A 57,601-nucleotide genomic window follows, 5' to 3' on the forward strand; every position below is an offset into this window, starting at 1 on the left:
TCGCCCTCTATCTTGATTACCTCGGCCTTAAGCCTGCTATCCCGTCTCAAGACATAACCTACTTCATTTTGTGAAATATCGCCGGTGAAGCGGACCTGAATCATATTACCGGTGACCGCTGTTATATTGCCAATACGCTTACTCATATTTTACCTCGCACATATCCTGGAATACCCCTTCTCCGATTTCTTTATTAAAATGGCTTAGTCTTTCTATTATTTGCAACTTTATATAATACAATATTAAAAAATTAATATCAAAAAAATTCCCTGCTTCCAGGCTGTCTAAATATTCCCACCTAAACCTCTCAAATGCCTGCTCTATAAGGAGGGGATCGGGCTGCTCCCAGATACCTTTTATAGACAAGGCCGGCCTGTCACGCCTATTGCTTTTAGCTAAAATACGCGCCTCGGCTAATTCAGAACGCAGGTTTTTGTCAAATTCCCTCCACGCCCTTAAAACCGGCGTGCCGTCGGAACCCGCGGCATTGCCCAGGGCGGCGCCTTCTATCCTTTTTATGTCGCCATCGCTTAACCACTTACGACACTCTGATAAAAATCCCTGTCTATCCACGGGGCCCTGCTGGGTGAGCCTCAAGGCAGGCAATGACGCGATAAGATAATAATATTTATTTGCCATTGGGCGTATTTTGTTTTAATCCTAAATCAATATCAAGCGCGTCAACAAGCTTAGGATTAAGATAGCGCCTGAAGCCTTCGGCAATCGCCTGATCGGTAAAATCAACATAAGAACCCATGCCTTTTGCTCCTATGCGGAATCCGCCGTCTATGCCGGGTTTTTCCTGTAGAGACAGCTTTGCTCGCGCCTCTTTTCTTAACGCCTCAAACAATACCTTCTCAAGGGCCTTTTTGTCGTTTTCATTCAACACAACTTCTATATCCGTAATACCCTGCTTAATGGAGTGTTCAACCGCCTTCAGGATAATGTCTTTTAAGCTGTCGGGCTTAAGCTCCTGGACCACCTGATTTTTTACGACACGGGCAAAAAATTCGCTAACCCTTACGCGCAGCATCAGAAGAGCGTCTCTTGCCGCCTGCTTTAAGGCCGTCTCCGATGACCGCCTGAAATTCTCCGCTTCCTTTTTGGCGCTTGCTATAATTTCCTCGCTTTTTTTTGCCGCTTGGCCAAGGATCTCATCGGCTTGTGTTTTCGCCGCATCCGTTATCCTGGCAGACTCCGCAAGGGCCCGGTCAATACCATCCTGTTTGATCTTTTCTATCAGGTATTTTAAATCCGTTTCCATCTCAAACCTCTTTTGTTTTAAGCATTTTTAAAAGGCGGGCCTTTTTTAATATTGCCTTATCGGGGCATCTGGCGAGAGCCCGGCTTAGCAATAGGAACATTTGCCTTGCATAAAGGACATTTATCCGCAGTATATGTTTTGATGTTCAGCGTTTTAACGCTGTAAAACGGGATACGGCCAAACGGTTTATTCTTTGCGCTGCGGTTTATCAACGAAACAACCCCGATTATACGAGGAGAATACGGCCTGATCGCTACCATGACTTCTTTAACCGATCTGCCTGTGGTAATAACGTCTTCCGCTATCAGCACACGCTCGCCTTTTTTTATAGTAAAACCCCGGCGAAGCTGCATTACCGAATCTTTTCTTTCCGCGAACATCGCCCTTGCGTGAAGAGCCCGGGCCAATTCATAAGCCACAAGAATACCGCCATATGCAGGGCCGATGACGATATCGGCTTTCATCTTTTTCAGTTTTACCGCTATGTCCCGGCACATAGCTGCCGCGTATTCGGGCCTGCTCAAAAACAGGGCGCATTGCAGGTAACCGCCGCTATGCAAACCGCTTGATAATAAAAAATGGCCGGACAAGAAAGCCCCTGTTGCGCTAAGCATTTGCTGAAAAACAGACTCTCGCATAAGCCGTAAACCTTTTTTGCCCTATAGCATAAACCCTTGGTAGTTTTTTGTCAAGACCAATCGTGGTTACGGTACGGTGGAATGAAATCGGATTAAGCCAAATCCGATAATATATCTCTTGCGGATTTTAAAGGATTTTTAGATTTGGCGATAGGCCTTCCGACAACTATGTAATCAGCGCCTTTATTAGATGCCTGGTGCGGCGTAACAACCCTCTTTTGGTCCTGGTCAGAAACCCAGTATGGGGGCCGTATGCCGGGAGTAAGTACAATAAAATCTTTACCGCACGCCTGGCGTATTACATCTATTTCCCGCCCGGAGCAAACGACTCCGTCCATGCCGCAGTCTTTAGCTAATAAAGCAAGTTTTTTAATTTGCGACCTGGGCGCGCGAGCAATACCGACGTTTTCCAATTCTCCCCTGTCCATGCTTGTAAGCATGGTAACGGCTAATAATAAGGGTTTTTTTTGCCGTCCTCTTGCCTGAAAAGCCGCCTCCATCATAGCCCTGCCGCCCAAAGCATGCACGTTAGTTATCAGGACGCCCATGGAACAGGCCTGCCGCACGGCGCCCGCCACAGTATTGGGTATATCATGAAATTTTAAATCCAAAAAAACATCGGCGCCTTTTTTGCGGACCATGGCAACAGAGTCGCGGCCTGATCCGGTAAAAAGCTGACTGCCTACTTTAAATATTGACACATCCGGATACAGCATGTCAACCAATCTCCGCGCCTGGGCCAGGGTATCAACATCTAAAGCGACGATAAGTTGTGTTTTGTCCGCGCCCTTTGCGCCTTTACCTTTGCTGTTTGGCACCTTCATACCTTAAGTTGTCCTATAAGTTCCCTGATATTTTTCATGCCACGGTTTTTCAAATAGAGCCTTAGCCCTCTGATGATGTTGCTGGCAGCGGCGGGGTCAACAAAATTTGCCGTGCCTATCTGCACGGCTGATGCTCCGCATAAAAAAAATGCTATGGCATCTTCAGTGCTCATAATACCGCCTATGCCGATAATGGGTATCTTAACACGATGATAGGCCTGCCATACCATTGCAAGGGCAACCGGTTTTATCGCAGGCCCGCTCAAACCTCCTGTTATATTACCCAAACGGGGTTTCCCGCGCGCGATATCAACGTCCATACCAATCAGGGTATTGATCATTGAGACCGCGTCAGCCCCTGCTTTTTCAGCAGCGCGCGCGATAAGTCCGATATCGGTAACGTTTGGCGAAAGCTTAGCGATAACAGGTTTGTCCGTCTGTTTTTTTACCGACCTGATAATGCATGATGTGGTGTAAGGATCCTGGGCAAACAACGTAGTCGGACTTTTATGCTCTATGTTCGGACAGGATATGTTCACTTCTATAGCATCAACGTCCGTAGCATCAAGCGCCTTGGCAAGAGCCTCATAATCCTGCCGGCAAACGCCCGCAATGCTTGCTACAATTCGCGTGCCGGCTGATTTAAGAAGAGGGAGTTTGCTGTGGACAAAATCATCAAGGCCTTCATTTTGTATTCCTATCGCATTCAACAGGCCTGCCGTCGTTTCCCACAAACGCGGAGGCCGGTTACCCGGGCTGGGCTGCAGGGTTATGGATTTGGTAATAACAGCGCCTAATTCAGAGACACTTATAAGCTCTCTGCATTCCTGGGTATAACCAAAGGTGCCGGAAGCTGTCATAACCGGATTGGCTAATTTGAGGCCTCCTATATCTATTTCCAAGGCATTATTCGTATTTATCTTTTTCATAAGCTAATCCCAGACTATATCCGCCAGATCAAACACCGGACCTTCTTTGCATACACGTTCATAGCCGCGTTGTGTTTTTATGGCACAACCAAAGCAAGCGCCGACGCCGCAACCCATACGCTCTTCAAAAGACCCCTGCGTTTTTATTTTGTACGGCTTGACTATTTTTGCTACAGAGGCAAGCATGCCCATTGGGCCGCAGGCATACAGGCCTACTTCCGGCGCATAATCGCCTATGGTCACATCCGAGACGGAACGGGGCCCGGCCCGTAACGATGCCTTGCGTATGTCAAAATCTCCTATTATCTTTTCCAGCATGGCGGTTGCTAAACCGCGGTCTCCCCGTGACCCGTCTTCAGTGACAACAATGACCTTAGCACCTATTTCCTGGAATTCTTTAACGCACACGACAGAGGCGGCGTCTTTAGCGCCTATAATTACGGTTATGGCTTTTTTTCTATATGTAGCCAGTCGGTCGGCCAGAGCTACCAAAGGCGCCACTCCCATACCCCCCGCTATAAGAACAAAATTTGACTGGCCCTTGGGCACTTTGAAACCATTGCCCAGCGGACCTATAACATCAAGAAAAGTACCTTTTGAGCGGCGCGACATAAGCTGTGTACCTTTACCATTTACTTTGTACAAAAGCTCAACGATATCCTGCCGATCACTTATACGATGCACACTTATAGGCCTCCTCAAAAGGGGCTCGTATCCCGCGCCGGCTCTTATATGCAAAAACTGGCCGGGCCTGGCTTTGCCGGCAAACCCTTCAATGCAAAGTGCCATTTTAAAATGCCCCGGGGCTATTTCTTTGTTTATCAGAATTTCAGCCTTAGTCTGCAACTTTTGCATGATTTCCTCCGCAAGCATAATCCGTGCGTTTAACAGATGCGGGATTTAAATCAATAGTCCCATAAACACCATCATAGCCCGCCCTTACGCCCACGTTACCTTGCCTTACATTCAACACGGCATCCGCCGTTTTGCACGACAGGCCCTTGTAAAGAACACTGCTATCGGCAAAAAGCAAGGCGTTGAATTCAGAACCAAAAAAATTTATAGCAGCCTTATACTCACTTATAACTGTTTTTGAGCAAATACCCTTTTTTTGAGTTGCCGCGATCAATTCAAGCAAAGGAACAAGGCGCCTGAAAGGTATCGCATCCTTGGGCATAAAATTCTCGGGTCTGTCCGACAACGCTTCAACCCTGCTCATTACGCCTATAGTCAATTTTTTCCCGCAGACAGGGCATATGCCGGCGCACATCCTGGTCTGGCTGGGGCTATAACAAACCCCGCACGAGCGGTGGCCGTCATAATGATATTTGCCTTCCTGGGGAAAAAATTCTATCGTGTACAGAAAGCGTTTGCTGTCTTTTTCTTTTAAGGCGGATAGTATATGCTCATATCCAAGCCCGGTATCAAACACATTGGCCTCTCTTCCTATCTTACCTGGCGAATGAGAATCTGAATTTGAAATAAGGCTATATTTATCAAGCGAGCTCACCCGCCAGCACATATCAGGGGAGGCGCTTAATCCTGTTTCCAGGGCATAAATATTTTCCGACTGTTCTTCAAAACACTCTTCTATTGAATCAAAACCCGACATGGACCCAAGCACGCTGAACCACGGGGTCCATACGTGCGCCGGCACAATCATGGCCTGCGGCGAAGCGTCAAGGGCGATCTTTACCAAGTCCTTGGCGTCAAAGCCAAATATCGGTCTGCCATCCGAAGAGATATTGCCGCGCTTTTCAAGTTCTTTGCTTACACGGTCGGCTGTTTTAAAGTCGGGTACAAACAAAATGGTATGCACGCGTCTGCCCTTGCCATTCTTTTTATAGATATTGCTTATTTCGGCGGTTAATATGAATTTAACTTTATCGTATTCATATAAACCGTTTGTATGCCGGCCCAAGTTTTTTTTAAGCTCCTTACGCCATAAGGGATGGGTAAAATCCCCTGTCCCGACAACCGCTATTCCCTTTGTCGCGGCCCATGCGGTTATGTTTTTCACACCCATATCAGGGCTTGTTGCCCGGCTATATCGTGAATGTATATGAAAATCCGCTATAAATTGCCCCATAAATTCTTAAGCCTGGTACGCAACCGCACCGTTTAATATTGTAAAAATAACTTTACCTTTTAAGCGCATTCCTAAAAAGGCGGAATTTTTTGACTTGGAAACAATGCCGCGTTTTTCAACCATCCATTCGCGCTCCGGGTCAAATATTACCACGTCTGCGTCGCTGCCGGCGGAAAGAGTGCCCTTTTTCAGGCCGAGAATGCGCGCTGGTCCTGTTGAGCATATCTGGGCAATCTTTGTCAAATCGGTGCTGTCATTGCCGTATAAAGCGGTAAGTGTTACCGGCAGCATGGTCTCAAGCCCAATCACGCCAAAAGCGGCCCGCTCAAACTCTATGTCTTTTTCATTCTCGGTGTGCGGGGCGTGATCCGTGGAGACAATATCTATAACGCCATCTATTACCGCCCGCTTCAAGGAGTTACGATCGTCGCAGCTTCTTAACGGAGGATTCATCTTCTTGTTGGTATCAAAACCCCTTACATCGTCCTCGCAAAGCATAAGATAATGAGGACACGTTTCGGCCGTAACCTTAACACCTTTTGCTTTCGCCTGGCGTATTACGTCCACGCTTTCGGCACAACTTACGTGGGCAATGTGTATTCTAGCCTGCGCTGATTCAGCAATGTTTATATCGCGTTCAACCCTTTTGTATTCCGATTCCTTGGAAATCCCGCGCAGACCCATGCTGGTTGAAATAAAACCCCTGTTTACCGTACCTCCGGCGGAAAGCGCGGTATCTTCACAGTGGCATACTATAAGAACACCTGTTTTCCGGCATATATCAAAGGCGCTTGAAAGGAGTTTTTCATCGTCAACAGACGAACCGTCATCAGTAAATGCCAATACGGATTTATTGCAAAGCCCCTCAATATCCGTCAAGGCGTGGCCTTTTCTGTTCTTGGTTAGAGCTCCGGCGACAAACACATTGGCCTTGGCTGACTTTTGAATACGCTTTTGTAAAAGCCCCGCCGCCTGCGCGGAATCAATGCATGGAGTGGTATTGGGCATGGCAAGAACGGATGTAATGCCGCCGGCAAGCGCGGCCATGGTGGCTGTTTCTATGGTTTCCTTGTCTTCGCGGCCCGGTTCGCGCAGGTGCGCGTGCATATCAACCAGTCCGGGCATAACCACAAGCCCTTTCGCGTTTATCGCCTGCGATGTGCCGGGTATTATACAATCCGCAATCCGAACGATTTTACCGTTTTCTATTAATACATCTTTTATCGCGCGCAATCCTTGAGAAGGATCTACCACGAGCCCCTGTTTGATGATAATACTCATAATCCCCGCCTGCCTTGCCAGGCCAAAAACAGGACCGCCATACGAACCGCTATCCCGTTTGTGACCTGTTCCAATATCACCGAACGGCACCCGTCAGCAACTTCGCTTGATATCTCTATACCTCTATTAATAGGGCCGGGGTGCATGACGATAATATCCTTCTTCGCCCGTTTAAGCCGCTCCTCGGTAACTGCAAAATTCTTGAAATACTCAAGCTGTTTTGGAAACGCCGTTGTTTTATCGCGCTCAAACTGCATGCGCAGGACATTGATTGCGTCCGCTTCCTGTATAGCATTGTCTATTTTATCCGTAATCCTTACCCCCATTTTTTCAATCCCAGGGGGGATAAGCATCTTCGGCGCGCATACGGTAACCCGAGCGCCAAGCTTTGTCAAGCCCCATATGTTTGACCTGGCCACCCGCGAATGCGCTATGTCGCCGACAATACTTATGTTAAGCCCTTGTATGCGGCCCAAACGCTGCCTAATCGTGAAAATATCCAGCAGGGCCTGTGTCGGGTGTTCATGCCAACCGTCCCCGGCATTAATCACGCTTATATCAACCCGCCGGGCCAGCATTGCCGCGGCGCCGGACGCGTTATGCCGCACCACAATAATATCAGCCTTCAACGCCTGTATGTTTAAGCCCGTGTCAATCAGGGTCTCGCCCTTGCGTATGCTTGATGTCTCTGTTTCAATGTTGATTACATCGGCGGAAAGGCGTTTTGCCGCTATTTCAAAGGATATCCTTGTGCGCGTAGACGGCTCATAAAACAAATTCACCACTGTTTTACCGCGCAAGGCCGGGACTTTTTTTACGCCTCTTGTGGAAACTTCTTTGAATGAATCTGCGGTCAGCAGGATATGCTCTATCTGTTCCCCTGTCAGATACTCCAGCCCTAAAAGATCTTTTTGGCCCCACCTGCTCATCACGCTAAGTCTCCATCAAAAACGCACACCTCATCAACGCCATCTTTCTCTTTTAATTTTACCCTGACCACCTGGGTCGCGGATGTGGGTATGTTCTTGCCGACATAATCCGCTCTGATAGGCAATTCTCTGTGCCCGCGGTCCACCAAAATAGCCAACTGTATTGATTTGGGCCTGCCAAAATCAATAAAAGCATCCAATGCCGCTCGTATAGTACGGCCGGTATACAGGACATCGTCAACAAGCACTATATGCTTGGTTGACACGTCAAAGCTTAGGTCTGTTTCGCGCACAACGGGCTGGGAATCGGAAATCATTAAATCATCGCGGTAAAGCGTTATATCAAGTACACCACGGGTCAGTGTATTGCCGGTTATCCGTTCCAGAGCCAAGGACAAGCGCTCGGCGAGATATTCGCCCCGGGTACGTATGCCCACTATCGCTATCGCGCTGGCATCCTGATTGCGCTCAACAATTTCATGTGCCATTCGCTTTAGGGCATTATCAACGGCCTGGGCATCCATAACCTGTATTTTGGTATTATTATTTTTCATATATTTCACAAAAAAGGGCTGATAAAAAAATACCCGCATATTTAATGCGGGATACGTCTAATTTTACCATTTACGCCCCTTTCCGGCCTCGCGGAGCCTGATTAAAAGGTTTATATTGTTAATATTTTATCACCATAAGAGGCGCATGTCAAGACCGAATACATATTGGCCTGATCGGAACATGCAAATACATTACATTATGACCGCAAAAACCGGCGCGGCAGGCAAAAGACATTAGTGCTTATCGCGATTAGAGTGCGCGGCACACACGCCCCTTTTAGACTCTTTTATAAAATCGGCCAAATGCTTTATTTCCTCTCCGGCCAGCGCGGATTCCAGCTTGCTTAAAGCATTGCCCATATTAAGGCCTTGCCGGTATAGGATTTTATAAGCTTGCTTTATTTTGTCGCGGATAACAGGGCTTATGCCGGCACGCCTTAGGCCTATAATATTATACGCCGTAACCACATTGTCATCGCCTGTGCTCATGTAGGGGGGGAAATCTTTATTTAGCCTGACCCCGCCGCCTATAATAGATAGTTTCCCAATCCTGACAAACTGATGAATAAGACAGTTGGCAGAGACAAACGCCATGTCTTCCACCTCCACATGGCCCGCCAGAAGGCTGTTATTACATATAATCACTTTATTGCCAATCTTGCAGTTATGGGCAATATGTGATAAGCACATAAAATAATTATTGTCACCAATAACGGTTGACGAACCATCTTCTGTGCCGCGATGCACAGTAACGTGCTCTCTAAAAACATTATGAGCGCCGATGATAACATATGACTTGGTTCCTTTAAAAGCTATATCCTGCGGCTCACCGCCAAGGCAAGCGCCTGTGTGCACAATGCAACCGGCGCCGAGCCTGGAGCCTTTTAACACATAAGCTCCGGCATGCAGTTTGCAGTTGGGGCCTATAATAACGTCGTCCTCTACCACCGCATAGGGGCCTATGTCGGCGCTTTTATCAATCTCGCTGTTCTTTGAAACTATTGCTGTTGGATGTATGCTCACGGCGATAACTCCCTTTGCGTTCTTAAGTTAAACAACAAAACAAATTCCCCTCGTGCAGGCGTTTCTTCAAAATGCGCGATAAGCGCCGATACCTTCTGCCTGCGGATTTCCTGGAATTTTTTTGTAAGTTCTCTCGCGCATACCATAAATATATCGCCAAAAACAGCTTGGATGTCCCGCAGAGCCCGGCACAGCCGGTGAGGCGATTCATAAAGTATTATTGTGCGTGTTTCCTGCGTTAATTCAGCAAGGCGTTTTGTCCGTGCCGCTGTTTTCGGAGGCAAAAACCCCTCAAACACAAACCGATCGGTGGGCAGTCCCGAAACCGATAATGCCGCGGCCGCCGCGCTGGCACCGGGAACAGGCACAACCTCAATACCCGCGTCAATGGCATCATGAATCACCCTGTAGCCAGGGTCGCTGATACCGGGCGTGCCCGCGTCGCTTACCAAGGCAACATCTTCACCGCGCGTGAGCCTGTTTATTATGCCCCTGGATTTGAAGTGTTTGTTGTGTTCAAAATAACTGGTCAACGGTTTATCAATACCGTAATGCGACAGCAAGATACCGGTATGCCGCGTGTCTTCGCACGCTATCACAGCAACAGATTTAAGCGTTTCAACAGCGCGATATGTCATGTCCGCCAAATGGCCTATTGGAGTTGAGACGATAAATAATTTACCAAAACCCATACCCGCTCCAGTGTTAAAAAATCGCGCCCATAAAATTATTCCACCGTTACGGATTTAGCCAGATTGCGCGGCCGGTCCACGTCGCGACCGTTAGCAAGCGCGATATAATAGGCCAAAAGCTGTAAAGGCAGTACCGTAAGCATGGGGGAAAATAATTCGTTAGTACCAGGTATATATATGGTATGATCCGAATACCTGCCTATGTGGGGGTCTGCTTCAGTAGCGATACTGATAACAATACCCTTACGCGCCTTTATTTCCTGTATATTAGAAACCATCTTGTCATAGGTAGCGGATTTTGGCACAATGCAAACAACCGGCATAGTTTTGTCAATCAACGCGATGGGCCCATGCTTCATTTCGCCCGCGCTGTAGCCTTCCGCGTGCACATAGGATATCTCCTTGAGTTTCAGCGCCCCCTCAAGCGCGTTGGGATAATTCAGGTTTCTGCCTAAATACAAGAAACAATTCTTGTCTTTGTGCTTCTTGCATACATTTTTTATGGCTCTAGTGTCACGTAAAATATCGCCCATACAGCGGGGTAGGCGCCGAATTTCATCAATCATTTTGGCCGTGGCCTGCCTGGCCAAAGCGCCGGAAATCGTGCCGGCATAAATGCCAAAAAGATACAGAACGCATAACTGCGCCGTATATGCTTTTGTTGAAGCCACTCCTATTTCAGGGCCCGCGTGGGTATAAATAACGCTGTCCGATTCCCTTGTCATGGTAGCGCCTACTACATTGACTATTGAAAGCACCTTGGCGGATTGCTTTCGGGCCTGCCTGATGCCTGCCAGCGTATCGGCAGTTTCGCCCGACTGGCTTATCGCTACAACCAGCGTGTTTTTGCCCAATATGGGATTTCTGTAACGGAATTCGCTTGATACATCAACCTCCACGGGTATTCCTGTCAAGCGCTCTAAAATATACTTACCCACAAGGCCGGCATGATATGCCGTCCCGCACGCGACAATACATATCTTTTTAACGCTTTTTATATACCGTTCCGGCAAGGTAAGCTCTTTAAAAAAAACTCCGCTTCCGCGGAGCCTGTGTTGCAAAATATTGCTTATCACGGCAGGCTGCTCATGAATCTCTTTTAGCATAAAGTGCTGATAGCCGCCTTTTTGCGCCTGCTTAATGTCCCAGGCAACGCGCGTCTGGGTCTTTTTGATTCTTCTCCCTTTGAAATCCGTAATACAAATACTATCTTTGGAAATAACGGCAAGCTCATTATCCTCTATATATATCACATCACTCGTATATTCTAAAAGCGCGGGTATATCGCTTGCCACATAATTTTCTTCCTTGCCAATGCCCACCACAAGCGGGCTGCCGCGCCTTGCCGCGAACAAGACTCCGGGAGTATAATTTGAAATAATGCCGAGCGCGAAAGAGCCTTTCAACTGCCCTAAAGCCGCTCGGACCGCGGCGGCAAAATCGCCTTTATAGAATTTCTCAATCAGGTGGGGTATGACTTCCGTGTCCGTATCGGAAAGAAATCGGTGGCCTTCAGCGGCAAGAGCGGTTTTCAGGTCTTCATAGTTTTCAATTATGCCATTGTGGACTACTGCTATATTTCCCAAACAGTCTAAGTGCGGATGAGCGTTGGCATGGCTGGGGATGCCATGCGTAGCCCACCTTGAATGGCTTATGCCGGTGCTCCCCGCCAATGGCCTTGCCGCAAGCAATGCCTCCAACCGGGACACCCTGCCTCTTTGTTTGCGCGCAATAATCTTGCCATCATGCATCACGGCCATCCCCGCCGAGTCATAACCGCGGTATTCAAGCTTCTTAAGCCCGTTGAGCAAAAACGGTTGAGCCGGACGCCTGCCTATATAACCTACTATGCCGCACATAAATTTAATGTATCAGATAAACCTTTGCCGTTTGAGGTAATTACAAATAAGATTTTCGGGGCCAGGACAGGGATAATATTCAGTCACCGATTATTCTTCTTTCCCGGATTTATAGCGCAATATATACCTATACTGCTCCATGTCCGTCTGCTGACTTGTATACGGCGCGACCACAATATAAGATAAAGAGTGTTCTTTAAATTTTTGTTTTATATTCGGAGTATGGAAACCGCCGGCGATTAGGACAGCAACCGGAGCTTCCTCATCCTTCATGAGCCGCAATGTATGGCGCATAAATGCGTCGTCTCTGTCGTTAGCCAAGTCGTAAAACTTAACAAGGGTGGACAGATTTTTGTCAAGCACATACGCGGCTTTTATGGTATCCACGTCTATCTTGCTGCGTTGCGCCTGTTGCTGCAGGAACTCAATCCAGCCGGCCGTAATAAAATCATTACGGTTATTCTTGTAATAAGAAAAATCATCGGGCACAAGCTTAAGATGCAAAAAGTTGTCTAACACCTGCGCACTTCTGGCAATACTATACAAACGCTGCTGGCGGGGTTCATGTATCCGGGCAGTTTCAACAGCGCGCAAAACGGCATTGGCCTCTTCAAATACGGCCGCTGTATTAATACTGTCGTGGGCTTTTATATAAACGATATATTTTTCAAGGTTTGTGAATGCCTGCAAGGATAGGCCCGACTGGCGGGCAACATCCATAAGATAATCGTGATACTGGACCGGGGTAAGTTTATTAAGCTTAAACTCCAATGATTTTGTAACAAGCTCAGCCAATTCCTGCTTGGACAGGATTTTAGACAACCGCTCAATAAGTTCCGTGCGCTCTTTTTCCGCTAATGTAAACTTGATGGTTGATTCAGACTCCACCACAGACATAAAACGCAAGAAATTAGGGTATAAAGAAAGATCCCGCTTCTCCTTGGCCGCCGCAGCGTGCAAATATTTATAATATTCAGCTAAAGATATCTTTTCATTGTCATAATCGGACTTTACGCGCTCAAGCTCTGAAAGCTGTGGCGTATAGATGCTTTGCTTCAACTTCTCAATGACATTTTTAAGAGCATTAAGTTCCGATGCCGCCTGCTGCCTGAAAGCATCTATGGCAAAAAACGTGTCAAGATTGGCCCTGTATAAGCTCTCGTCTTCGGCGCCCTCAATCTTGATATCGTAATCGGATACTATGTCTAAATATTCTTCGCCGGATATTTTGCCTTCTTTTAAATAGTCTTCGGCAACGCTCTGCCTGCGTTCACTACCCGCGTAGGAACGCAGATATGAAAGATTAACATTGCCCCAGCCGCCTTCCACCATAATCAGCTTCAGTTGGTTTTCATTAATAAGCGATTCCAGAATTTTGCTTAAGTTTTTCTGCGCCTCATAGTTTGTGTGTATGTCCTGTATGTGGATTACGGTCCCGGCCGACGCGCCAGCAGCCGTATAGCTTTCAACTATATGGCCAGCGCCCTCTGGTATAACTATCGGGATAGGCATGGGCTTAACCCCGGAGGGGTCTTGCGCTCCGGTGGGAACAGCCTGCGGAAGGTCCGTCACGGAAGCCCGCGGCCGGTCCGCGTTATTTTTGTGACCTGGTCCGGAAAAACGTCCGGCAATCACCCATGCTATAACAACAAAAACGACAAACACAGCCAACCCGATAATGCCCGCCCGCTTATATTGTCTATTCATTTTTTAACCCTATAAAAGTATATGGTGACCCCAGCGGGACTCGAACCCGCGTAAACGGCTCGAAAAGCCGTTGTCCTAACCGCTAGACGATAGGGCCACACATGTCTTGTAAATTATTCACCATCTTCGGCAACCACAGAGGCCACGGCCGACACCTTGTCCTTGCCGCCCTTTAGTGATATAACGCACACCCCCTGCGTTGAGCGCCCGCTCAACCTTATACCCTGCACGGGGGTCCTTACAATCGCTCCGCTTTCGGTAATTAACATGACCTCATCTTTATCGGTCACCGCGCGCACAACCACGGCAAGACCGGTCTTGTCTGTTGTTTTGATATTGATAATACCTTTCCCGCCGCGCGCTTGCAACCTGTATTCTCCAAGGGGCGTCCTTTTGCCAAAACCTTTTTCTGAAATTGTCAAAAGGGCCGCTCCCGCGCGCGCAACCGCCATGCCGATAACAATGTCTTTACCCTCCAGAGATATGCCGCGCACGCCCTGTGCAGACCGGCCCATGTTCCTTATAGAACTGGATTTAAACCTAATGGCCTTGCCGTCTCTGGTGGCTAATATGATGTCGTCTTTGTCTTCCGTGCAAGCCGCTTCAATCAAATGATCCCCTTTTTCAATCGTTATACCTATAATCCCGCCCTTACGGGTATTGGCATACGCTGCGAGTTCGGTCTTTTTGACCACACCATGTTCTGTGGCCATAAAAATATAACCGCCCTTGTTAAAATCTTTTACGCGGACAAAAGCGCTGACAGATTCACCGGGAGCGAGCTGTAAAACGTTGACAATCGCCTTGCCTTTAGACGCTCTGCCCGACTGCGGAATTTCGTGTACCTTTAACATATAGGCCTTGCCTATATTGCTAAAAAATAATATATACTCATGCGTGGTAGCAATAAACAGGTGTTCAGCAAAGTCTTCTTCTTTTAATTCCGCGCCTACCACGCCCTTGCCTCCGCGTTTTTGACGCCGGTAAGCGCTGACCGGTAAGCGTTTGATGTAGCCGCCGTGGCTGATTGTTATAACCACGTCTTCATCAGCTATCAGATCTTCTATTTTGAGATCATCTAACTCCGCGACAATATCAGTGCGCCTGTCATCGCCATACTTTTTTTGCATTTCCAACAATTCGGTTTTTATAATAGAGAGAACCTTGGTATCGCTGGCTAATATCGCTTCGTACTCCTGTATTTTTTTCAGTAGTTCTACATACTCCGCTTCTATTTTGCCCCGCTCAAGAGCTGTCAGGCGCTGTAATTGCATTTCAAGTATGGCCTGCGCCTGCCTGGGGCTTAATTCAAAATTGTCTATAAGGGCCTGTTTAGCGGTGTGGGTGTCTTTGGCAGAGCGGATTGTTTTAATAATCTTTTCTATGTGATCAAGCGCTATCTTTAATCCTTCAAGTATATGAGCCCTGTCCTGGGCCCTGCGCAATAAGAAGTCTGTCCTCCTCCTGATAATATCCTTGCGATGCTCAATATAAAGGTCAAGCATCTGGCGCAGGTTCAAAACCCTCGGCTGGTTATTCACCAGGGCTAACATAATAATACCGAATGTTGAAGCAAGCTGGGTATGTTTATACAGTTGGTTCAATATCACCTGTGCGGGATAATCGCGCTTTAATTCTATCACAATCCTGATGCCTTCCTTGTCTGATTCATCGCGTATGTCCGATATACCGTCAATACGCTTATCGGATACAAGGTTGGCGATGGATTCTATCAGGTTTGTTTTATTCACCTGGTACGGCAACTCTGTCACAATGATAGCGCTTTTGCCGGATTTTTGTTCTTCTATTTGGGCCCTGGCGTGCAACTTAATAATACCGCGGCCGGTCTCATAAGCGCTTTTTATACCGCTTCTGCCGCAGATGGTAGCTCCCGTAGGAAAATCAGGGCCTTTTATGATTTTCATAAGCCCGCTTAAATCAACCTGCGGCTCATCAATTACCTTGATCAGGGCGTTTACCGTTTCGCTAAGATTATGCGGAGGCATATTCGTCGCCATGCCGACAGCTATTCCGCTACAGCCGTTAACCAGCAGTGTCGGCAAAGCGGACGGCAAGATAACCGGCTCAGTCAGCGATTCATCAAAATTTGGGACAAAATTAACCGTTTCCTTGTCTATGTCGGCGAGCAATTCATCGGCTATAGATGCCATGCGTGCTTCAGTATATCGCATGGCCGCGGCGGGATCTCCGTCAATAGAGCCCCAGTTGCCCTGGCCATCCACAAGCGGATAGCGCAAAGAAAAATTCTGGACCATGCGCACCAGCGCGTCATATACGGAAGCATCGCCGTGAGGATGATACCTGCCCAGGCAATCGCCCACTATACGCGCGCTTTTTTTATAAGGCTTGGACCTTTGCAGATTCAGACCATGCATAGCATAAAGTATTCTGCGTTGGACAGGCTTCAAACCGTCCCTGGCGTCCGGTAAGGCGCGGCCCACGATAACGCTCATAGCGTAATTAATATAAGAATCCTTTATCTCGTCTTCAACATAACGCTTTGTTATCTTTTCGCCCTGCGTATACATTTGAATACCCTTCGATTGGCGCGTTTGCGCCGCGCCTCTTAAATCCTGCTGTTAAATGTCCAAATTCGTTACTTCCCTGGCGTGTTTTTCAATAAAGTCGCGCCTTGGCTCAACGGCATCACCCATAAGTATGGTGAACATCTCGTCTGCCTTGACCGCGTCTTCAAGTGTGACAGATAATAGCGTCCTTTTCGCCGGGTCCATTGTCGTTTCCCACAACTGGCCGGGGTTCATTTCGCCTAAGCCCTTGTAGCGCTGCATAACCATACCATGCTTGGCCCGGTCTTTAATCGCACTTATTAATTCTTTAAGACTGTAAATCGGCACCGTCTGGTCGTCCGCTTGGAAATTCAATATAGGTTGCATGGGGGCATCTTGCTGTTTTTTCTTTTTTGGAACACTGTCAAGATCTATTATCTTGGATTCATAAGCATCAACCAGCGAAATCCCAAGCTTGTCAAGACTGGCTATGGTTTGCGCAAGCGTTTCTGCTTCAAAAAATTCAGTCACATCAATGTCCTTAGATGTGGGGGCTTCTTTATCTGTGTCGTGATGTAGTTCAAGCGATTTACCGCTCGCTTTCTCGTAGTCTTTTATAATTTTTGCTAACTCGGCGTCTGAATAAGCAAAAAGGGTTTGGCCCTCCATTTTGACCCTAAAAATAGGTAGTTTTTGGGTTTTAGGTTGCGCCATAGCTAAATATTGAATAAATTTAACCCCTTTTCGTTCAATAGCCTTGCTAATCTGCGCCACCCGTATCAGCATTGCGCATAAATCGCGCATCTGTTTACTGGTCAGCTCTTGTTTAGGTTTTGGTTTGGACAATACCAAATCATCGGTCCCCATGTCCAATAAGAGCGAATCCATCTCCGCTTCTGTTTGTATGTATTCTTCGCGTTTACCGCGCTTAACTTTATACAATGGGGGCTGGGCTATGTAAATTTTCCCTTCCTCAAGGAGTCTCGGCATCTGCCTATAAAACAATGTAAGCAACAGCGTGCGTATATGAGAACCGTCAACGTCGGCATCGGCCATAAGAATAATTTTATGGTAACGCAGTTTTTCAGCGCTAAATTCAGCTCCGATGCCACAACCAAGGGCCGTAATAATAGTTCTGATTTCCTCGTTTGACAAGACTTTGTCCAGGCGGGCCTTTTCAACGTTTAATATCTTACCTTTTAATGGCAGGATGGCCTGGAAGCGCCTGTCACGGCCTTGCCTGGCACTGCCGCCGGCGCTGTCTCCTTCTACAAGATAGATTTCGCACATTGAAGCGTCTGTCTCTGAACAATCGGACAACTTGCCGGGCAGGCCCGACACCTCCAAGGCGCCCTTGCGCCTGGTTAAATCACGCGCCTTTCGTGCCGCTTCCCTGGCCCGGGCGGCAACTGTGGCTTTTTCAACAATTTTATTGGCAACCGACGGATTTTCTTCAAAATAACTGCTCAAAGAATCATTAACCATAGAAGCGATAACACCTTCAACGTCGGCATTACCAAGTTTGGTTTTGGTCTGGCCCTCAAATTGCGGATTAGATATCTTAACGCTGATAACCGCGGTAAGGCCCTCCCGAATATCATCTCCTGACAAGCTTGCGTCTGAATCCTTAAGAAGCTTTTTATTTTTACAATACTGGTTCGCCACACGAGTTAAGGCGGATTTAAACCCGCTCAAATGAGTACCGCCTTCAATAGTATTAATATTGTTGGCAAATGTAAAAATTGTTTCCGCATAACTATCGTTATACTGCATCGCGACCTCAACAGTCACGTCATCTTTTTCGCGTTGGAAATAAATCGGTTTTTTATGCAGGGAATTTTTGTTTTTATTTAAGTGTTCCACAAACGATACAATACCACCATCAAACTTAAACTTTTCTTCTTTTTCGCAACGCTCGTCCTTTATCGTTATCTGAACGCCCTTGTTCAAAAAAGCCAGCTCCCGCATACGGGTAGACAATGTCTCAAAACTGAATATGGTGCTCTTTGTAAATATTTCCGCGTCCGGCTTAAAGGTAACCTGCGTGCCTGTCTTGTGGCTTGCGCCGATCACGGCCAGCTTGCTGGCAACATGTCCTTTCTTATACCGCTGGTGGTACACCTTTCCGTCTCTGCGAATCTCAACCTCAAGCCAATCAGACAAAGCATTAACAACGCTTACGCCCACTCCATGAAGCCCCCCGGACACCTTATACATTCTATGGTCAAACTTGCCTCCCGCGTGCAATGTTGTCAACACAACTTCCACGGCCGGCTTGTTTTGCCCTTTATGCATATCAACCGGTATGCCCCTGCCATCGTCAATAACAGTAACGCTATCGTCCGCGTGTATAATCACGTCTATGTTGGAGCAATAACCAGCCATAGCCTCGTCAATACTATTATCAGTCACCTCAAACACGAGGTGGTGAAGCCCCCTGGCCCCGGTGTCCCCGATATACATAGCGGGCCTTTGTCTTACCGCCTCTATGCCTTCAAGGACCTGTATTTTTGTCGCGTCATAAGAAGACGATTGCGCTTTGTCTTGCCCGTGCTTTTGTTCTAATGCGGGTTTTTTTGTTTTATTTTTTGTCTGCGTAGTCACAAGGTTCTCCTGCTCTTAATTTAACGCGAACTCTCTTTCCCGGCGATAATAACATTGTCAATTTATTTTCTATATCATACTTGCGGCAATGCAAATAATGCATCCACACAGGGTTGTCTACCGTCACCACCAGCGCGCTTTTGCTAATCCGCACAGGGCTTGAGTGCCCCGACGCGTTTTTGCCGGCCACGGCTTGCCACGCCCTGCATAGTTTCTCTACACTATCCCGCTTATCGCGCGCGGCAGCCAAAGCAGACTCTACAACGCTTTTTATTTGATCGGGTTTTGATCTGGGCATTGTGGTTACACTATTTGCATAGGCAAAACAATATACACATACTCATCTCTTATTCGTAACACGGCGGGTTTTTCAGGGCCCGTGAATTCAATCTCAACCCTTTCCTCTTCAATGTTTTTTAATACATCCAATAAATACGCGGGATTAAAACCTATTTGCATTTCAGACCCCGAATAAACCACCTCAATATCTTCAACAGCCTCGCCAACCTCTGGTGTTGTTTTACTGATAATAAGCCTGTTTTTTGCTAAATGTAATTTTATCGCCTGTGATTCCGCCGTTGTTAATAGGCTGGCTCGCTTGATGGCGGGTATCAACAATGACTTGTCGGCGACAAGGGTATTATCTGATTTTTTCGGTATCGCCTGTTTATAGTTAGGGTATTCCCCTTCAATTAATCTTGATATAATATTAGTGTTGTTAATCTGAAACACCACCTGGTTGGGTGTCAGGCGTATCTCCACACCGCCATCATCTTTTAAGGTCTTAAACACCTCTTGGATGGTTTTAGATGGGATAATAATTGTTGCGGTTTCTTTAATTTCGGATTTATGGGGTTTTTTGATAATAGCCAGCCGCCTGCCGTCTGTTGCGATTGCCTGTATCGCTCCAGGGGCTATTTCAATACAAACACCATTAAGAACATATCTCGTCTCCTCCTTACTCATCGCGAAAACCGTGTATACCAGCATTTGTTTGAATGTTTTTTGATCTATTATAAGGGTTTGCGCGTTTTGTTTTGTTGGTATATTAGGAAACTCTTCTTTTGGTGTTGTTAGAATTTTATATGTAGCGTGTTTTGCGGTAATTAATATTGTGTTATTTTTTTTGGTTGCTATTTGAATTTCCTCATTAGGAAATTCTTTTATAATATCCTGAAACCTTTTGGCCGGTATGGTTGTTGAGCCTTGTTCAGTGATATTAGCTTCTTGTGTATGTGTAATACCAATATCCAAGTCTGTTGCGGTTATGTTAATATTATTATTACCCGCTTCAAATAAAATATTAGATAGAATAGGTAATGTGTTTTTTGTGGTAACCGCGCCCATAACAGCTTGTAATGATTCTAATAATGATTGTTTTGAAATAGTTATCCTCATATCCACAAGTCCTATTACAGCTTTTAATATTTAATTAAATAAAATAGTATTTATAGTAATATGTGTTGATAAGTTAGTATCTTTTTAACTACCCGATTTAATTTGATTTATAAGGTTTTCTATAATCTGTTTAAATTGTGGGTTGTTTTCCATCTCTTTTCCAACCTTATTGCAGGCATGTAATATTGTTGTATGGTCTCTACCACCAAAAAAACCACCTATTTCGGTTAATGGTGTTTTTGTAAGTTCCCTAGCCAAATACATTGCAACCTGCCTTGGAAACGCTAATTGTTTTGTCCTTTTTTTTGCGCGCATTGAGTTGGCGCCAACAACAAAATATTCTGCCACAACCCGTTGTATTTTATCAATAGAAATTTCTGAAATTTTTTTATTTTCCGACTCCTGTAAAACCTCCTTTACAGAGCTGATTGATATTTCGCGGCCCAATAAAGACGCGTAAGCTATCACACGAATCAAGGCCCCCTCTAATTCGCGTATATTGCTTTTTATGTTTTCAGCTATATATAACAATACATCATCTTGGACGCGCGCGCTGGAGCGCTCTAATTTTTTTCTTAATATCGCCACCCTGGTTTCTATGTCAGGGGGTTGGATGTCTGTAACCAGGCCCCACTCAAAACGGGATACAAGCCTGTTTTCTAATGAAGGTATTTCTTTTGGGGGCCGGTCACTTGATATAATAATCTGCTTATGGGAATCGTAAAGCGCGTTAAATGTGTGAAAAAACTCTTCTTGGGTTGATTCTTTCCCTGAAAGAAATTGTATATCGTCCACCATTAGTATGTCAAGATGCCGATATTGGTCTTTAAATTTTTGAGTACTCCTGTTCTGTATGGCGCTGATGAGTTGGTTGGTAAATTTTTCACAGGACATATAGGTGATTTTTAGTTTTGGGTATTTTAATAAAGTATGCTGGCCTATGGCCTGCATTAAATGTGTTTTGCCGAGGCCAACGCCCCCATATATAAATAAGGGATTATAAGATTTAGCGGGCGATTCGGCAACCGCGAACGCGGCCGCGTGCGCAAACTTATTACAGCCTCCGATTACAAAACTACCAAACGTGTAACGCGGGTTGAAACAAGATTCTCTTTGCGCCGCGTTGCGCTCAAAAGGGTTTGGGAATAAACGGAATCCTCCACGCTTGTCCTGATCGGTTGCCGCGGGTTGTTTAATGCTGTCTTGCGCGGGCTGGGTTTGGTAAGTGATGTTAATGTGTGTTTTATCAAGAACTTTAAGAGCATTGCTTATGTGGTCGGAATAATGCTCCACCAGCCAATCTTTGAAAAACGCGTTCGGCACTTCCACGACGACAAAATCGGTTCCGGATGACACCTGTTTTGTCGGGGCGAACCATGTTTCGTAACTCTGCGGGCTTACTTGGTTACGCAGGCAACGCAAGATATCATCCCACGAGTTATTAAGAAGTTGGGACATATTTTAAAAATCCTATCTCTATTGCTAAGCAGGGCTCAAAAACTCCCTTAATTGTAATGGTTGTTGATAGCTGGACAAAAAATACGGATTCATTATAACAGAACGGCGCTTGTTTGCAAGCAAAAAGTTTTTACCTTGACTTGGGTGTGAGTTGTGTTATACTTGTTGCATTATGAAAAAACATCTTACGCTGAAATCAAATCTAAAGCGCAAGCGCAAGCACGGGTTTAAAAAACGTATGAGTACGGCCAGCGGTAGAAAAGTGCTGAAAAGCCGCAGGCGCAAGGGAAGAAAAATCCTGACAGCATGAAACAGCGCCCGTCTGCCGTGCGCCGCGCCGTTAATTTTAGCGCGGTCAAGCGAATTACCAGGCCCGGTGACTATAAGCGCGTTTACGCAACAGGGGTTAAGTATTTCGGCCGCTCGCTCAAGGTGTATATCGTTGTAAATAATCTCCATTACACACGGATAGGGGTTGTTGTTGGCAGGCGCGTTAGCCTGTCAGCTGTTGCACGTAACAGGGTCAAGCGGATTTTGCGCCACGAGGCAAGCCGACGCATACAGGCATTAAGTCCGCGCGGGCCTCTGGATGTGGTAGTTGTAGCGCGCCCGAAACCCGACGGTGTTTGGGATTCCAAAACACTAAGAGAAGACCTTTTGCTCCTGTCTAATCGGTGGCCGCAATGAATAAGTTTTTGTGTTTTTGCGCGCAGTCTATCATACTTTTTTACCAGGCGGTATTTATTACGCAAAGAAGGCACCCGCATTGCAAATTTTTTCCAAGCTGTTCCGATTATACAATAATGGCTTTAAAAAAACACGGTTTTTTAACAGGTATTTGCTTTGGATTATGGCGCATCCTGCGGTGCAATCCCTTTACAAAGGGCGGCGTTGATTTGCCGTAAGCGCTTAGGAAAATCACTTAACACCCATTAAATAAAGGATTTATAATGAATAGTGAAAAACGTTTACTTTTAGCGGTTTCCATTTCAATGTTGATTATTATCGCGTATCAATTCTATGCCAAACAATATACCGGTTATGGCCAGCCTCACAAGGGCCCGGTTGTATCAGCAGAGTGTGTACCAGATGTGCCCAGCTCTTTAGGTGGAGATGTGACGGCAAGCGAGATCAAGCAAGTCTATGAAACAAAAACATTGGTTAATAATAATTTGCGCGTTGAGCTGACTACTGACGGCGCCAGGGCTATCGCCGTGGATTTATTGGATTATTTTGATAAAAGCGGCTCCGCACAGCCGCTTATAGAACATAACTTAAAAGCGCCGAGCCTTTTCAGTATTACTTTTTTGCCTGATAGCGCTGTTGCGCGCTGGGATCTCGTTGAAGCAAGTGCAATAAGCGCGGTGTTTAAAAGTCGTTTCAGCGGTGTTGATATTACAAAAACCATTATTTTATCGCAAGATAGCAATCAAATGGAAATGGTTTTAAGGTTTGCTAATCACGCAAAACACGCAAGTACTTTTCAATATCAGCTTTATAATGGAATATTGGCGGCAGGCAAGGGTTCTATGGATAGCCGATATATAGGCGCGGATATATGCTTTGATAATCAGATCATAAGGCGCGGCATATCAGGCAAAACGCTCAAGGGCAAAGAGTCGTTTTTTGGTAGTCCTGCATGGGTGACAACGCGCGGACGGTATTTTTCTTTCATTATGAAACCAAAACAACCTGCTCAATCTGTGAGCGTGCAAAGCAAAACAAAAAACGATTTATTCACCTCTGTGGTATCAGAGCCGATCGCGCTTATGCCAGACAGCACTATTGAACATCGGTTTCTTGTGTATGCCGGACCCAATGATATCCAGAAAATGCTATTGTTTGACCCCTCGGCCCATTCTATTATTCATTATGGATTTTTTAATGTGATAGGCAAAATTCTTTTTGATGGATTGAAAATTTTATATCATATAACGCATAATTATGGTATTGCTATTATTTTATTATCTTTACTTATTAGCATAATCATGTTTCCGCTTTCGCGTAAAAGCTTGCAATCAATGAAGGAAATGCAAAAAATCCAACCAGAAACAGAAGCAATACGCAAGCAATTTAGTGATAATCCGCAAAAGATGAACAAGGAAATCATGGAATTATATAAAAGGCACAAAATTAATCCTCTTGGCGGATGCCTGCCGATGCTTTTACAAATCCCCATATTTTTCTCATTATACCAGGTACTTTTAAGGAGTGTTGAACTCAAAGGAGCTGGATTTTTATGGATTAAAGATTTAGCGGAGCCGGATGCAGCTTTTCAGTTACCCACTGCTGTGCGCTCGCTACCAGTGATTGGAACGTCTGTAAATATATTGCCTATTTTAATGGCTCTTGCGATGGTGTTTCAGCAGAAATTATCTTGCGGCGGGAGCAAACAATTATCTGAGCAACAGCGCATTATGGCAGTTATAATGCCGATAATGTTTGGGTTGATATTTTATAATATGCCATCAGGGCTTGTTCTGTACTGGTTTACAAACACAATGTTTATGCTTTTTTTGCAGGAAGTGATTTTAAAACTGCCAGCCTTTGCGAGCGATAAGTGTTAATTGGAATAATTTTTATTGACTATCTTGAAAATTATTATATAATTAGCTTATAAAACGATATTATTAAATAGGCAGTACGTGTTCCACGTGGAACATCAGGAGTTTATGTGGGCAAAATAATAGCTGTATGTAATCAAAAAGGCGGCGTTGGTAAAACCACCACGTCCGTTAATTTAACAGCCTCATTAGGTGCTTCTGGAGCTAAAATCTTGCTTATAGATCTTGACCCTCAAGCAAATGCCACAAGCGGCCTTGGTATTGATAAAAAAAATATTAAATATAATGTTTATCATGTGCTTATTGAATCGCAACAACTGTGCGATGTTATACTGGATTCCGGGTTTGCTAATTTGTTTATTGCCCCATCTGATACACATCTTACAGGCGCACAGCTTGAGCTGGTTAATGCGTTTAACCGTGAACATAGATTAAAAAACAGCTTAGCTTCTATTAGCCACAATTATGACTTTATTTTTATTGATTGTCCTCCAAGCCTTGGTTTACTGACTATAAACGCGCTTACAGCAGCAAACACTATACTTATTCCATTACAATGCGAGTTTTATGCCATGGAAGGCCTTAGCCAATTATTGCAAACCGTAAAACTTGTGCAGGATCATTTGAACCCCACTCTTGATATTGAAGGGGTTGTATTGACTATGGCAGATTATAGAACTAATCTGACAAATGAAGTAGTTGCTGAAGCCAAAAACTTTTTTAAAAATAAAATTTACGATACGGTGATACCTCGTTCAATACGCTTAAGCGAAGCGCCCGGACACGGCAAACCGGCTATTGTCTATGATAAGAATTCTAATGGCGCTATGGCTTATCAACAGTTAGCCACAGAATTTCTAAATCGTAACAACTTTAATAATAATAAGATGCAAGAAATAAATGAATCAATCCACATTAAATCAACAACAGAGAGTGTGGGTATGGATAGTCAAAACCAGGATACTTGCCAAGGGGTTAATACGACAGCAGATATGCCGGTAGAGGCAGTACCCGATAAGGCAGAGAGTGACGGAGGCGGTAATGGATAAGCGAAAGGCCTTAGGCAGGGGCTTTGATGCCCTTATGCCGGAGAAGACCACGGACAATAATAATCTTGGCTTATTGGCAACAGATAATAACACTAATGTTCATATGTTGAACATAACTGATATCGTGCCCGGTAAATACCAGCCGCGGTCGGTTTTTAAGCAAGATAAGCTTAACGAGCTTGTCTTGTCTATCAAGGAAAAAGGGGTTGTCCAGCCTCTTTTGGTCAGGCGGGCTGTTACGGGTTATGAATTAATAGCAGGCGAGAGACGCTTAAGAGCGGCAAAAGAGTTGGGTATGACAACAATACCGGCTATTATCAAAGATGTTGACGATCTCAACGCGATGGAAATGGCTTTGATAGAGAATCTACAAAGGGAAGATCTGAACCCTATTGAAGAAGCTCTTGCTTATCAAAAATTAAGCAGCGAATTTAATTTCACCCAGGAACAGATTGCTCAAGCTGTCGGGAGGGACAGGGCGTCTATAGCCAATACACTACGCTTGCTCCATTTGCCCGAAACCGTTCAACGCCTGCTTGCTGAAGATATGATACAAATGGGGCACGCGCGGGCACTGCTTGCGATAGCCGATAAAAATAAACAGGCAAGGATATGCGAAAAGATTATCCAGAAAGGGTTGTCTGTCCGCGAAGTTGAATTTTTAGCCAGACCTCATGCCGCTTTGCGCAAACAACAGCCCTATCACGGCACCGGAGATCCGCACACACAGGCCATACAGGACGCGCTTGAAAAAATTTTAGGCACAAAGGTTATGATACAACACAGAAAAAAGCGCGGTAAGATTGTTATAGATTACTATTCGCTGGATGACCTGGACCGTATTCTCGGCGTCATGCAATTAAAAATCAATTCTTTTTAAGGCTGATTTTTAGACGCGGTCTTTATCAGGGTAATGTGCCTGCGCGCGTCCGACGGAATATAGCATACAATGACCGCCGCCAAACGGCTAAATTGGTTGGCCCGGTTTGCCGTGTTTACATGCCGCTTACAGTATTTTTTATGAGATGTCTTTTATTTTACTCAAGAGAACCTTTTGGTTTTATTTTGGCAGCCGCAACTTTGGTAAAAATACTCATTGACAATTTAACCGACGTAACTATAATATAACAATACAAGATAGGATATCGCATGGTTGAAGCTACACTGGTTTTAATTAAACCGGATGGCCTGAAAAAATCTCTCACAGGTAACATCCTTACGCGCCTTTCCGAGACAAAGCTTGATATCGTTGCCGCTCGCATGACTAATGTCAGCATGGATCTGGCTAAGGCCCACTACAATGCGTTGTCGGAGAAACCTTTTTTCCCCGAGCTGATTAAATATCTACAAGGCGAATTCCACGGCAAGCGCAAGGTGATGGCTATGGTGTATTACGGTGAGGGGGCCATTGAAAAGATCCGCAAGATAGCCGGCGCCACCAACCCCGAAGAGGCTGATTCTGTCACCATTCGCGGTCAATACGGCCGCATTACCACCAAGGGTGTTTATGAGAATGTTATCCACGCTTCCGCGAATCAGACTGACGCGGAGCGGGAAATCAAGTTATGGTTTAGCCCTTCAGAAATTATCGTAGACCTGTATCCCACGCGGCAGGCAGAATTAGTAAAATGCGAACGGGTTTGGGCCTAATCGCGTATCCCGCATTCACAGGCAATTCAAAATAAAGGCAAGGTACATGTTACTTAGCATGACAGGTTTTGGCAGAGGCGAAGCCTTTGGCTCTCCCGGTTCGGTCAAGATAGAGATTAAAAGCGTAAATTATAAATTTCTTGAAGTCACAAGCAAAATGCCGCCCAATCTTTCCGTGTTTGAAGACAGGGTGCGCGAGATACTTCAAAAAAGAGTGGCCCGGGGCAGGTTAAATCTTTTTTTAACCTATACGACCCGCGCCAAGCATCCCGATGAAGTACACATCAACAAAACATTGGCCAGGCAGTATTATAACAGAATTGTTTCGTTAAAGCGGTTTTTGGGCGCCCAGGGCGCGATAGAGATCAGCCAGATTATAGGCCTGCCCGGCGTTGTGGAGTATAAGCCGCAAGAAGAGCAAATAAACGGCCTCTGGCCCGTAGTGCGACGCGCGGCAATACTTGCTGTTGAGGACTTGCGCAAGGCGAAAGCGCGTGAAGGCAGAATACTGAAAAAGGCTGTCCGGGGTATGGTTAAGGATATAGAAAGCTCTCTTGATAAAATCAGGTCCCGCATGCCTCAGGTTATTGATGATTATAAAAAGAGATTAATAAAAAATGTGAAAGAAATATCGGGCAGCAGGCGTTCTTTAAACAGGCAGCGGATTGAAGAAGATGCGGCGGTATTTGCCAGAAATTGCGATATTACGGAAGAAACGCACAGGCTCTCCGCCCACATAATAGGTTTTAGAAAAGTCCTGCTTAATAACGGAGAAGCCGGCAGGCGGCTGGATTTTATAGCGCAAGAAATGCATAGGGAAATCAACACGATCGGAGCCAAGGCCAATGATTTTCCTATAGCGAAAGAGGTAATAAAGATCAAGAGCAACATTGATAAAATCAGGGAACAGGTGCAGAATGTTGAATAAGAAAAATTTTCTAACTTTGATTAATTTAGGCTTTAACAACGCTGTTGTAAAAGAAAAAATAGTGGCTATAGTATCCCCCGAAGCCGCGCCGATAAAACGCTTGAAAGAAGAAGCAAGGCAGAACAGGAAATTAATTGACGCAACAAGCGGACGTCGGACGCGGTCGGTTATCATTATGGAAAGCGACCACGTGGTATTGGCCAGCGTCCAGCCCGGTACAATAGCCCAGAGGTTTAAGTGAATAAGGAAAACCGCCTCCCCGTGTCGGTAAAAGATGTGATGCGCAAAAAGGGAAGGTTGTTTGTGGTTTCAGGGCCGTCCGGATGCGGGAAAACAACATTATGCGACGCGCTGCTTAGACAGCGTATGGGGCTTGCCCGGTCAGTGTCTGTTACAACACGCCAGCCTCGCGGCAAAGAAAAAAACAAAAAGGATTATTTTTTTACCAGTATGCGGGCGTTTAAAAAGATGTTGGCCCGGCAAGGATTTTTAGAGCACGCCGAGGTCTTCGGTAATTATTACGGCACTCCGAAACAATTTGTTGAAAAGAACCTTAAAAGCGGGCGTGATATCCTATTGAATATAGACGTGCGCGGAGCCGCGCAGATAAGGCGCGCACACAAGGATGCCGTATTGATTTTTATCCTGCCCCCGTCTATGGCTGATTTGCGGAACCGGCTTTTGGGCCGGCTGACCGATACGGATCAGCAGATACGCCAGCGGCTTTTTATCGCCAAAAAAGAATTAGAGGCTGTAGGTTTATATGATTATTACGTTGTTAACAACAAAATAGGCGCAGCGGTTAACGAACTGAAGCACATAATATCAGCCTCTCGCCGTAAGATCTCATAGGAGGGATACGAGGTGGTGCCAAATATCGGTTTGGAAGTATTATACGCCAAAACAGGCAGTATTTATAAATTGGTTGTAATGGCTGCCAAGCGCGCGATAGAAATCAATGCGGCCGCGGCGCAGACAGTTCAAAATCCGGTAGATAACGCGATGGGCGCGGCCCTTGATGAAATCGCGGCGGGCAAGCTTTCATTCAAGAAACAAAAAGGTAAAGCGCAAGATGCGGCACAACAGAAGTAGGCGCACAATTTTGATAGGCGTATGCGCTGGCATAGCGGCATATAAAGTTTGCGATGCTATAACTGCTTTGAGAAAATTGGATTACGATGTTGTGGTTTGCATGAGCGCGCGCGCGCGTTTTTTTATTACACCGCTTACCCTGCAAACGCTGTCGGGCAATAAGATATTTGAGGACATGTTTGTGCCCGCGCAAGATTATGGGCTCGCGCATATTTCGCTTGCGGAAAGAGCGGACCTGGTGGTTGTGATACCGGCAACGGCTGATATTATAGCGAAGACAGCACACGGTATCTGCGATGAATTGTTAACCTGCGTTATAGCTTCCACAAAAGCGCCGGTATTATTTGCGCCGGCGATGAACCAGGCTATGTATGCCAATCCGGTATTGCAGTCCAATATCAGCGCTTTAAAGAAACTGAAATATCACTTTATTGGCCCTGTCACAGGGCACCTTGCCTGCGGGGCAACCGGTATCGGCCATATTGCCGATACCCAAGATATAATCCGCAAGGCCCAGGCCCTTCTAAAATGATTCCCTTAAAAATACTGGTTACAGCAGGCCCTACTTGTGAAGCAATAGACCCTGTCCGTTTTATTACCAATCGCTCAACGGGTTGTATGGGCTATGCTATAGCCGCCAGAGGAGCGCGGGCCGGGCATAAGCTTACTTTAATAAGCGGGCCTGTATGCTTAAAACCTCCCGACGGTGTAAAAACGGTTTATATTACTACAGCCAGGGAGATGTTTGCCGAGGTGAAACGCCACATCAAAGGCAAGCATTGCCTTATTATGGCCGCGGCTGTAGCTGATTTTCGCCCCGCATTTTGCGCGCGGCAAAAAATCAAAAAAACTAATATGCCCAGGACTATTTCCTTGCGCCGTAACCCCGATATTCTGGCATGGGCAGGCGCTCACAAAAGTAAGATGATTTTAGCCGGTTTCTGTATGGAGACACAAAACCTTTTGACCCGGGCGAAAAGAAAACAAATCTTAAAAAATGTTGATTTTATGGTGGCCAATAAAATAGAGGCCGACGGAGTTCCTTTTGGGCATAAGCCGGCAAGCTTTGTTCTTTTTGGGCCTGACGGCAGGAAGGTTTTTTTACAGAATGCCAGTAAGGAAAAAATAGCAGGTATCCTGCTTGATAAAATCCAAGGAATGTGGTATAAGAGAAATCCCGGCCGCAACGCGGCCGTGTGAATATTAACGCCTATTTTAAGTATAATTATGGCGGCATAGCCAAGTGGTAAGGCAGTGGTCTGCAAAACCACTATTCAGCGGTTCGAATCCGCTTGCCGCCTCCATTTTTATGATCTTTTATGACATATGTAAGGCTATTCTTAGATAATAAGCGTATTATATCGTTTGGTTTTTTATTAACGCTTTTTTCAAGTGCGGGACAAACTTTTTTTCTTTCTTTATATGTAAATTCCATTCTTTTGGATTTTCATCTGACAAACGCGTCTTTCGGAGCCCTTTATAGCGCGGCAACAATATTAAGCGCGATAGCCTTGGCATGTGCCGGTCGATTTATAGATTATTATAATCTGCGCACCTATGCCATGGTATCATCCGGACTGCTCGCCGCATCATGTCTTGTTACCGCTTTATCTCGGAATATCATATTATTGTTTATAGGGCTTTGGGGGCTTAGATTTGCAGGGCAAGGTTTATTGAGCCACATCTCAAGCACGTCAATGGCGAAATTTTTTACCGACAAACGCGGCAAGGCTTTGAGCGTTTCGGTGCTTGGTTACGCGCTCGGTGAAGGCCTTTTGCCTGTTATCATAACAGGGGTCATTTTGCTGGCAGGTTGGCGGCAATCAATGCTGATATGCTCCGTTTTTATATGCGGCAGTCTTATGCCGTTTATTTGGTTTACGCTTGGCAAAAAGCATCTGCAATATTTTCCGGATAACGCTGATACCGGACCGATGGAGGCCGGGTTTGATGCCCGGGCGCTCTTAAAAAGCAGGGGCTTTTTACTAATAGCGGCTAATTTCAGCATATTACCCTGCGTGATAACAGGGCTGTTTGTTTATCAGCAGGCCCTTGCTGCTGAAAAGATGTGGCCTATGGGGTGGTTGGCGCGACCTGTTTCATGGGTTACGCGGGATGCAGGGCCGTGTTTTGCGTAATAAGCGGACGGCTTGTTGACAAGTTTTCTGCCACAACGCTTTTGCCTGTTTTCCTTCTTCCATTCGCTTTTGCTTTATTGATTATAACGTTTTTTAGGCATCCGCTCGCGGCGCTTGTGTATTTAGCGCTGGCAGGTGTGGCTATAGGTATGAGTAATATCATTAATACGGCTTTTCTCGCTGAAGTATACGGCCAAAGGCATATTGGCGGTATCAGGGCGATTTTATCCACGATTATAGTTATAGCGACAGCAGTAGGGCCTTTGTTGTTTGGTTTTTTATTGGATAGAGGTGCCAGCTTTAGCGCGGTTGCCGCATTATCTGCCGTGTTTGTTCTATGGACCGCGGTAAGCAGTTACAGACATGCCCCGTATTTTAAAACGCAAAGCGCAAAAAAAATCTTGACAAATAAAGGCAATAATGTATAATTGCTAATGATAACCATTATTATTAATAAATTTTTGGAAATATTATGAAAACGAGAGGTTGCAGCGGCCCGCTTTGGTGGCACGGCAGATTCAGGGGCTGCGGTTATAGGATAACCGCGGGCAGAGAAGCTGTTTTGGATGTTTTGTCTGAATCAGGCAAGCATCTTAGCGCCGAAGACATATATATGAAGGTGTATTCAAGGTATGCCAATATAGGGTTGGCAACAGTTTACAGAACGCTGGATGTCCTTGTCCATTTGGGCCTTGTTTTTAAATTTGATTTCGGCGATAAAAAAGCCCGTTATGAGTTAGCGGAAGGGCCGAAAGGCCTGCGGCACCATCATCACTTGATATGCACCCGCTGTAGGCGGATCATTGATTACACGGATTTTATTGATGAAGAAATAGAACTGCTTAGCCGGACGGAAAAAGGGCTTTCAAAAAAATATGAATTTAAAATTACAAATCATCTGATCCAGTTTTATGGCCTCTGCGCCGCTTGTGCCAAGGAGTAGGACATATTTTTTTTGCGTAATAATGAAAATGGTTATCAATAGTAAGAAAGCGGTGGCGGAGGACGAAGGCTGTATTTGGTTTTATAAAAAAGGAGGTGTAATATGCCGGCAGGAGACGGGACGGGGCCTATGGGATTAGGTCCAATGACAGGAAGGGCGGCGGGTTTTTGCGCAGGCTATTCTCTGCCTGGTTGCGCAAATGCTGTTTATGGAAGAGCGTATGGGGCGGGTAGAGGTTTTGGGATGGCTTACCGTGCGATTGGGCCGAGGAGACGGTTTTGCGCGGCAGGTTATTATGACGGATATCCGTACGGCGCTGAAATAGCGCCACAGGATGAGGCGGATACCCTTAAACGCGAATCAGGATTTTTGAAGGGGCGTCTTGAAGAGATCTATCAGCGTATCGCGGTTTTGGAAAAGATGCGTTCGCAAGAAAGCGATTAGAAAAATATTCCCACTGTTTTTAATAACCGCATTACCGGAAGGGAGTTGTTATGCGTGTAGCGATATCTACGGACGGGGATTTTGTTTCAGCTCATTTTGGCAGGTGTCCGGTTTTTACAATAGTTGATATTGAAAACGGTAAAGTGACAAAACGACAAGAGGTTTTAAATCCCGGGCATGAGCCTGGAGCTATACCGCAGTTTTTACATCAAAAAGAAATAGACTGCATAGTTGCCGGCGGCATGGGCGCCAGGGCGGAATCCTTTTTCCAAGGCTTTGGAATAAAGACCATTGCCGGGATAAGCGGCACAATAAGCTCGGTCATTGAAAAGCTTGAAAAAGGCAGCCTTGAGCCCGGAGATAGTTTTTGCAGGCCCGGCGCCGGCAAGGGGTATGGTCTTGATAAAAAGATATGCGATCACCCCGGCGAAAACAAGCGTTAAGCATTTTAAGGAGAATTTATGAAGATATGCGTGACCTCGCAAGGAAAGGATTTAGACGCCAAGGTAGACCCGCGTTTTGGCAGGTGCCGGTATTTTGTGTTTGTTGATATGGACACACTGGAATTTGAATGTGTTGAAAATTCAAATATGCAATCAAGCGGCGGTGCCGGCATAAAATCAGCCCAGCTTGTGGCGGCTAAAGGCGTAAAAGCCGTTGTGACGGGCAATGTCGGACCGAACGCCTATCAGACGTTAGGGGCGGCAGGTATTGGTATTTTTGTCGGCGCGTCCGGGACAATAAAAGACGCTATTGGGGAATACAAAACAGGCGGCCTGCAAACGGCATCCGGCCCAAGTGTCGGATCAAAATCCGGCATGCCTTAAAAAGACCAATTTTGCCGGCTTCATTTAAGATGAAACAAGAAAAGGTGTTTACCGAAAGGCGGTTAGCATGCCATCAAAAGACGGGACAGGGCCTCGGGGCTTGGAACAGATAAGGCAAAAGGGCGCAGGCAGGGGGAGCCGTTACGGCGCGGGCCCTGGCGGATATTGCGTTTGCCCCATATGCAAAACGAAAACACCTCATCAGGCAGGCTTGCCGTGCGCTTTATTATCATGTCCAAAATGCGGCACGAAAATGTCCAGAGGATGATACTGATTTGAAGCAGGATATTGTTGAAAATCATAAGCACTACTTAAAAAGGCTGGATTTTTATAAGAGTTTTGGTTATGACTTGGAAAAAGAAAGAGATTTTGTTTACAGGATGGCCCTGCCGTTTACCGGAAGAATACTTGAGATCGGCACAGGTAAAGGACATTTTACGCTTGCGCTTGCCGCGCAAGGCTTCCGCTTTACTACTATAGATATCTCCGACCAAGACCAGATAACAGCGAAACTTAATCTTAGGTATTTTGGATTGGAAAAACAGGTCAAGATGATTATTGCTGACGCGCAAAAAACCGGTTTTCCGGACAAACATTTTGACACAATATTTTCTGTTAATGTTTTGCACCATCTTCGCAATCCCAAAGCGGTTTTAAGTGAGATAACCCGGATTTTGGGCCCTTGCGGTAAAGTGGTATTATGTGATTTTAATAAAAAGGGAATGGATATCATCAATAGGTGCCACGCCCATGAAGGCAAGAAGCACGATTCTTACGGGTGCTGTTTGGATGATGCGGAAAAATATTTTTTAAAAAAAAGTTTTACCGTGAGCAGGTTTCATGGCGGCACCCAAGAAGGTGTAATTGCAGTTCCACGGCAGAGAGTAGAGACATGATTATTGCGGTTGCCAGCGGTAAAGGCGGAACGGGCAAGACAACAGTGGCAGTTAATATTGCCCTATCCTTGGATAATGTGCAATTTCTTGATTGTGACGTTGAAGAACCTAACGCGCATATTTTTTTAAAACCCCGGATAGAAAAAACAATCTTATCAAGTATCCCCGTGCCCGAGATTGACACGAAAAAATGCGTTTATTGCGGTAAATGCGCCGAGGTCTGTGTTTATAACGCGATAGCTATAGTGCCGCCAACCAACAATAACGCGGGAGTGGCTTTGACCCTGACGAATCTATGCCACGGCTGCCAAGCGTGCAGTTTTTTTTGCCCAAAAGGTGCGATAAGAGAGAGAAAAAAGGAAATCGGGGTCGTAGAGTTTGGTTCAAAAAAAGACATTGAATTTATACATGGCAGGTTGAATATCGGTGAAGCAATGGCGCCTCCGGTCATACGCCAGGTAAAGGGGCATATCAATCCGCGAAAGACCGTAATAATTGACGCCCCTCCGGGCGTGTCGTGCCCTGTTATCGCTGCGGTCAAAGACAGTGATTTCTGCCTGCTGGTTACGGAACCGACGCCTTTTGGGTTAAGCGATTTATCGCTGGCAGTAGAGCTCTTACACAAACTGCGCGTTCCGTTCGGGGTGATAATAAACAGGGCCGATCTCGGGGACAAGGAAACCGAACGATATTGCGAAAAAGAGAAGATAGAGATATTGATGAAGATACCGTTTAATAAAGAAATAGCGCTGGCCTATTCCAGAGGAGAAGCGGTGGTAAACGTATTGCCGGAATACAAAACGAAATTCAAGGATCTTTTTCAAAAAATAGCGCACAGATAAGGTTAAAGCGGCGATGAAACAGATTGTTATTATAAGCGGCAAAGGCGGCACGGGCAAGACTGTAATCACGGGAGCCTTCGCGGCTCTGGCAAAGAATAAAGTTATGGCCGATTGCGATGTTGATGCCGCCGATCTTCACCTGCTTTTGCGGCCGGAAATTAAAGAGCGCCATGATTTTAAAAGCGGACTTAGTTTCAGGATAAAAAAAAGGGCATGCACGCAGTGCGGGGAATGTAAAAAGGTATGCAGATTCAACGCCATAAGCGATAAATTTATAATTGATCCTATATCTTGCGAAGGATGCGGTTTCTGTGCCCGTGTCTGCCCGGCAGATGCTATAAGCATGGAGGAAAATCTTGCGGGCGAATGGTTTATTTCCGAGACGCGTTTTGGGCCCATGGTGCATGCCAAGTTAGGCGTGGCTGAAGAAAACTCAGGCAAACTTGTCGCGCTTGTCAGGGAGCAAGCAAAAGGGCTTGCGGAAAACACAGGCGCCGAATGGGTTATTGTTGACGGGGCCCCGGGCATAGGTTGTCCTGTTATCGCTTCGCTTTCAGGCATAGATTGCGCCGTAGTAGTGACGGAACCCACCCTGTCGGGCCTGCATGACGCATCAAGGGTTATAGAGGTTGCCAGGCATTTTAACGTATTTTCAAGTCTTATAATCAATAAATATGATTTAAACCCTGATATGACCCGGCGCATAGAAATATACTGTAAAACAAACGGTATCCCTGTTATGGGCAGGATTGCGTTTGATAAATCGGTCGTTGAGGCTGTGTCTAAAGCAAAGACGGTAATGGAATCCGCTCAAAACGCGGTTAAACGCTCTCTTCGCGATATCTGGCAGAGGTTGAGTGTTGGCAACTTTAAAACCGCCTAAGCCGCATCAGAGGCATAACTGCCGCATCGCGTCTGTTCAGGAGACGGCGGGAAAAAGGCGGAAATGAAGATCAAGATAATATTTGATAAAGGTGCTTTGAATAAAAAATTATGTACAGGTTGGGGTGTTTCTATTTTAATAAACGATAAAGTGCTGTTTGATACAGGCGGTAACGGAGAATGCCTGCTCAAGAATATGCGCTTGCTGAAAGTGGACACAAAAAAAATAGAAGCGTTTATTATATCCCACGATCATTGGGACCACTGGGGCGGGTTATGGCACGCTATAGGGGGCCGAAAAGGCGTAAAGGTGTATATATGCCAAGGTTTTAGCGATGAGTTCAAGACCAGGGCGGAAGCTTTTAAGGTTAAGCTCATTGAGCTTGACGGGCCCGTGCAGATATTTAAGAATATTTTTATTACAGGTGGAATGCCCGGTACGTATGGCAGGATGCGCCTGTTTGAACAAGCGGTATTGTTAAGGACAAAAAACGGCATAACCATTATTACGGGTTGCGCGCATCCTGGAATAGATACTATGCTCCGGACGGTAAAAAGATATTACCCGGACGAATCCTTATATCTTGCTTTGGGCGGATTTCATCTTAAAAATACCGATGCCGAAACGATTGAAGAAATTATCCGCAAATGCAGGGAGTTGGGTGTCAAAAAAGTCGGCCCTATCCATTGCTCCGGGGAAATAGCGGAGAACGCGTTTAAAAAGCATTATGGAAATAATTTTTTGGCTGCACAGGCAGGTTGGGAGATAGCGGTTTGATTAGAGGCTATGAGCTTAACCGATAGGAGGCGTAAGAGATGGAGAAAACATTTGGTTATGAGTTGATTCTTGATCTTTATGATTGCGATTTAGATGTCATGAGGTCAAAAGATAAACTTACCGAATATGTGGACACGCTTTGTCCGCTGATTAAAATGGAGAAATACGGCAATACCATGCTTGAGTATTTTGGTACCAAAAAGCCGCACACTAAAGGTTATTCCCTTCTGCAATTTATAGAAACAAGTTCCATTACGGGTCATTTTAGCGAACATTGGCGGATAGCGTATATAAATATTTTTTCCTGTAAAAACTTTGACCCGAAAAAAGCAAAGGAGTTTACAAAGTTTTTTTTCAAAGCGTCAAAGGTCAAGGCAAGGTTTATAAAAAGGTAAGAGCGGGTTTTATATAATAGAAATTTTTTAGGCGAATTAACACGGGCATTATATGCCGCGCAGTTTTACTTTTTTGAGGATTCGTGTTATTTCACAGGCGCGGCCTGTTTTTTGCAAGGCGTCAAATCAGACCGTATTTTTTGGATAATGTCAAACCAGTAAACCCTTTGAATTCGTTCAAGGGCGTATTTTATTTCATATTAAGCATAAACGCGGTATAAAAACGTGCTTTACAGCTTAGGGCAAATCTGGTATAGTTAATATTACAGCGGATTGAGCGAAGGGCGGTTGGCGCAGTTGGTTAGCGCGTTTGCTTGACATGCAAAAGGTCACAAGTTCAAATCTTGTACCGCCCACCATCCAAACCCTTAAAAATGTGGTCTTGATGAGACAGATTTGTTATACGAAAAAATACCAGGCAGCGGTAAAAGGCATATTATTTTTAGCGTGTGTGTTTTTTTGTCCCCTGCCGTGCGCTTATTCGGCGGTAGAAACAAATACCGATATTGTCACTGAGGAACTGGCAAAAGCGCAAACCAGTTGGGATGGCAGCCAGTTACCCGTTTATCCTAAGGGCGTGCCGGAAGTGACTATTCTGCGTATCACCATTCCGCAGGGCGCACAATTGCCGCTTCATAAACACCCTGTTATTAATGCAGGCGTAATGCTTAAGGGCGAGCTTGCTGTTATAACGGAGAATAATAAGCTGTTGCGCCTGAAAGAAGGTGATGCAATCGTTGAGGTTGTGGACAAGTGGCATTATGGTAAAAATGAAGGTGATGGGCCTGCGGAGATTATTGTTTTTTACGCGGGGGAGCGTAATAGTTCTATCACGGTTACCCCTTAATTCAGGGTGAAATTTAATATGCAGGCAATGCTATGGACAGCCTTAAGTCAGCAGGGGCCACAGGCCTTATAATGACTTTTGGCTGTTTTTATTTTCCGGTAGTATTATTATGTTTAGTTATAAAACATAAATTGATTACACTAATTATTACACAAAATATATAATAGAAGCATCAACTAACAGGTAGTTGCTATTGACAGGAAAAGTGTTTTTTGATATATTATTAACATATAAAATGTGTAAAACGGACTTTTGTTGCGTATAAATAGATACCTGCCCATAGTGGGCACATTTTTTTCTGTATACTAGTAACATAAGCAAGGTGTGAAATGCCGGGATGGCGGAATTGGCAGACGCCTTGGACTTAAAATCCAATGGGTAGTAATACCCGTGCCGGTTCAAGTCCGGCTCCCGGCACCACCGTATAGGTACAAAATGGACCTGGATGTGTTAAGGCATAGCGCCGCGCATATTATGGCGCAAGCAGTAAAAGCGATATGGCCGGATACAAAGATAGCTATAGGCCCGGCCATAGCCGATGGTTTCTATTATGATTTTGATAAAAAAACCCCGTTTTTACCCGAGGATTTTGCTGCTATAGAGGCAAAGATGGGAGAAATAATAATGCAGGACCATAAGTTTGTTGCCTCTGGCATGGATAAAACGCAAGCCAGGCAATTATTCAAAGATGAGCCCTATAAACTGGAACTAATAAACGATATACCCGGAGATGAAGTAACTATTTATGAAGATGGTGGATTTTTTGATTTATGCAAAGGCCCTCATACCAGGTCAACAGGAGCTGTCAAAGCCTTCAAATTATTGAGTATAGCGGGCGCCTATTGGAGAGGGGATGAAAAAAACCCGATGCTTCAACGAATCTATGGGACGGCTTTTAACAGCAAGAAGGAATTAGACCAATATTTAAATACGCTTGAAGAGGCAAAGAAGCGCGATCACAGAAAATTAGGCCGGGAACTTGAATTGTATATTACCGATAATACTGCCGGAGCCGGGCTGATAATTTACCAGCCCAAGGGCGCTATCTTGCGCAGTATAATTGAGGATTGGGAGAAGAAAGAGCACCTTATAAGGGGTTATGAGCTTATTGTAAGCCCCCATATTTATAAATCGGATTTATGGATAAGGTCCGGACATTATGGTTTTTATAAAGATAATATGTACATTTTTGACATAGAAGGAGATGAGTATGCCGTAAAGCCCATGAATTGTCCGGGGCATATATTGGTATACGGCTCAAAAACAAGAAGTTATCGGGATTTACCGTTAAGATTTTTTGAACTGGGGACCGTGTACCGCAATGAAAAAAGCGGCGTATTGCACGGCCTATTGCGCGTAAGGGGCTTTACGCAGGACGATGCCCATATATTCTGCCTGCCGGAACAATTGAAGGCCGAGATTAAGGGTGTATTGGATTTTGTTGTTTACGCGTTGAAGATTTTTGGTTTTCCCGATTTTACCGTTGAATTGAGCACAAGGCCGGAAAAATCCATAGGCACAGACCTTGATTGGCAGCAAGCTACTTCCGCGCTGTCGGAATCTCTTGACGAAAAAAACATGCCTTATACCATCAACAAAGCGGACGGGGCTTTTTACGGCCCCAAGATAGACATAAAATTAAAAGACGCTCTTAACAGATCTTGGCAGTGCGCTACAATACAATGCGATTTTGCCCTGCCTGAACGTTTTGAGCTTGAATATAGCGCGCATGATGGCAGTAGAAAAAGGCCTGTTATGATACATAGGGTGGTATTGGGCTCTATGGAACGTTTTATAGGCGCTCTTATTGAACATTATGCCGGGGCATTTCCCTTATGGCTTTCGCCCGAACAGATAAGAATAGCCCCTATAACTAATAACCAGCATGAGTACGCGAAAACAGTAGAAGCCAACTTATCCGCCGCGGGGTTCAGGGTGAAAACAGATTGTCGCAACGAAACTATAGGTTACAAGATACGTGACGCGAGGGCAAATAAGTTACCATACATGTTGATTGTCGGGCAGAAAGAAGAAATGGCATCAACTGTTGCCGTCTGGAGCAGGCAAAATGGCGACGAAGGCCCGGTAAAGCTCGAACAGTTTATAGAAAAGATAAAGAAGGAAACCAATAGCAGGATTTAGGCCGGCGCAATAGCCGATAATATTGCGCCAAACAACGCGCAGGGTAACACCCACGCGTTTATTGAAGGGAGGGGATTGTTATACAAAATCGTTTGAGAATAAACGAACAGATAAGGATAAGTGAGATACGAGTAATCGGAGCAGAGGGCGAACAACTTGGTGTAATGAGTCCGCAAGCCGCCTTGGCAAAAGCCCGCGAAACAGACCTTGACCTTGTTGAAGTAGCGCCCATGTCAAGGCCGCCTGTTTGCAGGATAATGGACTACAGCAAATTTAAATACGATCAGGGCAAGAAAGAAAAAGAGGCGAGAAAGCACCAGCACGTAATTAAAATAAAAGAGGTTAGGTATAAGGTAACGATAGAAGAACATGATTACCAGACCAAACTCAAGCACATGCAGGATTTCCTGCAAAAGGGCAATAAGGTTAAGGTAAGTTTGCGCTTTAGGGGTAGGGAAGCGGCGCATCAGGAAACAGGCAGGGCTCTTATGCAGAGGATAATTAGTGACGTGGCAGGCTGCGGGGAGGCAGAAAAACCACCCAGGAAAGAGGGTGCCTTCATGAATATGGTGCTGATGCCCAAATAGAAACACGCTTGTCGCCGGTGTTCAGGCGCGCTTCCAGCGCGGCGCATAAAAGATTTCAGGCCTGCAGGAGACGTTTACGTGATAATCCGAGGAGAATGGCAATGTCTAAATTAAAAACAAGAAAGTCTGCTGCAAAACGCATAAAGATCAGCAAAAAAGGCAAGGTGAAAGTGAAAAAGCCCTTTTCGGGCCACTTATTGTCATGCAAGAACAGAAAAAGAAAGCGCCATTTTAAAAATAAGACTGTTTTAACGAAAACAGAATCCGCGAAATTGAGGTCAATGATCCATTAAATTTATTGGCAGGCGGTGTTTTTGATCAAAATAAGGAGATAGTATATGGCAAGGGTAACGCATGGTGTTTCATCAAGGAAACGCAGAAAGAAGGTCTTAAAGGCCGCGAAAGGGTATAGGGCTGGACGGGGTAAATTATATAGAACGGCCAAAGAAACCGTAGCCAGAGCCAGGGCCTATTCTTATAGAGACAGGAAGGTCAAAAAGCGGGATTTCCGTTCATTGTGGGTAGTCAGGATAAACGCGGCATGCAAGCTCAATGGGATAAAATATTCTGAATTTATAGCCGGCCTGGCAAAAGCGAAAGTACTTATAAACAGAAAATCTTTGGCGGAACTGGCTGTATCACATAAAGCCGCTTTTGGCAAATTGGTTGATATAGCAAAACATAAGAAATAACAGGTTTTTTATTTGCTTATATGAACAAAATAAAATTGCAGCCTTCACAGGTTATAGTAATAAGCTTTTTTTTTGCCATTGTCTTGGGAGCGGCCTTGTTGAGCCTGCCCATCTCTACGGCAACAGGATGCAGGGTAAGCCTGATTGACAGTTTTTTTGTGGCAACAAGCGCTGTGTGCGTGACCGGCCTTGTTCCGTATGATATAGGCGCTTATTTTTCTCAATTCGGGAAACTTGTGATTTTGTGTTTAATGCAGGCAGGGGGGCTCGGCATAATGACATTTTCAGCCATGTTTGCCATTTTGCTGGGAAAAAAGTTTTCCATGTCGGAGAATATCACAATAAGAAGCGCCTTAAGCTACGCGCAGATAGAAGACCTGCGCAGGCTCATATTATATATAATTTTGTTCACTTTTGCCGTAGAAGCGGCCGGCGCCCTATTGTTATATACCAGATGGTTGTATCTTTTTGACTGGGGCGTTATTACGACCCTGAAGCGCGCGGCGTTTCATTCGGTATCCGCATTTTGCAACGCGGGGTTTTCATTGTTTCCGCACAGTATAAAGCTTTTCTCCGGAGACATCTTTACCATGTCCGTTTTTTCTTTTTTAATTATTACCGGCGGTTTGGGTTTTGTTGTGTTTACGGATATACCAAAATTAAAATTTTGGAGAAAAGACAGAAAGCTTATTTTTTCGCGCATAAGCCTCCAGACCAAGATCGTGGTCCTGGTTTCTTTATTTCTTATTATTGCGGGCACGCTCGCGGTTTATTGTTTTGAAAATGGTTATGCCTTACGAGGCATGACATTGGACAAAAAGCTGATCTCGTGTATTTTTACTTCTGTAACAGCCAGGACGGCCGGATTTAACGTGCTTGGAACGGACTCTTTGAGGCCCGTAACGTTGTTTACTATTATAATGCTTATGTTTATCGGGGCGTCCCCGGGCTCAACCGGCGGGGGTATCAAGACAGTAAACTTCGGTATTATCTTAGCGTCGTTTTATTCTATGTTCCGGAACAGAGATAGGATTACTATTTTCAAAAAAACAATACCGAAAGAAACGTATAGGCGTGTTTTTGTCACTTTTTTTCTATCCATCGGCGTTGTTTTGTTGTCTACTTTTTTACTTTCCGCTACCGAAAGAGTGCCTTCGCATAGCAGCCATTATTTCTTGAGTATGTTATTTGAATCAACATCCGCTTTTGGAACCGTAGGCTTGTCTATGGGTATTACACCCGAGCTGACGTTTTTAGGCAAGATCGTAATTATATTTACCATGCTAATAGGCAGGGTTGGCCCGCTGACATTAGCGCTTGCCATAGCGATGAAAAACGAAAAAATTGATTATCGTTACCCGGAAGAAAGGCTTATAATTGGTTAATGCCCGCAGCTGAACGGCATTCCCGGGCGGTGGTCGTATAAATGAATGGGGTGTGGATATGAGACAGTTTGCCGTGATAGGATTGGACAGGTTTGGCGCCAGCGTAGCAAAGACGTTGAGTGAAAAAGGTTATCAGGTATTGGCTATTGATATTGAAGACGATAAGGTGCAGGATTTCTCTGAAATTGTTACGCAGGCGGTATGCGCGGACGCTACGGACGAGAAGGCTTTAAAAGCGATAGGCGTTAATTCCGTTGACGTCGCTGTTGTAAGCGTCGGTGGCAATATTGAGGCATCCGTGCTTATTACCCTGGTTCTTAAGGAAATAGGGATCAAGGAAGTTGTCGCAAAGGCCGTGACAGAGGAGCAGGGCAAGGTTTTGGAAAGGATAGGCGCCAACAGGATAGTGTTTCCGGAAAGGGATATGGGTATACGTATTGCTAATTCGCTTATTTCGCCCAAAGTAAGCGAACACATAGACCTTTCATCCGCGTGCAGTATTATAGAGATAAAAGCGCCGAAAGAATTTATCGGCAAAAGCCTTAAACAATTAAGCGTCCGGGCCAGATATGGATTAAATATCGCGGCCATAAAGAGTGTTGATGAATCCGGTGTTGAAACGGTAAATTCCATGCCGGAGGCGGATTATAAAATAAAGGCCGTGGATAAGCTTATGGTGATTGGCTCAAACGAGAATATTGAGAGGCTGAAAGAGAAAGAATAGCCGTGGAGAATCGTTTAAGAGAATTGGAAAAGCTGGCACTGCTTGATATAAAAGCGGTTTCTACACAGCAAGAATTTGAGATGGCGCGCGCGAAATATTTAGGCAGAAAAGGGGCCTTTTCAGTTCTTTATAAAGAGCTTGCCGCTTGCAGTCCGCAGGAGAGGCCGGCGCTTGGCCAAAAATTAAACAAGCTTAAGTCCGTATTGGAAGAGGAGTTTAAAAATAAAGCGAATGTTCTTTCGCGCGGTTCTTGCCAGGCCCGGCAGGATACGTTTGACGCAACCATGCCGGGCATTTGCCCGCTTGTCGGCAAAACTCATCTTATAACAAAAACAATAGACGATATATGCGGGATTTTTTCTTGTATGGGGTTCGGTATAGTTGAGGGCCCGGAGATAGAAAACGAGTTCAATAATTTTGAGGCTCTTAACATACCGCTTGACCATCCGTCAAGGGAGGCCTTTGACACGTTTTATCTTGACACGGAAAATTTTGGGTCAAATCCGCAGGCAAGGCGCCTGCTTAGAAGCCACACATCTCCTATGCAAATACGGTATATGTTAGAACACAAACCGCCTTTTTCAATAGCCGTGCCCGGTAAGGTATTCAGGCCTGATGCCACCGACGCCAGCCACTCTTTTATGTTTCATCAGGTTGAGGGGTTGATGGTGGCTGACAACATAAATTTCGCCAATCTTAAATGGATCTTGTTTGAGTTCGCCCGTAAATGTTTTGGAAGCGCGGTCCAGGTAAGATTCAGGCCGCATTTTTTTCCGTTTACAGAACCAAGCGCCGAGGTAGACGTATCTTGTATTATTTGCCAGGGCAGAGGGTGCAGGGTATGTTCGCAAAGCGGCTGGCTTGAAATACTCGGGTCCGGCATGGTTGACCCTAACGTGTTCAAGGCAGTCGGTATAGATTCCGATAAATTCAGCGGTTTTGCCTTTGGAATGGGCGTTGAGAGAATAGCGATGCTAAAACACGGTATTGACGATATAAGGCTTTTTTATGAAAATGATTTAAGATTTTTAGGACAATTTTAACTATGAAAATATCATATAAATGGCTTAGAGGATATATTAGTATTAAGGTCCGCCCAAAGACGCTTGCGCACTGGCTGACTATGGCAGGCCATGAGGTTTCTTCTATAGAACAAAAAAACGGGGATTTTATTTTTGATATAGAAGTGACCCCAAATAGGCCCGACTGCCTTTCGCATATAGGCATAGCCCGTGAATTATCAGCTATTATAGGTAAACCGCTTAAAATGCCGCGGAATGCAAAAGTAAGTTCGGTGGGCCAGAAGCAAGATTTTAAGATTACCAGGCGCGATGAAAGCGACTGCTCTTTTTATACGGCCCGTATTTTAAAGAATGTGCAAATCGGGCCTTCGCCGCAATGGCTGGTGGCCAGATTAAACGCCATAGGGCTTCATTCCGTTAATAATGTGGTTGATATAACGAATTTTGTGCTTTTTGAAACAGGCCAACCCCTGCACGCTTTTGATATGGACAAGCTATCGGGCAATGAGATTATTGTCCGTTCCGCCGGTGTTGATGAGAAGCTGGTGACGATAGACGGTATACAGAGAACGCTTAATCCCGGAGTCATGGTAATAAGCGACGGGGATAAGGCCTGCGCTATAGCAGGCATTATCGGGGGCGCGAATTCCGCGATATCACCGTTAACTAAAAATGTGCTTTTGGAAAGCGCCTGTTTTAATCCTGTAAGGATAAGGCGTTCGTCCCTTTCTCTGGGGGTATCAACGGATTCAAGTTATCGTTTTGAGCGGGGTATTGGCTGTTATGGTGTTATTCACGCTTCGGACAGGGCGGCATGCCTTATAAGAGATATTGCCAAGGCCCAGATAGGCGCGTTTTTATCGTCGGGCAGGCAGACCCTTTCTGCCGCAAAAGTTATCCTGCGCGTTGCTTATCTTAACAAAATACTTGGGACAGCCCTAAAGCCCGCGCAGATAAAACAAATACTTACACGATTAGGATATAAGGCCCGCGGCAGCGGCGTTTTAGAAGTTTCTGTGCCTTTGTACCGTCACGATACGGCGCGGGAGGCAGATCTTATAGAAGAGGTTGCCAGGATATACGGGTATGAGCGTATCACAGCCGCCGCACCGTCAATTATTATAGCAAAGCCTAATGATAGCGGGAAAGATTTTGCCGTTAAACGTGATACGGCCAAAAACGTGCTTGTTTCTGGAGGCTTCAATGAGATTGTATCTTACAGTCTGATTGGCAGGGAAATGATAGAAGGCATGCCATGGGATGAGGACGATTGTGCTGTGGTGAAGAATCCGCAAAATAAAGAACAGGAAATAATGAGGCCTTCATTACTCCCCGGGATTCTGAAGGCGGTAGCCTATAATATAAGCAGGCAGTTGTATGATATAAGATTATTTGAGCTGTCCCGAACATATGCCAGAGACCGGGACAAATACTTAGAAGAAAACCGCCTGGCTATTGCGTTATATGCGAATCCGCATGCGGAGGGAAAATGCGTTGTTGAAAACGGTTTTTTTCAGCTTAAAGGCGCTATAATGTGCCTTATGGATTCGCTTGGGTTAAGGGAGCCAAATTTTGAAAACACAATGTCCCAATTATTTGATGAGTATTCTTGTATGGCAGTTCTGTCGGACAGTATTATGCTGGGTTGTTTTGGCAGGCTAAGAGACGGTATCGCGAGCAATTTTGGCATAACGGGCGCTGTATATGCCGGTGAAATTAATTTTGACCAAATTTGCGCCCTGGCCCGGACACACCGTTCTTATAAGCCTCTGCCGCGTTTCCCGTATACTTATAGAGATATCTCATTCGCGGTAGATATGTCTATAGGATACCAGCAGATAGCCGGCCTGATAAGACACATAGGCGGGCATACCGTTGAAAATATAAGATTGTTAAATGAATACCGCGGCAAGCAAATAGAAGAAGGCCGCAGGGGAATTGCTATGCGCGTGATATTCAGATCCAGGGAAAAGACATTGACGGAAGAAGAGATCAACGCGTTAGACGCGTCAATACGGTCCGGCATCAAGGAGTTTTTTGGAGCAATCTTGCGTTAGGATCTTGATTTGGCCCGGAAATCGTGCTATATTTATCCTATCCCTGCTGTGTGCGTGGCTTGTTGACGATACTTTGAGCCAACACCTTTATATCGGGAGCCTGACTTCAGGGGCGGAAGGCACGCTCTCTTAACAGAGAGAAACCACGGAAACCTTTGAGAGGGCACCCACTTTACTATAAGGGTTCAAAGTGCGTTACTCGCCCGGCACGTGCGGGGTTTTTTAATTGTATCTAACCGCGCAGCAAGCAAGTGCCGCAGAGAACAAAACCGTTAAACTGCCCTCCGCCATAAAACAATGGATTTATTTGATAGACCCAAAATGGATGTAGAGAAAGAATTCCCGCTGGCATTGCGCATGCGCCCGCGCAATTTAGACGAATTTATTGGGCAATCGCATATCGCAGGCAAAGGAAAATTGCTAAGACGCGCTATTGAATCAGACAGAGCGCATTCCTTTATTTTTTACGGCCCCAGCGGCGTGGGCAAAAATTGCCTTGCCCACGTAATTAACAATACTACCAAAAGCTGTTTTTGCCAGATAAACGCTGTGTCTTCAAATGTTGCACAGATACGTAAAGCAATTGAAACGGCAAAGAAAACGCGCTCGGTATCCGGCAAGGGGACGATACTTTTTGTGGATGAAATACACCGGTTTAACAAGTCCCAGCAGGACGTGCTAATGCCCTGCATTGAAAAGGCCGACATAATGTTCATCGGCGCTACGACGCATAATCCATTTTTCTATATTATACCCGCCCTTATATCGCGTTCACTTGTATTTGAGCTTAGGCCTTTGACGGAGGATGATATAAAGACGATTTTGGGTAATGCTGTTCGAGATGAAGAAAGAGGGCTCGGGTCAATGAAAATTAATATAGATAGCGATGCCCTTGATTTTCTTGCCAGAGTATCCGATGGGGACGCGCGTAAGGCCCTAAACGCTTTAGAGATAGGCGCTCTGACAACTCCGCCGGAAAAAGACGGGATTGTGCGTTATAGCCTGCAGGTGGCAGAAGAGTCCATACAGAAAAAAGCTGTTATGTATGACAAGAACGAGGACGGCCACTACGATACCATATCGGCTTTTATTAAATCCATGCGCGGTTCCGATCCCGACGCTGCTTTATACTGGCTTGCGAAAATGCTTTATGCCGGGGAAGACCCGCGTTTTATAGCGAGAAGGATTGTTATATGCGCCTCGGAAGATGTGGGGAATGCTGACCCCCAGGCCATTGTTGTTGCTAATACCGCGCTAAATATTGCTGAATTTGTCGGCATGCCGGAGGCCCGGATTCCGCTGGCCCAGGCGGTGGTTTATATCGCAACCGCACCGAAATCAAACGCTTCATATCTTGGCATAGAAAAGGCTTTGTCGGATATTAAAAGCGGACGCACCCTTGATGTTCCAGACAGCCTTAAAGACGCCAGTTATAAAGGGGCCAAACAGCTTGGCCGCGGCATGGGTTATAAATATGCCCATGATTACGAAGGCCATTATGTGAAGCAGGATTATTTACCCCAAACCAGGCGGTATTATGAGCCTTCTGATATGGGTTATGAGAAGCGTATAAAAGAGTATCTTTCCGAATTGAAGAAAAAGATAGCTTACCCGCGGGGCTAGGACTCTGCCGGGCGGGTTCTTTTCCTTGATAAAGCAATAAGAATATGATACATTAGTTTTATATGTTAGCGCGTTTTTGAACAGGTCATGACATGCCACGCATATACTCAGACATTACAAAGACCATAGGCCGGACGCCGTTAATCAGGGTAAACAGGATAGGGACACGCGGCGCCGAAGTTCTTTTGAAACTTGAGAGTTTCAATCCTCTTTCAAGCGTTAAAGACAGGGCCGCTCTGTATATGATAGAGGATGCCAGAAAGAAAGGGTTGTTAAAGCCGGGTTTTACCATAATTGAGGCTACCAGCGGCAATACCGGGATAGCCCTTGCTTTTATAGCGGCTGTTTATGGGTATAAACTGATTCTTGTTATGCCAGATACGATGAGCGTTGAAAGACGCAATCTTTTAAAGGCCTTTGGCGCTAAAATTATTCTTACGCCTGGCAAAAACGGTATGCAGACTGCTTTAAAAAAAGCGCGCCAGATATTAAGCAGAACGCCGCGAGCTTTTATGCCGGAGCAATTTGCCAATCCTGCTAACGCGCGGGCTCATCGTGAAACGACGGCCCGGGAGCTGATACGCGACACTGACGGCAAGATTGATTTTTTTATCGCGGGCGTAGGCACAGGCGGTACTCTGACAGGGGCCGGACAGGCGCTTAAAAAACGATTGGACAATGTAAAGATTATTGCCGTAGAACCACAGTCTTCGGCTGTGCTGTCAGGTAAGCGCGCGGGCTCGCACAAGATACAGGGTATCGGCGCCGGTTTTATACCACAGATACTTGACAGAGCTTTGATAGATGAGATTATTGAGGTGAGTTACCGCCAGGCAAAAGTTGCCGCAAAAAGACTCGCGCGCGAAGAAGGTGTTCTGACAGGAGTATCCGGCGGCGCCGTGTTTTTTGCAGGCTTGAAAATCGCTAAAACCGCCCGCGCCCGCGGCAAGCGCATAGTCGTTCTTTTGCCTGATACGGGGGAAAGGTATTTAAGCACGGATTTGTTTGATTAATTTTTTTCTTTTTAGACGGATCGTGATTTTTAGGAGATACAGATGCCAAAGACATACGCGCAGATAAATGAAAAAATTAAGCAGGGAAAAGTTGTTGTTGCTACCGCAGAAGAAATAATAGATATAGTTGAAAAAGAGGGCCTAAGAAATGCCGCCCAGCAAGTAGACGTGATAACTACGGGTACCTTTGGGCCCATGTGCTCAAGCGGCGCTTATTTTAATATTGGGCACACAAAGCCCAAGATAAAGATAGGAGGCGGCAGGGCTACGCTTAACGACATACCCGCTTATGCCGGTTTCGCGGCCTCCGATCTTTATATGGGTGCCGCGGCCATCTCGGAAGACGACCCCAAGAACAGGGTTTTTCCCGGCAGGTTTGAGTATGGAGGCGGACATGTTATAGAAGACCTTGTTTCAGGCAGAGATGTCAGGCTTTCAGCGATAACCTATGGCACGGATTGTTACCCGAGGAAAAAGCTTGATACTTTTATCAATATAAAAGACCTCAATGAAGCGGTATTGTTTAATCCGAGAAATTGCTATCAGAACTACAATGTCGCGGTTAATATGGGTAAGGAAAAGACAATATATACTTATATGGGCATATTAAAACCCGAGGCCGGAAACGCGAATTATTGCTCGGCAGGCCAGTTATCCCCGCTCTTAAACGACCCTTATTACATGACTATAGGTATAGGAACAAGGATATTTTTGGCAGGCGGACAAGGCTATGTGGTATGGCATGGCACACAGCACAATCCTTGCGTGAAGAGAAAGGCTAACGGCGTGCCTCAATGCCCGGCAGGGACATTGGCTGTTATGGGTGATTTGAAACAGATGAAGCCCGAATGGCTGCGCGGGATATCGCTTGAAGGTTATGGCGTCAGCCTCGCTGTAGGCATTGGCATACCGATACCTGTGCTGAATGAGGACGTATTAAAATACGCCGCTGTAAAAGATGAAGATATATATGCGCAAATAGTTGATTATTCCAATGACTATCCCAATGCCATATCCAATTCCCTTGGAGAGGTAAATTATAAGCAATTAAAATCGGGCAGTATTTTGTTTAGAGGTAAAGAAACTCCAACAGTCTCTCTTTCAAGCTATGCGAAGGCAAGAGCAATAGCGGAAGAATTAAAAGACTCTATAATGAAAGGGAGATTCCTTCTTACAGAGCCTGTTGCGCTTTTGCCGTCAGCTGATTCAGGGGCAGGTTATAAAGCTCTTAAGGAAAGGCCTGTGCCGGGGTTATGACCTGTTTTACGCCTCTTGAAAAAGAGTGTTTTAATATATTTTAAACTGCGGCCAAACAGCTTGACCTGTTGAGGGGTTTGTGGTAAAATTAGATGATTTACGGGAACACAAAAAAGACACGATTAGAAGAGAAATTTTAGCGAGATTGCGCTTACAAACAAGGCAAGATCGTATTATTAAAAGTGATAAGATAAAAAGGAGGCTTCTAAAAGAGAAGTGCTTTAGGGATGCTTCACTTATCATGTTTTATGTGTCAAAATCGTATGAAGTTGATACAACCGGCATGATAGAAGAGGCGCTCAAAAGAGGCAAACGGGTAGTAGTTCCGGTGACACAAACCAAGGAGAAACAATTGATCCCTTCAGAAATTACATGCCCAGCAAGAGATCTTGTTAAGGGCCCTTTCGGAGTAATGGAACCAAGAAAGGAATGTATAAAGGCCGTCAACATTGAAGATATTGATTTAGTGATAGTTCCAGGCATTGCTTTTGACAGCAAAGGCAACCGCATAGGACACGGCCAAGGTTATTTTGATAGATTCCTAAGACGCCTGCCAAATAAGATACCTACCATAGGGCTGGCATTCAAACTCCAGCTTACAAGAAGGATCAAGGCTTTACCCTGGGACATACCTGTCACCAAACTTATTGCCGCATAATTAAAAAAGGCCCCTTCAGGGGCGATTGACGGCATGGCACTTGTCTAATTATGCCAAGACCATGTTCTCGGGGCGTGTTAATATACGCCCGGGCTGCCTTTATTTGCGAAAAAGGGCAGGTTTAAACATAGAAAGGATAGAGGTGTTTTATGCTTAATGGTACTGGACAGGTAATATTGTCTTTTCCTGTGTTTTTAGCAGGCATATTGTTTTTTGTGATAGGTTTTTTCATAAGCAATTTAATATCATCAAAGAAAAATAAATCTGCGGGCGAAAAAGCGAAACAAATAATTGGAGAAGCGCAAAAAGAAGCGCAGACTCTTAGAAAAGAGATAGAGCTTGAGGCAAAAGATCTTAAGCTTAAATTGAGGTCTGATTTTGACCAGGAGACGAAAGACGCGCGGCAGGAATTGAAAGAACTGGAAAAGCGCCTTACGCAAAGAGAAGAGAACATTGAAAGGAAATCAGATCTGATTGACAGGAAAGAAAAAGATATAACCCAAAAAGAGCAGGTTGTTATACAAAAACAGGAAGCCATAACGAACAAAGAGGCCGAGCTTGACAGGGTATTGGCTGAAGAAAAACAGAAACTGCAAAGAGTTGCCGGCATGTCATCCGAAGAAGCGAAGAAATTGCTTGTCTTAAGGATGCAGGATGAAGCCAAGCAGGAAGCGGCGATAACGCTTAAACGCTTGGAGGAGCAGGTAAAGGAATCGGCTGACAAAAAGGCGCGCGAAATAATAAGTCTTTCCATACAGCGTTATGCCGCGGACCACACCGTTGAATCAACGATAAGCGTTGTGAGCCTGCCGAATGACGATATGAAAGGCAGGATAATAGGGCGTGAAGGTAGAAATATACGGGCGCTTGAAGTGGCAACAGGCGTGGATGTTATTGTTGATGATACGCCTGAAGCCGTTACCCTTTCAAGCTTTGACATAGTAAGGCGTGAGATCGCCAGGCGCACACTTGAAAAACTTATTGAAGACGGCAGGATACACCCGGGCAGAATAGAAGAGGTTGTTGAAAAAGTTAAGAAAGAGATGGACGTCAATATAAGGGAAGAGGGTGAAAAAGCCGCTTTTGACGTTAATATACACGGCCTGCATCCTGAATTGATCAAACTGCTCGGCAGGTTGAAATACAGGACAAGTTACGGCCAGAATGCCCTGCAGCATTCAAAAGAAGTCGCTTATATTATGGGTGTAATGGCGGGCGAATTAAACATTGATTTTAATCTTTCCAAGAGAATAGGGCTTTTGCACGATATCGGTAAGGCCGTAAGCCATGAGGTTGAAGGCGGCCATGCCAAGATAGGCGCCGATCTGGCCCGTAAATACGGCGAAACAGAGGCGGTTATCCACGCGATTGAGGCCCACCACCAGGATATTGAGGCCAATTCCGTTATGGCTGTTTTGGTGCAGGCCGCTGATGCCATAAGCGCGACGCGTCCGGGCGCGCGCCGTGAAACCCTTGAGACATATGTTAAAAGGCTTGAAAAACTTGAAGGTATAGCCGATGGTTTCAAGGGCGTTGAAAAATCCTTTGCCATACAGGCAGGCAGAGAGGTGCGCGTGATCGTTCAGCCTGACAAGATAAACGATTTGCAGGCAATAAGCATGGCCAAGGACATGGCGAAAAAGATAGAAGAAAACCTTGATTATCCCGGTGAAATAAAAGTGACTATTATACGGGAAACACGCGCCATGGAATACGCCAGATAACAGGTATAGAGTATGAATGTATTGTTGATTGGAGACATAACAGGCGCTCCGGGAAGAAATATTCTTAAGCGCGAATTAAAAAATATCCAGAAGAGGCAAGTGATAGGTTTTACCATTGCCAATGCTGAAAATTCCGCCGGCGGCAGCGGCGTTACCGAAAGTGTTGCCAATGAGCTTTTTGACTGCGGTATAGATGTCCTGACGTCCGGAGACCACATATGGAAAAAGAAGGAAACGGCAGAATATATAGCCGGAGAGAAAAGGCTTTTACGGCCGGCGAATTATCCCGATTCTGCTCCCGGGTGCGGGTGCGGCATATTCAAGGCCCGCAGCGGGGAAAGCATAGGTGTTATTAACCTGATAGGCCGCGTATTTATGCAGGCGGTTGATTGCCCGTTTAAGAAAGCGCGCGCCTGCGTTGACGCGTTAAAAAAAGAAACCAATAGCATATTTGTTGATATCCACGCCGAGGCGACAAGCGAAAAAGTCGCCTTAGGCTGGTTTTTAGACGGTGCTGTCTCATGCGTGTTCGGGACACATACCCATATCCAAACGTCTGATGAAAGATTGCTGTATAAACACACGGCTTATATTACGGACATAGGCATGACAGGCCCCATGGATTCCGTTATCGGCAGGAAAAAAGAGCATGTATTAGAAAGGTTTATAACGCAAATGCCCGTTAAGTTTGAAATGGCCGAAGACGATGTCCATATACATGGCGCCGTGGTTGAGATAGAGCCGCAAACAGGCCATGCCCTGTCAATAAGGCGGTTTGTTTTTTAAGCGTAAATTAAGAAATTTTCTGATATTTTATAAAAGGCCCCCTGCGCACACTGCATTTGCAAATAAAACCAGACGCGTATTTATTATGACTGATATTGGTTTAGCCCCTGAAAACAAGGTTTACTCTATTACCGAACTTACCAGAGATATAAGCCTTATACTTGAAAACTCTTTTAAAAATATATGGGTTGAAGGAGAGGTATCAAATCTTGTTCTGCATTCTTCGGGGCACTGCTATTTGAGTTTAAAGGACGCGGATAGTGTTCTTGGCTGCGTAATATTCAAACATCAGCTTGCCAGGTTAAAGTTTACCATAGAGAATGGTTTAGGCTTGATATGTTCGGGCAGGATAGGTGTTTACGGAAAACGAGGCCAGTATCAGCTTTATATTGACAAGGCAGAGCCCAAAGGCATAGGGAGTTTGCAGGCGGCTTATGAACAGCTTAAGAAAAAACTTTATAACGAAGGCCTGTTTGACGAATCCGCCAAAAAACCTATCCCGAAACTGGCCGGCGCCATAGGCGTAATCACATCCCCGACAGGCGCGGCAATAAGGGACATACTTAACATTATAAACAGGCGGTACGAGAACACGCATATTATAATTTTACCTGTTAAAGTCCAGGGCCAGGGCGCGGCAAATGAAATAGTCCGGGCCTTGTCGGATTTTAACAGGCTGAAGAATGTTGACGTTATCATATTGGCCAGGGGAGGAGGCAGTATAGAAGACCTGTGGGCATTTAATGAAGAATTGGTAGCCAGGGCCATTTATGATTCCAGTATCCCGGTTATATCAGCTGTCGGCCACGAGATTGATTACACGATATCCGATTTTGTATCCGACCTGCGCGCGCCAACACCGTCGGCCGCCGCGGAGCTTGTAATCGGTAGAAAAGAGGACATGATTTCTGATATAGAAAAACTTAAAGACAGGCTTAAACGAGCGGCCATATCCCGTGTGCGAATAATGCAGGACCGCCTGGATGGTGTCAAAAAAAGTTACGCCTTCAGACAGCCGCTTTTTATGGCAGAACAATATCAGCAGAGGTTTGATGAAACGCTTAAACGTATGATCCAGGCGCTGGTTTTTTTTACTCGTTCAAAACACCAGTCGTTTACGGCTTTAAAAAACAGGCTTGAGGCATTAAGCCCTGACGCGATATTGCGTAGAGGGTTTAGCATAACCATGCGTGCGCATAACGGCAGTATTATCAAAGACGCTTCGGATTTGGCATCCGGCGCGCTTATCAGAACCAGATTTTTGGCAGGTGAAATTATCAGCAGGGTGGAGAAACCTTAAATCGCGAAGAAACCTGGGTAAAAAAACACGGAGATAAAAATGGCAGAGGGCAGGTTTGAAGAAGCGCTTAACAGGCTTGAACAGATTGCGGGTGATTTGGAAACAGGTCAGGTTGACCTTGATGAGGCCATAAAAAAATATGAAGAGGGAATGAAACTGGCATCTTTTTGTGAAAAAAAACTTAACGAGATAAAAAAGAAAGTAGAGATGCTGGTAAGGGACGGGTCGGGAGAATTATCCGCTAAAGATTTTGACGGTGAATTCCCGAATGAAGCGTCCGCGGCCGTCAGGCCAAAAAGCGCGGGCAGGAAAAAGCGGCCAAAAGGCGAAAGCCTTTTGTTCTAAAAATTCGCTTTTGTCGGACAAGCGGGATATGGATATAAAAAAATATTTTGACAGAAAAAAAACGGTAATTGAAAAACAGCTGGCCTTGCTTTTGCCTGTTCCCGGAGGCAGGAACAGGCAGGTATGCAATGCTATGGCGTATGCCTTAAAAGGCGGCAAGAGGATACGTCCTATACTTTGCCTGGCATGCGCCGAAGTAATATCAAAATCAGGGTATACGCGCGCGCTTAAACCCGCCTGCGCCATTGAAATGGTGCACGCCTATTCTCTGGTGCACGATGACCTGCCGTGCATGGACGATGATGATTTTCGCAGAGGCCGCCTTACTGTGCATAAAAAATTTGGCATTGCCGCGGCAGTCCTTGCCGGGGACGCTTTATTAACAGAGTCGTTTAATGTGCTTGCGGGCGCCTCGGCTGACTGCACGATTAATATGGAGATGGTAAAAATACTTTCTTATGCCGCGGGGATACACGGTATGGTAGCGGGCCAGGCCGCCGATATCGCGCCGCAGGCAAAAGGCCCAGCGGATTTAGAATATATCAATACGCATAAGACAGGGGCCTTGATAGCGGCCTCGTGCAAGATCGGGGGCGTATCAGCCGGCGGACGCAAGAAAGACATTGAGGCATTATTCAAATTCGGTGAATACTTAGGTCTTGTATTCCAAATAACGGACGACATTATTGATAATGAGGCATTCGCTTTACCTGCCGGCAGAAGAGACGCGTTTGAGTACGCGCGGGAATTGACCGGGAAAGCAAAAGATATAATATTATGTTTTGGCAAGAGGTCTGACTGCCTTTGCCGCATAGCCGATTATATCCTTAACAGAAAAACGTAAAAAATCATGGGTATACTTGATTCAATACAATCTCCCCAAGATCTTAAAGGGTTAAGCTGGAATGAGCTGGCACAACTTGCAGGCGAGATAAGGGGTTTTATGGTTGATACTGTTTCAAAAACAGGCGGGCATCTTGCTCCAAGCCTTGGCGCCGTTGATCTTATATTGGCCCTGCATTATTGTCTGGATACCCCCAAAGATAAGATTGTTTTTGATGTAGGCCACCAGGCATACGCGCACAAAATTATTACCGGAAGAAAGAATAGCTTTCATACTTTAAGACAAAAAGGCGGCATAAGCGGTTTCCCCAACGCGGATGAAAGCGAATATGATGTGTTTACCGTAGGCCATGGCTCCACGTCAATATCAACAGCCTTAGGCCTTTGCTGCGCTCGCGACATCAAATCTTCCGGAGAAAAGATAGTAGCTGTTATTGGAGACGGGTCATTAGGCGGCGGTATGGCATTTGAAGGGCTTAACCATGCCGGCCAGCTGAAGAAAGATATAGTAATTATTTTGAACGATAATGAGTTCTCTATATCCCCAAGCGTGGGTGCCTTTAGCAGGTATCTTAACCGCGTGATAACCAATCCCATGTACAATAGGATTAGAAGCGACATGGAAAGGCTTATCAGGCGCGTGCCCAGGTTGGGATTCAGGCTGGCGAAAGCGGCCCAAAAACTTGAAGAAGGGCTGAAAAATCTGCTTGTTCCAGGTATCATCTTTGAAGAAATGGGTATAAGATATTTCGGGCCTGTGGACGGACATAATATAAAAGCCATGGCAGAAGTAATGAATAATGTCATGTCCTTTAAGGAACCCAGAATGATACATGTCGTTACTAAAAAAGGCAAGGGTTTTAAATTCGCGGAAAACGCGCCCGCGAAATATCACGGTATAGTGCCGTTTGATACCGAGGATGGTACGTCTCTTGTCCAAAGCGGAGATAGTTTTACCACGGGTTTTGGCGAAAAAATAGTTGAATTGGCGTCCAAAGACAAGAGGATAGCCGCTGTTACGGCGGCCATGACAGAGGGGACGGGGCTTAGCAAATTTGAAAAAATATTTCCGGACAGGTTTTTTAATGTGGGAATGGCAGAAGGCCATGCCGTAGGTTTTGCCGCCGGCCTTGCCAAAAAAGGTTTGATACCTGTTGTGGCGGTATATTCCACATTTTTGCAAAGAGCGTATGACCAAATTATACATGATGTGGCCTTGCAGGGCCTGCATGTCGTGTTTTGCTTAGACAGGGCAGGCGTTGTGGGAGAAGATGGCGCTACCCATCACGGGGTGTTTGATATATCTTATTTGCGCCATATACCTAATATTGTTTTAATGGCTCCGAAAGACATACCGGAACTTAAACTTATGCTTGAATACGCCGTAGGTT

61 protein-coding genes, 4 tRNA genes, 1 other RNA gene and 2 pseudogenes are annotated in these 57,601 nt (G+C 45.5%); 47 read left to right on the top strand and 21 right to left on the bottom strand.

Features of this window, described 5'->3' with window-relative positions; genetic code table 11:
• Positions 1 to 138: 138 nt before the first annotated feature.
• The 20 genes from PHV77_05405 to dnaA all read right to left on the bottom strand — a co-directional run bounded on the left by PHV77_05405 (position 139) and on the right by dnaA (position 21,777).
• Positions 139 to 639, bottom strand: coding sequence for a DUF2764 family protein (locus tag PHV77_05405; GenBank protein ID MDD5504730.1), 501 nt, complete (start codon positions 637 to 639; stop codon positions 139 to 141).
• Positions 629 to 1,264, bottom strand: a complete 636-nt coding sequence (locus PHV77_05410) for a hypothetical protein (GenBank protein ID MDD5504731.1) — start codon at positions 1,262 to 1,264, stop codon at positions 629 to 631. Before PHV77_05410 ends, PHV77_05405 begins: the two co-directional genes overlap by 11 nt.
• Before the next feature lie 56 nt (positions 1,265 to 1,320).
• Positions 1,321 to 1,902 carry an orotate phosphoribosyltransferase gene (gene pyrE / locus PHV77_05415; GenBank protein MDD5504732.1) on the bottom strand — a complete coding sequence of 194 codons (582 nt, stop codon included), beginning with the start codon at positions 1,900 to 1,902 and terminating at the stop codon, positions 1,321 to 1,323.
• 92 nt (positions 1,903 to 1,994) lie between these two features.
• Positions 1,995 to 2,726 carry an orotidine-5'-phosphate decarboxylase gene (gene pyrF / locus PHV77_05420; protein ID MDD5504733.1) on the bottom strand — a complete coding sequence of 244 codons (732 nt, stop codon included), beginning with the start codon at positions 2,724 to 2,726 and terminating at the stop codon, positions 1,995 to 1,997.
• Positions 2,723 to 3,655, bottom strand: a complete 933-nt coding sequence (locus PHV77_05425) for a dihydroorotate dehydrogenase (GenBank protein ID MDD5504734.1) — start codon at positions 3,653 to 3,655, stop codon at positions 2,723 to 2,725. The genes pyrF and PHV77_05425 overlap by 4 nt, the downstream gene beginning before the upstream one ends.
• A gap of 3 nt (positions 3,656 to 3,658) precedes the next feature.
• Positions 3,659 to 4,510, bottom strand: a complete 852-nt coding sequence (locus PHV77_05430) for a dihydroorotate dehydrogenase electron transfer subunit (GenBank protein ID MDD5504735.1) — start codon at positions 4,508 to 4,510, stop codon at positions 3,659 to 3,661.
• A complete protein-coding gene (locus PHV77_05435; protein ID MDD5504736.1) occupies positions 4,491 to 5,744 on the bottom strand; it encodes an endonuclease Q family protein in 1,254 nt (417 codons plus the stop codon). The genes PHV77_05430 and PHV77_05435 overlap by 20 nt, the downstream gene beginning before the upstream one ends.
• A gap of 6 nt (positions 5,745 to 5,750) precedes the next feature.
• A complete protein-coding gene (locus PHV77_05440; protein ID MDD5504737.1) occupies positions 5,751 to 7,025 on the bottom strand; it encodes a dihydroorotase in 1,275 nt (424 codons plus the stop codon).
• Entirely contained in the window at positions 7,022 to 7,954 is a 933-nt protein-coding gene (locus tag PHV77_05445) for an aspartate carbamoyltransferase catalytic subunit (protein ID MDD5504738.1), read from the bottom strand. The genes PHV77_05440 and PHV77_05445 overlap by 4 nt, the downstream gene beginning before the upstream one ends.
• On the bottom strand, positions 7,954 to 8,508 hold the full coding sequence (gene pyrR, locus PHV77_05450; protein ID MDD5504739.1) for a bifunctional pyr operon transcriptional regulator/uracil phosphoribosyltransferase PyrR: 555 nt from the start codon (positions 8,506 to 8,508) through the stop codon (positions 7,954 to 7,956). Before pyrR ends, PHV77_05445 begins: the two co-directional genes overlap by 1 nt.
• Before the next feature lie 234 nt (positions 8,509 to 8,742).
• The gene (gene lpxA / locus PHV77_05455) at positions 8,743 to 9,531 is read right to left on the bottom strand and encodes an acyl-ACP--UDP-N-acetylglucosamine O-acyltransferase (protein ID MDD5504740.1); all 789 of its coding nucleotides are present in this window, start codon (positions 9,529 to 9,531) and stop codon (positions 8,743 to 8,745) included.
• Entirely contained in the window at positions 9,528 to 10,223 is a 696-nt protein-coding gene (rsmI, locus tag PHV77_05460) for a 16S rRNA (cytidine(1402)-2'-O)-methyltransferase (GenBank protein ID MDD5504741.1), read from the bottom strand. The genes lpxA and rsmI overlap by 4 nt, the downstream gene beginning before the upstream one ends.
• Before the next feature lie 35 nt (positions 10,224 to 10,258).
• Positions 10,259 to 12,082: a glutamine--fructose-6-phosphate transaminase (isomerizing) gene (gene glmS, locus PHV77_05465; GenBank protein ID MDD5504742.1), complete on the bottom strand. Its 1,824-nt coding sequence runs from the start codon at positions 12,080 to 12,082 to the stop codon at positions 10,259 to 10,261.
• A 90-nt stretch (positions 12,083 to 12,172) separates the two neighbouring features.
• Complete coding sequence (locus PHV77_05470) at positions 12,173 to 13,789, bottom strand: hypothetical protein (GenBank protein ID MDD5504743.1); 1,617 nt, start codon at positions 13,787 to 13,789, stop codon at positions 12,173 to 12,175.
• Between the two features lie 22 nt (positions 13,790 to 13,811).
• Positions 13,812 to 13,886: transfer RNA gene (locus tag PHV77_05475), tRNA-Glu, on the bottom strand.
• 16 nt (positions 13,887 to 13,902) lie between these two features.
• A complete protein-coding gene (gene gyrA / locus PHV77_05480; protein MDD5504744.1) occupies positions 13,903 to 16,338 on the bottom strand; it encodes a DNA gyrase subunit A in 2,436 nt (811 codons plus the stop codon).
• A gap of 51 nt (positions 16,339 to 16,389) precedes the next feature.
• Entirely contained in the window at positions 16,390 to 18,921 is a 2,532-nt protein-coding gene (gene gyrB / locus PHV77_05485) for a DNA topoisomerase (ATP-hydrolyzing) subunit B (protein MDD5504745.1), read from the bottom strand.
• Positions 18,899 to 19,219, bottom strand: a complete 321-nt coding sequence (locus PHV77_05490; protein ID MDD5504746.1) for a DciA family protein — start codon at positions 19,217 to 19,219, stop codon at positions 18,899 to 18,901. The genes gyrB and PHV77_05490 overlap by 23 nt, the downstream gene beginning before the upstream one ends.
• A gap of 5 nt (positions 19,220 to 19,224) precedes the next feature.
• Complete coding sequence (gene dnaN, locus PHV77_05495) at positions 19,225 to 20,319, bottom strand: DNA polymerase III subunit beta (protein MDD5504747.1); 1,095 nt, start codon at positions 20,317 to 20,319, stop codon at positions 19,225 to 19,227.
• 84 nt (positions 20,320 to 20,403) lie between these two features.
• Positions 20,404 to 21,777, bottom strand: coding sequence for a chromosomal replication initiator protein DnaA (gene dnaA / locus PHV77_05500; protein MDD5504748.1), 1,374 nt, complete (start codon positions 21,775 to 21,777; stop codon positions 20,404 to 20,406).
• Positions 21,778 to 21,949: 172 nt separating this feature from the next.
• Between dnaA and rpmH the strand changes: the two genes are divergently transcribed.
• The 20 genes and pseudogenes from rpmH to PHV77_05600 all read left to right on the top strand — a co-directional run bounded on the left by rpmH (position 21,950) and on the right by PHV77_05600 (position 33,412).
• Positions 21,950 to 22,087 (top strand): 50S ribosomal protein L34, encoded by a 138-nt coding sequence (gene rpmH / locus PHV77_05505; protein MDD5504749.1) that lies wholly within the window; start codon positions 21,950 to 21,952, stop codon positions 22,085 to 22,087.
• Positions 22,084 to 22,464 (top strand): ribonuclease P protein component, encoded by a 381-nt coding sequence (rnpA, locus tag PHV77_05510; GenBank protein MDD5504750.1) that lies wholly within the window; start codon positions 22,084 to 22,086, stop codon positions 22,462 to 22,464. The genes rpmH and rnpA overlap by 4 nt, the downstream gene beginning before the upstream one ends.
• Complete coding sequence (yidD, locus tag PHV77_05515) at positions 22,461 to 22,682, top strand: membrane protein insertion efficiency factor YidD (protein ID MDD5504751.1); 222 nt, start codon at positions 22,461 to 22,463, stop codon at positions 22,680 to 22,682. The genes rnpA and yidD overlap by 4 nt, the downstream gene beginning before the upstream one ends.
• 45 nt (positions 22,683 to 22,727) lie before the next feature.
• Positions 22,728 to 24,344, top strand: a complete 1,617-nt coding sequence (gene yidC, locus PHV77_05520; GenBank protein MDD5504752.1) for a membrane protein insertase YidC — start codon at positions 22,728 to 22,730, stop codon at positions 24,342 to 24,344.
• A gap of 107 nt (positions 24,345 to 24,451) precedes the next feature.
• Positions 24,452 to 25,201, top strand: a pseudogene (locus tag PHV77_05525) (AAA family ATPase).
• 181 nt (positions 25,202 to 25,382) lie between these two features.
• The gene (locus tag PHV77_05530) at positions 25,383 to 26,270 is read left to right on the top strand and encodes a ParB/RepB/Spo0J family partition protein (protein ID MDD5504753.1); all 888 of its coding nucleotides are present in this window, start codon (positions 25,383 to 25,385) and stop codon (positions 26,268 to 26,270) included.
• A 269-nt stretch (positions 26,271 to 26,539) separates the two neighbouring features.
• Positions 26,540 to 27,040 carry a nucleoside-diphosphate kinase gene (locus tag PHV77_05535; GenBank protein ID MDD5504754.1) on the top strand — a complete coding sequence of 167 codons (501 nt, stop codon included), beginning with the start codon at positions 26,540 to 26,542 and terminating at the stop codon, positions 27,038 to 27,040.
• 46 nt (positions 27,041 to 27,086) lie between these two features.
• A complete protein-coding gene (locus PHV77_05540) occupies positions 27,087 to 27,968 on the top strand; it encodes a YicC family protein (protein MDD5504755.1) in 882 nt (293 codons plus the stop codon).
• Positions 27,958 to 28,209, top strand: coding sequence for a DUF370 domain-containing protein (locus tag PHV77_05545; GenBank protein MDD5504756.1), 252 nt, complete (start codon positions 27,958 to 27,960; stop codon positions 28,207 to 28,209). Before PHV77_05540 ends, PHV77_05545 begins: the two co-directional genes overlap by 11 nt.
• Positions 28,206 to 28,820: a guanylate kinase gene (gmk, locus tag PHV77_05550; protein ID MDD5504757.1), complete on the top strand. Its 615-nt coding sequence runs from the start codon at positions 28,206 to 28,208 to the stop codon at positions 28,818 to 28,820. The genes PHV77_05545 and gmk overlap by 4 nt, the downstream gene beginning before the upstream one ends.
• Before the next feature lie 12 nt (positions 28,821 to 28,832).
• Positions 28,833 to 29,060 carry a DNA-directed RNA polymerase subunit omega gene (rpoZ, locus tag PHV77_05555; GenBank protein MDD5504758.1) on the top strand — a complete coding sequence of 76 codons (228 nt, stop codon included), beginning with the start codon at positions 28,833 to 28,835 and terminating at the stop codon, positions 29,058 to 29,060.
• Positions 29,061 to 29,070: 10 nt separating this feature from the next.
• Complete coding sequence (locus PHV77_05560) at positions 29,071 to 29,592, top strand: flavoprotein (GenBank protein ID MDD5504759.1); 522 nt, start codon at positions 29,071 to 29,073, stop codon at positions 29,590 to 29,592.
• Positions 29,589 to 30,260, top strand: coding sequence for a phosphopantothenoylcysteine decarboxylase (locus PHV77_05565; protein MDD5504760.1), 672 nt, complete (start codon positions 29,589 to 29,591; stop codon positions 30,258 to 30,260). Before PHV77_05560 ends, PHV77_05565 begins: the two co-directional genes overlap by 4 nt.
• 29 nt (positions 30,261 to 30,289) lie before the next feature.
• Positions 30,290 to 30,364, top strand: a tRNA-Cys gene (locus PHV77_05570).
• A gap of 15 nt (positions 30,365 to 30,379) precedes the next feature.
• A complete protein-coding gene (locus PHV77_05575) occupies positions 30,380 to 31,198 on the top strand; it encodes an MFS transporter (GenBank protein MDD5504761.1) in 819 nt (272 codons plus the stop codon).
• Complete coding sequence (locus tag PHV77_05580; GenBank protein MDD5504762.1) at positions 31,186 to 31,626, top strand: MFS transporter; 441 nt, start codon at positions 31,186 to 31,188, stop codon at positions 31,624 to 31,626. Before PHV77_05575 ends, PHV77_05580 begins: the two co-directional genes overlap by 13 nt.
• 44 nt (positions 31,627 to 31,670) lie before the next feature.
• The gene (locus PHV77_05585) at positions 31,671 to 32,141 is read left to right on the top strand and encodes a Fur family transcriptional regulator (GenBank protein ID MDD5504763.1); all 471 of its coding nucleotides are present in this window, start codon (positions 31,671 to 31,673) and stop codon (positions 32,139 to 32,141) included.
• A gap of 102 nt (positions 32,142 to 32,243) precedes the next feature.
• On the top strand, positions 32,244 to 32,585 hold the full coding sequence (locus tag PHV77_05590; protein ID MDD5504764.1) for a DUF5320 domain-containing protein: 342 nt from the start codon (positions 32,244 to 32,246) through the stop codon (positions 32,583 to 32,585).
• Between the two features lie 50 nt (positions 32,586 to 32,635).
• Positions 32,636 to 33,028 carry a NifB/NifX family molybdenum-iron cluster-binding protein gene (locus PHV77_05595; protein ID MDD5504765.1) on the top strand — a complete coding sequence of 131 codons (393 nt, stop codon included), beginning with the start codon at positions 32,636 to 32,638 and terminating at the stop codon, positions 33,026 to 33,028.
• 18 nt (positions 33,029 to 33,046) lie between these two features.
• A complete protein-coding gene (locus PHV77_05600; GenBank protein MDD5504766.1) occupies positions 33,047 to 33,412 on the top strand; it encodes a NifB/NifX family molybdenum-iron cluster-binding protein in 366 nt (121 codons plus the stop codon).
• Positions 33,413 to 33,474: 62 nt separating this feature from the next.
• Here the strand turns inward: PHV77_05600 and PHV77_05605 are convergent, their stop codons facing one another.
• Entirely contained in the window at positions 33,475 to 33,645 is a 171-nt protein-coding gene (locus tag PHV77_05605; protein MDD5504767.1) for a hypothetical protein, read from the bottom strand.
• 42 nt (positions 33,646 to 33,687) lie between these two features.
• On the opposite strand from PHV77_05605, the gene PHV77_05610 reads away from it, so the two are divergent.
• The 27 genes and pseudogenes from PHV77_05610 to dxs all read left to right on the top strand — a co-directional run.
• On the top strand, positions 33,688 to 34,308 hold the full coding sequence (locus PHV77_05610; protein MDD5504768.1) for a class I SAM-dependent methyltransferase: 621 nt from the start codon (positions 33,688 to 33,690) through the stop codon (positions 34,306 to 34,308).
• Positions 34,305 to 35,150, top strand: a complete 846-nt coding sequence (locus tag PHV77_05615; GenBank protein MDD5504769.1) for an ATP-binding protein — start codon at positions 34,305 to 34,307, stop codon at positions 35,148 to 35,150. The genes PHV77_05610 and PHV77_05615 overlap by 4 nt, the downstream gene beginning before the upstream one ends.
• Positions 35,151 to 35,163: 13 nt before the next feature.
• Positions 35,164 to 36,033, top strand: coding sequence for an ATP-binding protein (locus tag PHV77_05620; GenBank protein MDD5504770.1), 870 nt, complete (start codon positions 35,164 to 35,166; stop codon positions 36,031 to 36,033).
• A 63-nt stretch (positions 36,034 to 36,096) separates the two neighbouring features.
• Positions 36,097 to 36,810, top strand: a complete 714-nt coding sequence (locus PHV77_05625) for an MBL fold metallo-hydrolase (GenBank protein MDD5504771.1) — start codon at positions 36,097 to 36,099, stop codon at positions 36,808 to 36,810.
• 38 nt (positions 36,811 to 36,848) lie between these two features.
• A complete protein-coding gene (locus PHV77_05630) occupies positions 36,849 to 37,205 on the top strand; it encodes an S-adenosylmethionine decarboxylase (protein MDD5504772.1) in 357 nt (118 codons plus the stop codon).
• Positions 37,206 to 37,487: 282 nt separating this feature from the next.
• Positions 37,488 to 37,564: transfer RNA gene (locus PHV77_05635), tRNA-Val, on the top strand.
• Positions 37,565 to 37,590: 26 nt separating this feature from the next.
• Positions 37,591 to 38,052: a cupin domain-containing protein gene (locus tag PHV77_05640; GenBank protein MDD5504773.1), complete on the top strand. Its 462-nt coding sequence runs from the start codon at positions 37,591 to 37,593 to the stop codon at positions 38,050 to 38,052.
• A gap of 331 nt (positions 38,053 to 38,383) precedes the next feature.
• Positions 38,384 to 38,472, top strand: a tRNA-Leu gene (locus tag PHV77_05645).
• Positions 38,473 to 38,487: 15 nt separating this feature from the next.
• The gene (gene thrS / locus PHV77_05650; protein MDD5504774.1) at positions 38,488 to 40,194 is read left to right on the top strand and encodes a threonine--tRNA ligase; all 1,707 of its coding nucleotides are present in this window, start codon (positions 38,488 to 38,490) and stop codon (positions 40,192 to 40,194) included.
• 92 nt (positions 40,195 to 40,286) lie between these two features.
• Entirely contained in the window at positions 40,287 to 40,781 is a 495-nt protein-coding gene (gene infC / locus PHV77_05655) for a translation initiation factor IF-3 (GenBank protein ID MDD5504775.1), read from the top strand.
• A 101-nt stretch (positions 40,782 to 40,882) separates the two neighbouring features.
• Positions 40,883 to 41,074, top strand: a complete 192-nt coding sequence (gene rpmI / locus PHV77_05660) for a 50S ribosomal protein L35 (GenBank protein ID MDD5504776.1) — start codon at positions 40,883 to 40,885, stop codon at positions 41,072 to 41,074.
• A 45-nt stretch (positions 41,075 to 41,119) separates the two neighbouring features.
• A complete protein-coding gene (gene rplT, locus PHV77_05665; protein MDD5504777.1) occupies positions 41,120 to 41,473 on the top strand; it encodes a 50S ribosomal protein L20 in 354 nt (117 codons plus the stop codon).
• 20 nt (positions 41,474 to 41,493) lie between these two features.
• On the top strand, positions 41,494 to 42,858 hold the full coding sequence (locus PHV77_05670; GenBank protein ID MDD5504778.1) for a potassium transporter TrkG: 1,365 nt from the start codon (positions 41,494 to 41,496) through the stop codon (positions 42,856 to 42,858).
• A gap of 58 nt (positions 42,859 to 42,916) precedes the next feature.
• On the top strand, positions 42,917 to 43,582 hold the full coding sequence (locus PHV77_05675; protein ID MDD5504779.1) for a TrkA family potassium uptake protein: 666 nt from the start codon (positions 42,917 to 42,919) through the stop codon (positions 43,580 to 43,582).
• Between the two features lie 2 nt (positions 43,583 to 43,584).
• Complete coding sequence (gene pheS, locus PHV77_05680; protein MDD5504780.1) at positions 43,585 to 44,625, top strand: phenylalanine--tRNA ligase subunit alpha; 1,041 nt, start codon at positions 43,585 to 43,587, stop codon at positions 44,623 to 44,625.
• A 2-nt stretch (positions 44,626 to 44,627) separates the two neighbouring features.
• On the top strand, positions 44,628 to 46,661 hold the full coding sequence (gene pheT / locus PHV77_05685) for a phenylalanine--tRNA ligase subunit beta (GenBank protein MDD5504781.1): 2,034 nt from the start codon (positions 44,628 to 44,630) through the stop codon (positions 46,659 to 46,661).
• Positions 46,662 to 46,698: 37 nt separating this feature from the next.
• Positions 46,699 to 46,884, top strand: a non-coding RNA gene (ssrS, locus tag PHV77_05690) — 6S RNA.
• A 74-nt stretch (positions 46,885 to 46,958) separates the two neighbouring features.
• Complete coding sequence (locus PHV77_05695; protein ID MDD5504782.1) at positions 46,959 to 48,284, top strand: replication-associated recombination protein A; 1,326 nt, start codon at positions 46,959 to 46,961, stop codon at positions 48,282 to 48,284.
• A 92-nt stretch (positions 48,285 to 48,376) separates the two neighbouring features.
• Complete coding sequence (gene cysK / locus PHV77_05700; GenBank protein ID MDD5504783.1) at positions 48,377 to 49,297, top strand: cysteine synthase A; 921 nt, start codon at positions 48,377 to 48,379, stop codon at positions 49,295 to 49,297.
• Positions 49,298 to 49,339: 42 nt separating this feature from the next.
• On the top strand, positions 49,340 to 50,554 hold the full coding sequence (locus PHV77_05705) for a homocysteine biosynthesis protein (protein ID MDD5504784.1): 1,215 nt from the start codon (positions 49,340 to 49,342) through the stop codon (positions 50,552 to 50,554).
• Positions 50,555 to 50,633: 79 nt separating this feature from the next.
• Positions 50,634 to 51,212: a 5-formyltetrahydrofolate cyclo-ligase gene (locus PHV77_05710; protein ID MDD5504785.1), complete on the top strand. Its 579-nt coding sequence runs from the start codon at positions 50,634 to 50,636 to the stop codon at positions 51,210 to 51,212.
• 149 nt (positions 51,213 to 51,361) lie between these two features.
• Positions 51,362 to 52,936 (top strand): ribonuclease Y, encoded by a 1,575-nt coding sequence (rny, locus tag PHV77_05715; GenBank protein MDD5504786.1) that lies wholly within the window; start codon positions 51,362 to 51,364, stop codon positions 52,934 to 52,936.
• Between the two features lie 12 nt (positions 52,937 to 52,948).
• The gene (locus PHV77_05720) at positions 52,949 to 53,722 is read left to right on the top strand and encodes a TIGR00282 family metallophosphoesterase (protein ID MDD5504787.1); all 774 of its coding nucleotides are present in this window, start codon (positions 52,949 to 52,951) and stop codon (positions 53,720 to 53,722) included.
• A gap of 85 nt (positions 53,723 to 53,807) precedes the next feature.
• Entirely contained in the window at positions 53,808 to 55,022 is a 1,215-nt protein-coding gene (xseA, locus tag PHV77_05725) for an exodeoxyribonuclease VII large subunit (protein MDD5504788.1), read from the top strand.
• 39 nt (positions 55,023 to 55,061) lie between these two features.
• Positions 55,062 to 55,241 (top strand): annotated as a pseudogene (gene xseB, locus PHV77_05730) (exodeoxyribonuclease VII small subunit).
• Between the two features lie 154 nt (positions 55,242 to 55,395).
• The gene (locus PHV77_05735; GenBank protein MDD5504789.1) at positions 55,396 to 56,211 is read left to right on the top strand and encodes a polyprenyl synthetase family protein; all 816 of its coding nucleotides are present in this window, start codon (positions 55,396 to 55,398) and stop codon (positions 56,209 to 56,211) included.
• A gap of 6 nt (positions 56,212 to 56,217) precedes the next feature.
• Positions 56,218 to 57,601 (top strand): 1-deoxy-D-xylulose-5-phosphate synthase (gene dxs, locus PHV77_05740; protein MDD5504790.1); only part of this gene is annotated, 1,384 nt, incomplete at its 3' end.

The sequence above is a fragment of the Candidatus Omnitrophota bacterium genome (assembly GCA_028716165.1).
In the GTDB taxonomy this organism is placed as follows: Bacteria; Omnitrophota; Gorgyraeia; order JABMRG01; family JABMRG01; genus JAQUQI01.

Coding starts and splice junctions, on each gene's coding strand:
- gyrA (MDD5504744.1), bottom strand. CDS start 16,338: ATGTATACGCAGGGCGAAAAGATAACAAAGCGTTATGTTGAAGACGAG.
- PHV77_05675 (MDD5504779.1), top strand. CDS start 42,917: ATGAGACAGTTTGCCGTGATAGGATTGGACAGGTTTGGCGCCAGCGTA.
- pyrE (MDD5504732.1), bottom strand. CDS start 1,902: ATGCGAGAGTCTGTTTTTCAGCAAATGCTTAGCGCAACAGGGGCTTTC.
- glmS (MDD5504742.1), bottom strand. CDS start 12,082: ATGTGCGGCATAGTAGGTTATATAGGCAGGCGTCCGGCTCAACCGTTT.
- PHV77_05640 (MDD5504773.1), top strand. CDS start 37,591: ATGAGACAGATTTGTTATACGAAAAAATACCAGGCAGCGGTAAAAGGC.
- rnpA (MDD5504750.1), top strand. CDS start 22,084: ATGAAACAGCGCCCGTCTGCCGTGCGCCGCGCCGTTAATTTTAGCGCG.
- PHV77_05735 (MDD5504789.1), top strand. CDS start 55,396: ATGGATATAAAAAAATATTTTGACAGAAAAAAAACGGTAATTGAAAAA.
- PHV77_05605 (MDD5504767.1), bottom strand. CDS start 33,645: ATGATAATAAAGCGCACGGCAAGCCTGCCTGATGAGGTGTTTTCGTTT.
- PHV77_05595 (MDD5504765.1), top strand. CDS start 32,636: ATGCGTGTAGCGATATCTACGGACGGGGATTTTGTTTCAGCTCATTTT.
- rpmH (MDD5504749.1), top strand. CDS start 21,950: ATGAAAAAACATCTTACGCTGAAATCAAATCTAAAGCGCAAGCGCAAG.
- yidD (MDD5504751.1), top strand. CDS start 22,461: ATGAATAAGTTTTTGTGTTTTTGCGCGCAGTCTATCATACTTTTTTAC.
- PHV77_05670 (MDD5504778.1), top strand. CDS start 41,494: ATGAACAAAATAAAATTGCAGCCTTCACAGGTTATAGTAATAAGCTTT.
- PHV77_05695 (MDD5504782.1), top strand. CDS start 46,959: ATGGATTTATTTGATAGACCCAAAATGGATGTAGAGAAAGAATTCCCG.
- PHV77_05540 (MDD5504755.1), top strand. CDS start 27,087: ATGTTACTTAGCATGACAGGTTTTGGCAGAGGCGAAGCCTTTGGCTCT.
- dnaN (MDD5504747.1), bottom strand. CDS start 20,319: ATGAGGATAACTATTTCAAAACAATCATTATTAGAATCATTACAAGCT.
- PHV77_05720 (MDD5504787.1), top strand. CDS start 52,949: ATGAATGTATTGTTGATTGGAGACATAACAGGCGCTCCGGGAAGAAAT.
- PHV77_05470 (MDD5504743.1), bottom strand. CDS start 13,789: ATGAATAGACAATATAAGCGGGCGGGCATTATCGGGTTGGCTGTGTTT.
- PHV77_05620 (MDD5504770.1), top strand. CDS start 35,164: ATGAAACAGATTGTTATTATAAGCGGCAAAGGCGGCACGGGCAAGACT.
- PHV77_05625 (MDD5504771.1), top strand. CDS start 36,097: ATGAAGATCAAGATAATATTTGATAAAGGTGCTTTGAATAAAAAATTA.
- pyrR (MDD5504739.1), bottom strand. CDS start 8,508: ATGAAAAATAATAATACCAAAATACAGGTTATGGATGCCCAGGCCGTT.
- pyrF (MDD5504733.1), bottom strand. CDS start 2,726: ATGAAGGTGCCAAACAGCAAAGGTAAAGGCGCAAAGGGCGCGGACAAA.
- rpmI (MDD5504776.1), top strand. CDS start 40,883: ATGTCTAAATTAAAAACAAGAAAGTCTGCTGCAAAACGCATAAAGATC.
- thrS (MDD5504774.1), top strand. CDS start 38,488: ATGGACCTGGATGTGTTAAGGCATAGCGCCGCGCATATTATGGCGCAA.
- dnaA (MDD5504748.1), bottom strand. CDS start 21,777: ATGTCCCAACTTCTTAATAACTCGTGGGATGATATCTTGCGTTGCCTG.
- PHV77_05615 (MDD5504769.1), top strand. CDS start 34,305: ATGATTATTGCGGTTGCCAGCGGTAAAGGCGGAACGGGCAAGACAACA.
- xseA (MDD5504788.1), top strand. CDS start 53,808: ATGACTGATATTGGTTTAGCCCCTGAAAACAAGGTTTACTCTATTACC.
- PHV77_05630 (MDD5504772.1), top strand. CDS start 36,849: ATGGAGAAAACATTTGGTTATGAGTTGATTCTTGATCTTTATGATTGC.
- PHV77_05445 (MDD5504738.1), bottom strand. CDS start 7,954: ATGAGCAGGTGGGGCCAAAAAGATCTTTTAGGGCTGGAGTATCTGACA.
- PHV77_05535 (MDD5504754.1), top strand. CDS start 26,540: ATGGTTGAAGCTACACTGGTTTTAATTAAACCGGATGGCCTGAAAAAA.
- PHV77_05585 (MDD5504763.1), top strand. CDS start 31,671: ATGAAAACGAGAGGTTGCAGCGGCCCGCTTTGGTGGCACGGCAGATTC.
- PHV77_05410 (MDD5504731.1), bottom strand. CDS start 1,264: ATGGAAACGGATTTAAAATACCTGATAGAAAAGATCAAACAGGATGGT.
- PHV77_05425 (MDD5504734.1), bottom strand. CDS start 3,655: ATGAAAAAGATAAATACGAATAATGCCTTGGAAATAGATATAGGAGGC.
- cysK (MDD5504783.1), top strand. CDS start 48,377: ATGCCACGCATATACTCAGACATTACAAAGACCATAGGCCGGACGCCG.
- PHV77_05565 (MDD5504760.1), top strand. CDS start 29,589: ATGATTCCCTTAAAAATACTGGTTACAGCAGGCCCTACTTGTGAAGCA.
- PHV77_05440 (MDD5504737.1), bottom strand. CDS start 7,025: ATGAGTATTATCATCAAACAGGGGCTCGTGGTAGATCCTTCTCAAGGA.
- PHV77_05590 (MDD5504764.1), top strand. CDS start 32,244: ATGCCGGCAGGAGACGGGACGGGGCCTATGGGATTAGGTCCAATGACA.
- PHV77_05600 (MDD5504766.1), top strand. CDS start 33,047: ATGAAGATATGCGTGACCTCGCAAGGAAAGGATTTAGACGCCAAGGTA.
- rplT (MDD5504777.1), top strand. CDS start 41,120: ATGGCAAGGGTAACGCATGGTGTTTCATCAAGGAAACGCAGAAAGAAG.
- pheT (MDD5504781.1), top strand. CDS start 44,628: ATGAAAATATCATATAAATGGCTTAGAGGATATATTAGTATTAAGGTC.
- PHV77_05545 (MDD5504756.1), top strand. CDS start 27,958: ATGTTGAATAAGAAAAATTTTCTAACTTTGATTAATTTAGGCTTTAAC.
- PHV77_05705 (MDD5504784.1), top strand. CDS start 49,340: ATGCCAAAGACATACGCGCAGATAAATGAAAAAATTAAGCAGGGAAAA.
- PHV77_05530 (MDD5504753.1), top strand. CDS start 25,383: ATGGATAAGCGAAAGGCCTTAGGCAGGGGCTTTGATGCCCTTATGCCG.
- rny (MDD5504786.1), top strand. CDS start 51,362: ATGCTTAATGGTACTGGACAGGTAATATTGTCTTTTCCTGTGTTTTTA.
- PHV77_05430 (MDD5504735.1), bottom strand. CDS start 4,510: ATGCAAAAGTTGCAGACTAAGGCTGAAATTCTGATAAACAAAGAAATA.
- PHV77_05490 (MDD5504746.1), bottom strand. CDS start 19,219: ATGCCCAGATCAAAACCCGATCAAATAAAAAGCGTTGTAGAGTCTGCT.
- PHV77_05435 (MDD5504736.1), bottom strand. CDS start 5,744: ATGGGGCAATTTATAGCGGATTTTCATATACATTCACGATATAGCCGG.
- rsmI (MDD5504741.1), bottom strand. CDS start 10,223: ATGGGTTTTGGTAAATTATTTATCGTCTCAACTCCAATAGGCCATTTG.
- PHV77_05575 (MDD5504761.1), top strand. CDS start 30,380: ATGACATATGTAAGGCTATTCTTAGATAATAAGCGTATTATATCGTTT.
- yidC (MDD5504752.1), top strand. CDS start 22,728: ATGAATAGTGAAAAACGTTTACTTTTAGCGGTTTCCATTTCAATGTTG.
- PHV77_05405 (MDD5504730.1), bottom strand. CDS start 639: ATGGCAAATAAATATTATTATCTTATCGCGTCATTGCCTGCCTTGAGG.